Annotated in this window: 53 protein-coding genes and 1 pseudogene (2 of these 54 only partly in view); 29 read left to right on the top strand and 25 right to left on the bottom strand. The window is 71.8% G+C overall.

The genetic code is table 11. The annotated features are described in order from the left end of the window. Window positions 1-84, top strand: partial view of a PH domain-containing protein gene (locus ME121_RS09240; RefSeq protein WP_012318055.1) — the final stretch only. It extends 294 nt beyond the left edge of the window; only the last 84 of its 378 coding nucleotides appear in the window; its start codon lies off the left edge, out of view; it ends in the stop codon at window positions 82-84. A 37-nt stretch (window positions 85-121) separates the two neighbouring features. Here ME121_RS09240 and ME121_RS09235 read toward each other — a convergent pair whose 3' ends face one another. Genes ME121_RS09235 through ME121_RS09220 form a run of 4 tightly spaced genes read right to left on the bottom strand, consistent with a single transcriptional unit; the run spans window position 122 to window position 3946 of the window. Next, window positions 122-1318, bottom strand: a complete 1197-nt coding sequence (locus ME121_RS09235) for a CaiB/BaiF CoA transferase family protein (RefSeq protein WP_059408714.1) — start codon at window positions 1316-1318, stop codon at window positions 122-124. 11 nt (window positions 1319-1329) lie between these two features. Beyond that, entirely contained in the window at window positions 1330-2175 is an 846-nt protein-coding gene (locus ME121_RS09230) for an IclR family transcriptional regulator (protein WP_012318057.1), read from the bottom strand. Window positions 2176-2183: 8 nt separating this feature from the next. Beyond that, a complete protein-coding gene (locus ME121_RS09225) occupies window positions 2184-2921 on the bottom strand; it encodes an enoyl-CoA hydratase-related protein (protein ID WP_053620895.1) in 738 nt (245 codons plus the stop codon). Further along, window positions 2918-3946: an NAD(P)H-dependent flavin oxidoreductase gene (locus ME121_RS09220; protein ID WP_179239973.1), complete on the bottom strand. Its 1029-nt coding sequence runs from the start codon at window positions 3944-3946 to the stop codon at window positions 2918-2920. The genes ME121_RS09225 and ME121_RS09220 overlap by 4 nt, the downstream gene beginning before the upstream one ends. 337 nt (window positions 3947-4283) lie before the next feature. Between ME121_RS09220 and ME121_RS09215 the strand changes: the two genes are divergently transcribed. The 4 genes from ME121_RS09215 (at window position 4284) to ME121_RS09200 (ending at window position 10099) form a co-directional block, all read left to right on the top strand. After that, window positions 4284-6353 carry a 3-hydroxyacyl-CoA dehydrogenase NAD-binding domain-containing protein gene (locus tag ME121_RS09215; protein ID WP_059408713.1) on the top strand — a complete coding sequence of 690 codons (2070 nt, stop codon included), beginning with the start codon at window positions 4284-4286 and terminating at the stop codon, window positions 6351-6353. 14 nt (window positions 6354-6367) lie between these two features. Further along, entirely contained in the window at window positions 6368-7552 is a 1185-nt protein-coding gene (locus tag ME121_RS09210) for an acetyl-CoA C-acyltransferase (RefSeq protein ID WP_059408712.1), read from the top strand. A gap of 2 nt (window positions 7553-7554) precedes the next feature. Then, window positions 7555-8751 (top strand): acyl-CoA dehydrogenase family protein, encoded by a 1197-nt coding sequence (locus ME121_RS09205; protein ID WP_059408711.1) that lies wholly within the window; start codon window positions 7555-7557, stop codon window positions 8749-8751. Between the two features lie 193 nt (window positions 8752-8944). Next, window positions 8945-10099 (top strand): acyl-CoA dehydrogenase family protein, encoded by a 1155-nt coding sequence (locus ME121_RS09200; protein ID WP_059408710.1) that lies wholly within the window; start codon window positions 8945-8947, stop codon window positions 10097-10099. 69 nt (window positions 10100-10168) lie between these two features. On the opposite strand, the gene ME121_RS09195 is transcribed toward ME121_RS09200, so the two are convergent. The 4 genes from ME121_RS09195 to ME121_RS09180 form a co-directional block, all read right to left on the bottom strand. After that, window positions 10169-11041: a tetratricopeptide repeat protein gene (locus ME121_RS09195; protein WP_012318064.1), complete on the bottom strand. Its 873-nt coding sequence runs from the start codon at window positions 11039-11041 to the stop codon at window positions 10169-10171. Window positions 11042-11375: 334 nt separating this feature from the next. Beyond that, the gene (locus tag ME121_RS09190; RefSeq protein ID WP_012318065.1) at window positions 11376-12488 is read right to left on the bottom strand and encodes a 5-(carboxyamino)imidazole ribonucleotide synthase; all 1113 of its coding nucleotides are present in this window, start codon (window positions 12486-12488) and stop codon (window positions 11376-11378) included. Continuing rightward, a complete protein-coding gene (gene purE / locus ME121_RS09185) occupies window positions 12485-12985 on the bottom strand; it encodes a 5-(carboxyamino)imidazole ribonucleotide mutase (RefSeq protein ID WP_059408709.1) in 501 nt (166 codons plus the stop codon). The genes ME121_RS09190 and purE overlap by 4 nt, the downstream gene beginning before the upstream one ends. Before the next feature lie 78 nt (window positions 12986-13063). Continuing rightward, the gene (locus ME121_RS09180; protein WP_012318067.1) at window positions 13064-13324 is read right to left on the bottom strand and encodes a YdcH family protein; all 261 of its coding nucleotides are present in this window, start codon (window positions 13322-13324) and stop codon (window positions 13064-13066) included. Window positions 13325-13455: 131 nt separating this feature from the next. Here ME121_RS09180 and ME121_RS09175 point away from each other — a divergent pair, with 131 nt between their 5' ends. Next, complete coding sequence (locus ME121_RS09175; protein WP_012318068.1) at window positions 13456-13638, top strand: YdcH family protein; 183 nt, start codon at window positions 13456-13458, stop codon at window positions 13636-13638. A gap of 199 nt (window positions 13639-13837) precedes the next feature. Next, window positions 13838-15766 (top strand): propionyl-CoA synthetase, encoded by a 1929-nt coding sequence (locus ME121_RS09170; RefSeq protein ID WP_053620891.1) that lies wholly within the window; start codon window positions 13838-13840, stop codon window positions 15764-15766. A 44-nt stretch (window positions 15767-15810) separates the two neighbouring features. Here the strand turns inward: ME121_RS09170 and ME121_RS09165 are convergent, their stop codons facing one another. After that, entirely contained in the window at window positions 15811-16284 is a 474-nt protein-coding gene (locus tag ME121_RS09165; RefSeq protein ID WP_012318070.1) for a phospholipase A2 family protein, read from the bottom strand. Between the two features lie 187 nt (window positions 16285-16471). Here ME121_RS09165 and ME121_RS09160 point away from each other — a divergent pair, with 187 nt between their 5' ends. Continuing rightward, a complete protein-coding gene (locus tag ME121_RS09160) occupies window positions 16472-17590 on the top strand; it encodes an NADH:flavin oxidoreductase/NADH oxidase (protein WP_029359928.1) in 1119 nt (372 codons plus the stop codon). Window positions 17591-17785: 195 nt separating this feature from the next. Here the strand turns inward: ME121_RS09160 and ME121_RS09155 are convergent, their stop codons facing one another. Next, window positions 17786-18538, bottom strand: a complete 753-nt coding sequence (locus ME121_RS09155) for a phosphodiester glycosidase family protein (RefSeq protein ID WP_408902630.1) — start codon at window positions 18536-18538, stop codon at window positions 17786-17788. A 237-nt stretch (window positions 18539-18775) separates the two neighbouring features. Between ME121_RS09155 and ME121_RS09150 the strand changes: the two genes are divergently transcribed. The 3 genes from ME121_RS09150 to ME121_RS09140 all read left to right on the top strand — a co-directional run bounded on the left by ME121_RS09150 (window position 18776) and on the right by ME121_RS09140 (window position 21614). Then, window positions 18776-19297: a hypothetical protein gene (locus ME121_RS09150; RefSeq protein WP_012318073.1), complete on the top strand. Its 522-nt coding sequence runs from the start codon at window positions 18776-18778 to the stop codon at window positions 19295-19297. A 140-nt stretch (window positions 19298-19437) separates the two neighbouring features. Next, window positions 19438-20742 carry an MFS transporter gene (locus tag ME121_RS09145; protein ID WP_012318074.1) on the top strand — a complete coding sequence of 435 codons (1305 nt, stop codon included), beginning with the start codon at window positions 19438-19440 and terminating at the stop codon, window positions 20740-20742. Window positions 20743-20744: 2 nt separating this feature from the next. Then, window positions 20745-21614, top strand: coding sequence for an amidohydrolase family protein (locus ME121_RS09140; RefSeq protein ID WP_059408708.1), 870 nt, complete (start codon window positions 20745-20747; stop codon window positions 21612-21614). A gap of 101 nt (window positions 21615-21715) precedes the next feature. Here the strand turns inward: ME121_RS09140 and ME121_RS09135 are convergent, their stop codons facing one another. The 4 genes from ME121_RS09135 to ME121_RS09120 all read right to left on the bottom strand — a co-directional run bounded on the left by ME121_RS09135 (window position 21716) and on the right by ME121_RS09120 (window position 24546). Continuing rightward, complete coding sequence (locus tag ME121_RS09135; protein ID WP_012318076.1) at window positions 21716-21913, bottom strand: hypothetical protein; 198 nt, start codon at window positions 21911-21913, stop codon at window positions 21716-21718. Window positions 21914-21981: 68 nt separating this feature from the next. After that, window positions 21982-23301, bottom strand: coding sequence for an MFS transporter (locus ME121_RS09130; RefSeq protein ID WP_029359924.1), 1320 nt, complete (start codon window positions 23299-23301; stop codon window positions 21982-21984). 35 nt (window positions 23302-23336) lie between these two features. Beyond that, window positions 23337-23972 (bottom strand): alpha/beta fold hydrolase, encoded by a 636-nt coding sequence (locus ME121_RS09125; protein WP_059408707.1) that lies wholly within the window; start codon window positions 23970-23972, stop codon window positions 23337-23339. Between the two features lie 13 nt (window positions 23973-23985). Beyond that, window positions 23986-24546: a cupin domain-containing protein gene (locus ME121_RS09120; protein WP_059408706.1), complete on the bottom strand. Its 561-nt coding sequence runs from the start codon at window positions 24544-24546 to the stop codon at window positions 23986-23988. Between the two features lie 167 nt (window positions 24547-24713). Between ME121_RS09120 and aptA the strand changes: the two genes are divergently transcribed. Together aptA and ME121_RS09110 are read left to right on the top strand one after the other, a co-directional pair. Further along, complete coding sequence (aptA, locus tag ME121_RS09115; protein ID WP_059408705.1) at window positions 24714-26048, top strand: omega-aminotransferase AptA; 1335 nt, start codon at window positions 24714-24716, stop codon at window positions 26046-26048. Between the two features lie 194 nt (window positions 26049-26242). Further along, complete coding sequence (locus ME121_RS09110; RefSeq protein ID WP_059408704.1) at window positions 26243-27304, top strand: SDR family oxidoreductase; 1062 nt, start codon at window positions 26243-26245, stop codon at window positions 27302-27304. Window positions 27305-27417: 113 nt separating this feature from the next. On the opposite strand, the gene ME121_RS09105 is transcribed toward ME121_RS09110, so the two are convergent. Further along, a complete protein-coding gene (locus ME121_RS09105; protein ID WP_012318082.1) occupies window positions 27418-28710 on the bottom strand; it encodes an ArgE/DapE family deacylase in 1293 nt (430 codons plus the stop codon). 99 nt (window positions 28711-28809) lie between these two features. Continuing rightward, window positions 28810-29712, bottom strand: a complete 903-nt coding sequence (locus ME121_RS09100; protein ID WP_024830797.1) for a LysR family transcriptional regulator — start codon at window positions 29710-29712, stop codon at window positions 28810-28812. A 124-nt stretch (window positions 29713-29836) separates the two neighbouring features. Here ME121_RS09100 and ME121_RS09095 point away from each other — a divergent pair, with 124 nt between their 5' ends. From ME121_RS09095 to ME121_RS09075, 5 genes are all read left to right on the top strand, one after another. Continuing rightward, window positions 29837-30823 carry an NAD(P)H-dependent flavin oxidoreductase gene (locus ME121_RS09095; RefSeq protein ID WP_059408703.1) on the top strand — a complete coding sequence of 329 codons (987 nt, stop codon included), beginning with the start codon at window positions 29837-29839 and terminating at the stop codon, window positions 30821-30823. Between the two features lie 134 nt (window positions 30824-30957). Further along, on the top strand, window positions 30958-31596 hold the full coding sequence (locus ME121_RS09090; RefSeq protein WP_024830796.1) for a L,D-transpeptidase: 639 nt from the start codon (window positions 30958-30960) through the stop codon (window positions 31594-31596). 8 nt (window positions 31597-31604) lie between these two features. Further along, entirely contained in the window at window positions 31605-32252 is a 648-nt protein-coding gene (locus ME121_RS09085; protein ID WP_059408702.1) for a glutathione S-transferase N-terminal domain-containing protein, read from the top strand. A 125-nt stretch (window positions 32253-32377) separates the two neighbouring features. Beyond that, a complete protein-coding gene (locus tag ME121_RS09080; RefSeq protein ID WP_012318087.1) occupies window positions 32378-32863 on the top strand; it encodes an SRPBCC family protein in 486 nt (161 codons plus the stop codon). A gap of 200 nt (window positions 32864-33063) precedes the next feature. Continuing rightward, window positions 33064-33408, top strand: a complete 345-nt coding sequence (locus tag ME121_RS09075) for a hypothetical protein (protein ID WP_024830794.1) — start codon at window positions 33064-33066, stop codon at window positions 33406-33408. Here the strand turns inward: ME121_RS09075 and ME121_RS09070 are convergent. Continuing rightward, entirely contained in the window at window positions 33399-34349 is a 951-nt protein-coding gene (locus ME121_RS09070) for a LysR family transcriptional regulator (protein WP_012318089.1), read from the bottom strand. The genes ME121_RS09075 and ME121_RS09070 overlap by 10 nt on opposite strands. A gap of 92 nt (window positions 34350-34441) precedes the next feature. On the opposite strand from ME121_RS09070, the gene ME121_RS09065 reads away from it, so the two are divergent. Beyond that, window positions 34442-35227 (top strand): NAD(P)H-dependent oxidoreductase, encoded by a 786-nt coding sequence (locus ME121_RS09065; protein ID WP_059408701.1) that lies wholly within the window; start codon window positions 34442-34444, stop codon window positions 35225-35227. An 18-nt stretch (window positions 35228-35245) separates the two neighbouring features. Here the strand turns inward: ME121_RS09065 and fdhE are convergent, their stop codons facing one another. From fdhE to ME121_RS09035, 5 genes are all read right to left on the bottom strand, one after another. Beyond that, complete coding sequence (fdhE, locus tag ME121_RS09060) at window positions 35246-36241, bottom strand: formate dehydrogenase accessory protein FdhE (RefSeq protein WP_059408700.1); 996 nt, start codon at window positions 36239-36241, stop codon at window positions 35246-35248. 3 nt (window positions 36242-36244) lie between these two features. Further along, on the bottom strand, window positions 36245-36967 hold the full coding sequence (locus ME121_RS09055) for a formate dehydrogenase subunit gamma (protein WP_012318092.1): 723 nt from the start codon (window positions 36965-36967) through the stop codon (window positions 36245-36247). A gap of 300 nt (window positions 36968-37267) precedes the next feature. After that, window positions 37268-38203 (bottom strand): formate dehydrogenase subunit beta, encoded by a 936-nt coding sequence (fdxH, locus tag ME121_RS09050; protein ID WP_024830790.1) that lies wholly within the window; start codon window positions 38201-38203, stop codon window positions 37268-37270. Window positions 38204-38218: 15 nt separating this feature from the next. Continuing rightward, on the bottom strand, window positions 38219-41299 hold the full coding sequence (fdnG, locus tag ME121_RS09045) for a formate dehydrogenase-N subunit alpha (protein WP_083743678.1): 3081 nt from the start codon (window positions 41297-41299) through the stop codon (window positions 38219-38221). A 154-nt stretch (window positions 41300-41453) separates the two neighbouring features. Beyond that, window positions 41454-41795: a hypothetical protein gene (locus ME121_RS09035; protein ID WP_029359915.1), complete on the bottom strand. Its 342-nt coding sequence runs from the start codon at window positions 41793-41795 to the stop codon at window positions 41454-41456. A 193-nt stretch (window positions 41796-41988) separates the two neighbouring features. Here ME121_RS09035 and ME121_RS09030 point away from each other — a divergent pair, with 193 nt between their 5' ends. The 7 genes from ME121_RS09030 to ME121_RS33485 all read left to right on the top strand — a co-directional run bounded on the left by ME121_RS09030 (window position 41989) and on the right by ME121_RS33485 (window position 47755). Beyond that, a complete protein-coding gene (locus ME121_RS09030; protein ID WP_059408699.1) occupies window positions 41989-42174 on the top strand; it encodes a hypothetical protein in 186 nt (61 codons plus the stop codon). A gap of 395 nt (window positions 42175-42569) precedes the next feature. Then, the gene (locus ME121_RS09025) at window positions 42570-43607 is read left to right on the top strand and encodes a sulfate ABC transporter substrate-binding protein (protein ID WP_059408698.1); all 1038 of its coding nucleotides are present in this window, start codon (window positions 42570-42572) and stop codon (window positions 43605-43607) included. A gap of 11 nt (window positions 43608-43618) precedes the next feature. Beyond that, window positions 43619-44473 carry a sulfate ABC transporter permease subunit CysT gene (cysT, locus tag ME121_RS09020; RefSeq protein ID WP_012318099.1) on the top strand — a complete coding sequence of 285 codons (855 nt, stop codon included), beginning with the start codon at window positions 43619-43621 and terminating at the stop codon, window positions 44471-44473. Continuing rightward, complete coding sequence (cysW, locus tag ME121_RS09015; protein ID WP_059408697.1) at window positions 44466-45347, top strand: sulfate ABC transporter permease subunit CysW; 882 nt, start codon at window positions 44466-44468, stop codon at window positions 45345-45347. The genes cysT and cysW overlap by 8 nt, the downstream gene beginning before the upstream one ends. Before the next feature lie 58 nt (window positions 45348-45405). Further along, window positions 45406-46389 (top strand): sulfate/molybdate ABC transporter ATP-binding protein, encoded by a 984-nt coding sequence (locus ME121_RS09010; protein WP_059408696.1) that lies wholly within the window; start codon window positions 45406-45408, stop codon window positions 46387-46389. A gap of 39 nt (window positions 46390-46428) precedes the next feature. Then, window positions 46429-47478, top strand: a complete 1050-nt coding sequence (locus ME121_RS09005) for a cysteine synthase A (protein WP_059408695.1) — start codon at window positions 46429-46431, stop codon at window positions 47476-47478. A 121-nt stretch (window positions 47479-47599) separates the two neighbouring features. After that, window positions 47600-47755 (top strand): hypothetical protein, encoded by a 156-nt coding sequence (locus ME121_RS33485; RefSeq protein ID WP_007563230.1) that lies wholly within the window; start codon window positions 47600-47602, stop codon window positions 47753-47755. Window positions 47756-47857: 102 nt separating this feature from the next. Here ME121_RS33485 and ME121_RS09000 read toward each other — a convergent pair whose 3' ends face one another. After that, window positions 47858-49330 (bottom strand): S1 family serine peptidase, encoded by a 1473-nt coding sequence (locus ME121_RS09000; RefSeq protein ID WP_089231831.1) that lies wholly within the window; start codon window positions 49328-49330, stop codon window positions 47858-47860. Window positions 49331-49523: 193 nt separating this feature from the next. Here ME121_RS09000 and ME121_RS08995 point away from each other — a divergent pair, with 193 nt between their 5' ends. Next, window positions 49524-49700, top strand: coding sequence for a hypothetical protein (locus ME121_RS08995; protein WP_012318104.1), 177 nt, complete (start codon window positions 49524-49526; stop codon window positions 49698-49700). 52 nt (window positions 49701-49752) lie between these two features. On the opposite strand, the pseudogene ME121_RS08990 reads toward ME121_RS08995, so the two are convergent. Beyond that, window positions 49753-50051: pseudogene (locus tag ME121_RS08990) on the bottom strand (alkylphosphonate utilization protein). A 170-nt stretch (window positions 50052-50221) separates the two neighbouring features. Next, on the bottom strand, window positions 50222-51508 hold the full coding sequence (gene ccrA / locus ME121_RS08985; RefSeq protein WP_012318106.1) for a crotonyl-CoA carboxylase/reductase: 1287 nt from the start codon (window positions 51506-51508) through the stop codon (window positions 50222-50224). Between the two features lie 612 nt (window positions 51509-52120). On the opposite strand from ccrA, the gene ME121_RS08980 reads away from it, so the two are divergent. Both ME121_RS08980 and ME121_RS08975 read left to right on the top strand, forming a co-directional pair. Next, a complete protein-coding gene (locus ME121_RS08980) occupies window positions 52121-54163 on the top strand; it encodes a protein meaA (protein ID WP_059408694.1) in 2043 nt (680 codons plus the stop codon). 110 nt (window positions 54164-54273) lie between these two features. Then, on the top strand, window positions 54274-55503 hold the 5' portion of the coding sequence (locus tag ME121_RS08975) for a methyl-accepting chemotaxis protein (protein ID WP_059408693.1). 456 nt of this gene lie beyond the right edge of the window; 1230 of the gene's 1686 nt are visible here — the first part of the coding sequence; its start codon is at window positions 54274-54276; the stop codon falls past the right edge of the window.

The raw sequence follows: 55503 nt of genomic DNA, 5'->3' as shown, positions 1-55503 counted from the left end.
GCGGAGCCGATCCAGCGGACCTTGAAGAAGGGCGCGGATGTCCGGGGTATCCAGCGGGCGCTCGCCGAGGGCGTGCTGCGCTAGCCCGGGACACGGCACGCGCCGGCAGGCGACGGCCCGCCTACCGGACCACGCCCCTGGTCCGCAGCGCGTCGCGCGCGTCCTCCAGATACTCCAGCTGCTCCGCCAGGATCTCGGCGCTCGAATCCCCGAGGCCCGGCGGCATCCGCCGCACCGGCAGCCGGCGCCCGTCGAGCCGGTAGGGCGGGGCGATGACGTGGGCGTTCTCCGACGCCGCGACCACCAGCCCGGCCTCCCGGGCGCGGTCGCAGGTGAGCGCCTCGCGCAGGCCCATCACCTCGCCGCAGGGGATGCCCGCGGCCCTGAGCCGCGCGATCAGCGGCGCGCGCTCCCACTTGGCGAGCTCGGCCTCCAGCACCGGGATGAAGGCGGCGCGGTTGCGCGACCGGTCGAGATTGCTGGCGAAGCGCGGGTCGGCGACCCAGTCCGGGCGCTCCAGCACCTGCTCGCAGAAGCGGCGGTACTGCCCGTTGTTGCCGACCGTGATCACCACCGGCCCGTCGCCGGCCTCGAACACCCCGTAGGGTACGATCGACGGGTGGGCGTTGCCGTAGCGGGGCGGATCGATCCCGCGGGCGAGCGCCTCGAGGCCGTAATAGGAGGTCAGCGCCACGCCGCAGTCGAACAGGGCGAGGTCGACGGTCCGCCCGCGCCCGGTCCGCTCCCGCTGGTACAGGGCCGCCAGCACGGCCTGGGCGGCGAACTGGCCGGTGAACAGGTCGACCGCCGCGACCCCGAACTTGAGCGGCGGTCCCCCGGCCTCGCCGTTGAGGGCCATCACGCCGGATTCGCCCTGGACCACGAGATCGTAGCCGGGCCGGCCGGCCTCCGAGCCGTCGGAGCTGTAGCCGGCGATCGAGCAGTAGATCAGGCCGGGATTCTCCGCCGCGAGCGCCGCGTAGCCGAGGCCGAGCTTCTCGGCCCCGCCGGTCTTGAAGTTCTGGACCAGCACGTCGCTGTCGCGGGCCAGAGCCTTCACGATCGCCAGGCCGTCCGGCGTGGCGAGGTCGACGCCGATCGAGCGCTTGTTGCGGTTCACGCTGTCGAAATACGAGGTGTTACCGGGGCTCGTCGGCACGCCCCAGTCGCGGGTGTCGTCGCCGCGCTCCGGGTGCTCGACCTTGATCACGTCGGCGCCGAGATCGCCCAGCACCTGCGCGCACCAGGGTCCGGCCAGGACCCGGGACAGGTCGAGGACGCGGATTCCGGCGAGCGGCAGGTCGGCAACGGCATCCATCGCGAAAGTCCTCAGGCTCCCATGACGCCGTCGAGACTGCGCACGGCGTCGATCAGTTTCGGGCGCGCCACCTCCAGGAGGAAGCGCGCGTCGGTGATGACGGTGGGGGCACCGCAATTGACCGCCATGGGCGGCAGGCCGCCGCCGGGATGGAACCCCACCGCGATGGCGCAGACCGTCTCCTGCCACTCGCCGAACGAGGTGCAGCAGCCGAGGTCCCGGTGCTCCTCCACCGCCCGGTCGAGGCCGGCGCGCAGCGCCGGCCAGGCCACGGGATCGAGCGCCTTCAGGTCCTCGTAGATGCCCGCGCGCTCCCGGTCCGGGCAGACCGCCACGTAGGCGCGGCCCATGGCGCTGCGGGCGAGCGAGATGCGCGAGCCGGTGTCAAGGTTGAGCGAGATCGCCGCTGGGCCGCGCTGGCACTCGACGTAGCGCATGCTGAGCCGGTCGCGCACCCCGAGCCCCACCGAGGCGTTGGCCGCCTCCGCGACCGCGCGCAGCACCGGCCGGGCGATGGCGCGGACGTCGAGACCGCCCAGGGCGGCCGAGCTCAGCGCGATGGTGGCGGTGCCGAGGCGGTACCGGCCGAGCTCGGGCATGTGCTGCAGGTAGCCGAGCTTGGTCAGCGTGTAGGTCAGCCGCGACACGGTGGAGCGCGGCAGCCCGCAGGCCTCCGCGATGTCGTGGTTGGCGAGGCTCGTGCGCCCCGGGCCGAAGCAGGCGAGCACCGACAGTCCCCGGGCGAGCGCCGTAACGAAGTGCCGGTCCTCCTTCGCGCCGGACCCGCCTGCGTCGGACCCGCCAGCGTCGGGCTCGGCGCCGTCGGATCCGGTGCGCAGGCCCGCATCCGCCTCCATCGGCCCGCTCATCGGCGCAGGAACGCCGCGAAGGCCGCCTGCGCCGCCGGACCGCGGCGGAGGGCGTGAAAGACCTCCGCCTCCGCGTCGAGGGCGCGGGCGACGCTGTCGTCGTGGCCGCGGCGCAGGGCCTGCTTGGTGGCGGCGATCGAGACCCGGGGCAGGGCGGCGAGCGCGCGCGCCTTGGTCAGAGCGGTCTCCAGGGCCGTCCCGGCCGGGACGGCGGCGTTGATCAGGCCGGCCGCGGCGGCGTCCGCGGCCGTGAAGGGCTCGCCGAGCATCAGCAGCTCGGCGGCGCGCTTCGATCCCGCCACCAGGGCCAGCAGGTAACTCGACCCGCCCTCCGGACTGAGGCCCAGGGCCGTGAACGGCAGGCGGAACCGCGCCCCGTCCCCCGCGTAGGCGAGGTCGCAGTGGAGCAGCAGCGTCGTGCCGATGCCGACCGCGTGGCCCTCCACGGCGGCCACGACCGGGAGCGGGCAGGCGCGCAGGGCCTTGAGGAAGGTCAGGCCGGGGCTGGCGCCCGCGGTCTCGACGTCCTGGAAATCCTTGAGATCGTTGCCGGCGGTGAAGCAGCCGCCCGCGCCGGTGAAGACGAGGGCGCGCACCTCCGCGTCCCTTCCCGCCGTGTCCAGGGCGTCGGTCAGGCCCGCGTAGGTCGCCCGGTCGAGGGCGTTGCGTCGCTCCGGCCGGTCGATCGTGACGAGCCGGATCCCGGGCTCCGGATCGGCGACGCGGACGCTCACGGGGCGACCCCGCCGGCGCGGTCCGCCGCGTAGTCCGCCGCGCTGCCGGCCGTCCGCGCCCGCGCCGCCGCGTATTCCCGGGCGAGGCGGGCGACGAGGTCGGCGGTCGCCGGCGCGTCCGCGATGGTGCCGACGCCCTGGCCGGCGCCCCAGACGTCCCGCCACGCCTTCACGCTGCCGCTGCCGAAATTCATCGCGGTCTTGTCGCGCGCCGGCAGCGCCTCGGGATCGAGCCCGGCGGCGCGGATGCTCGGCGTGAGGTAGTTGCCCGGCACGCCCGTGAAGTAGGGGGTGTAGAGGATGTCGGCGGCCGCGCTGCCGGCGATCATGTCCTTGTAGGCCACCGCCGCGTTCGCCTCCCGGGTGGCGATGAAGCGGGTGCCCATGTAGGCGAGGTCGGCGCCCATGGCCTGGGCCGCCAGGATCGCCGAGCCCGAGGTGATCGCCCCCGACAGGATCAGCGGACCGTCGTAGAACCGCCGGATCTCGCCGACGAGGGCGAAGGGGCTCAGCGTGCCGGCGTGGCCCCCGGCCCCGGCGCAGACCAGGATCAGCCCGTCGACGCCGGCCTCCAGGGCCTTCTCGGCGTGGCGCACGGTGGTGATGTCGTGGAACACCACCCCGCCATAGGCGTGCACCGGGCGGATCACGGCGTCCGGCGCCCGCAGCGACGTGATGATGATCGGCACCCGGTGCCGGACGCAGGCCTCGACATCCTGGGCCAGCCGGTCGTTGGAGGCGTGGACGATCTGGTTCACCGCGAACGGCGCGATCCGCCGCGACGGGTCCGCGGCGCGGGCCTGCGCGAGCGTCTGCGTGATCCGCGAGAGCCACTCGTCGAGGAGCTCGGCCGGTCGGGCGTTCAGCGCGGGGAAGGAACCGACCACGCCGGACAGGCACTGGGCGATGACCAGCTCCGGGCCGGACACGATGAACATCGGGGCGCAGATCACCGGCAGGGCGAGCCGGCCGCGCAGGATCTCGGGCAGGCGCCCGCCCGGGTCTCGCTCGGGACCGTCGCTCACCGCCCGCTCCCGGCCGCCAGAACCGGCGCCGGACAGGCGCCCCCGGGCCGCTCGTCCCGATCCTTGCCGCGCACCGCGATCCTCCCCCTGCCTCCCGGCAGCCCGGCTTTCGCGCGCCGGGCGGCGTCCGCAACCGAGTCTCGTCCAGGGCCGTTGTGATGCCACGGCCCCGGGCCCTGGGTCAAACGGCCGAGCCGCGGAGTTTCTGCACTGCGGAACGGTCGGCGACCCGGAGAGAACCGGTGCCGCCCGTCCTTGACGCTGGCGATCACTCGGACCAACATCCCGCCGAATTGCGAACGTTCATTCTGCATTGCAGAACATCAGGGAGCATCGGGTGGTTCGTCAGGAGGTCCATGGCGGGGTGGCGGTGCTCACGCTCGCCAACCCGCCGGTCAACGCGCTGGGCGCCGCGCTGCGGGCGGCCCTCGACGAGGCCCTGACGCAGGTCATCGCGGACGTGTCGGTCCGCGCCGTCGTGCTGGCCGCCGAGGGCAAGGTGTTCGTCGGCGGCGCCGACATCGGCGAGTTCGGCAAGCCGCAGCGCCCGCCGAGCCTTCCCGACATCCTGGACCGGCTCGATGCTAGCCCGAAGCCCGTGGTGGCGGCGATCGGCGGCGCGGCCCTCGGCGGCGGCCTGGAGCTGGCGATGGCCTGCCACGGCCGCGTCGCGGCCCCGTCGGCCAGGATCGGCCTGCCGGAGATCAAGCTCGGGATCATCCCGGGCGCCGGGGGCACGCAGCGCCTGCCGCGCCTGATCGGGCCCGACGCCGCCTTCCCGATGATGCTCACCGGCGAGCCGGTTTCCGCCGAGAAGGCGGCGGCGCTCGGCATCGTCGATGCCGTGGTGCTGGGCGACCTCGTGGCGGAGGCCCGGACCCGCGCCCTGGAACTCGCCGATGCGGGGACGCTGCCGCGGGCGCGCGACCGCTCCGGCAAGCTCACGCCCGAGGCCCGGGAGCGGTTCGAGGCGCAGGCCGCCGAGGCGGTGAAGCGCGATCCCGACGCCACCAACGTCCACGCCCTGGCGCGGGCGGTGCGCGCCGGCCTGGAGCAGGACTTCGACGCCGCATTGGCGGTGGAGCGGGCCGAGTTCCGCGCCCTGGTGGAGGATCCGCGCTCGAAGGCCCTGCGCTACGCCTTCTTCGCCGAGCGCGAGGCCGCCCGGGTGCCCGGCCTGCCGAAGGACACGCCGCGCCGCCCCATCCGCACGGCCGCCGTGATCGGTGCCGGCACGATGGGGGGCGGCATCGCCATGTGCTTCGCCAATGCCGGCATCCCGGTGACGGTGATCGAGACGGAGGAGGGCGCCCTGACGCGCGGCCTCGACCGGGTGAAGGCGCTCTACGCCGGCTCGGCGAAGCGGGGCTCGATCACCGAGGCCCAGCGCGAGGAGCGGGTCGGCCGGATCACCGGCGCGATCGGTCTGGAGCACGCCAGGGAGGCCGACATCGTCGTCGAGGCGGCCTTCGAAGATATGGGCGTCAAGCGCGGGATCTTTTCCGAGCTCGATCAGATCGCCAAGCCCGGCGCGATCCTGGCCACCAACACCTCCTATCTCGACGTGAACGCCATCGCGGCGGTCACGAACCGGCCGCAGGACGTGCTCGGCCTGCACTTCTTCAGCCCGGCCAACGTCATGCGCCTCGTCGAGGTGGTCCGGGCCGAGAAGACCGCGCCGGAGGTGCTCGCCACCGCCCTCGACCTGGGCAAGCGCCTCAACAAGCTTCCGGTCGCGGTGGGGGTCTGCTTCGGCTTCGTGGGCAACCGCATGCTGGAGCGTCGCAGCCGGGCCGGCGAGCGCCTGCTGCTCGAGGGCGCGCTGCCCCACGAGGTCGATGCGGCGGTCACCGGCTTCGGCTTCCGGATGGGGCCCTTCGCCATGGGCGATCTCGCGGGGCTCGATATCGGCTGGCGCTCGCGCAAGGATTTCGGCGGGCGGGCCCCCGTCGCCGACTCGCTCGCCGAGCAGGGCCGGTTCGGCCAGAAGACCGGCCGCGGCTTCTACCTGTACCCGGACGGTGCCCGCACCGGCACGCGCGATCCCGAGGTCGAGGCGCTGATCGCGCGGGTCGCCGCCGAGCACGGCGTTGCCCGCCGCAGCTTCACGGCCGACGCGATCGTCGCGCGGCTGATGTACCCGATGGTCAACGAGGGCGCGCGGATCCTGGAGGAGGGCATCGCGGCCCGGCCCGGCGACATCGATACGATCTGGATCAACGGCTACAACTGGCCGGCCTGGCGCGGCGGCCCGATGCACTGGGCCGACACGGTGGGTCTCAAGACGATCGCCGAGGCGCTGACCCGCTTCGCGGCCGAGACCGGCGACGACAGCCAGGAGCCGGCGCCGCTCCTGAAGCGCCTCGCCGCCGAGGGCGGCAGCTTCGCCGGCCTGAAGAACGCCTGAGCGGGAGGGAGATCATGACCGACGCGGTGATCGTCGCGACCGCCCGCACGCCCATCGGCAAGGCCCATCGCGGCGCCCTGAACCTCACCCGCGGCGCCGACCTCGCCGCCCACGCGATCCGTGGCGCCCTGGACCGGGCGCGCCTGGAACCCGAGGCGGTCGAGGAGGTGGTGCTCGGCTGCGGCTATCCGGAGAACGCCACGGGCGGCAACGTCGCCCGCCACGCGGCCCTGGTCGCGGGGATCCCGGTCGAGTCGGCCGGCGTCACCGTCTCGCGCTTCTGCGCCTCGGGGCTGGAGGCGATCGCCAGCGCGGCCCGGCGGATCGTCCTCGACGGCGTGCCGGTGGCGGTGGCCGGCGGCGTCGAGTCGATCAGCCTCGTCCAGCCGAAGGTCCAGCGGGAGTTGACCCGCAACGCGTGGCTGGAGGCCCACCTGCCGGCGATCTACATGCCGATGATCGAGACCGCCGACATCGTGGCGGAACGCTACGGCATCTCCCGGGAGGCGCAGGACCAATTCGCACTGGAGAGCCAGCGCCGCACAGCCGAGGCCCAGGCGCGCGGCCTCTTCGACGACGAGATCGTCCCGATGAGCGCCGTGATGGCGGTGACCGACAAGGCCACCGGCGAGACCCGGGAGGTCGAGACCCGGCTCGCCAAGGACGAGGGCAACCGGCCGGACACCACCCTCGAAGGGCTCGCGAAGCTCAAACCCGTGCGCGGGGAGGTGGCCTTCATCACGGCGGGCAATGCCAGCCAGCTCTCGGACGGAGCCTCGGCCAGCGTGCTGATGTCGGCCGACGAGGCGGCGCGGCGGGGCCTGACGCCGCTCGGCACCTTCCGGGGCTTCGCCTCGGCGGGCTGCGGCCCGGACGAGATGGGCATCGGCCCGGTCTTCGCGGTGCCGCGGCTCCTGGAGCGGCAGGGCCTGCGCGTCTCCGACATCGACCTGTGGGAGCTGAACGAGGCCTTCGCGTCCCAGTCGGTCTTCTGCCGCGACAGGCTCGGGATCGACCCTTCGAGGGTCAACGTCAACGGCGGCGCCATCGCGGTCGGCCACCCGTTCGGCATGTCGGGGGCCCGGCTCGTGGGCCACGCGCTGCTGGAGGGCCGCCGCCGCGGCGCGCGCTACGCCGTGGTGACCATGTGCGTCGCCGGCGGCCAGGGCTGCGCCGGCCTGTTCGAGATCGGAGGCTGACGATGGATCTCCGCTTCACGTCCGAAGAGATCGCGTTCCGCGACGAGGTCCGCACCTTCTGCCGGACGGAGATCCCCGCCGAGATCCGCAGGAAGGTCTCGGAGGGGCGCAGCCTCACCAAGGACGATTACGTCACGAGCCAGCGGATCCTCAACGCCAAGGGCTGGGCGGTGCCGCACTGGCCGCAGGAATGGGGCGGCCGGGATTGGACCCCGATCCAGCGCTACATCTACACCGAGGAGCTGTTCCAGGCGGCCGTGCCGCTGCCGCAGCAGTTCAACTGCTACATGTTCGGCCCGGTGCTGGCGACCTTCGGCCGGCAGGATCAGAAGGAACGCTTCCTGCCGCGCGCCGCCAATCTCGACGATTGGTGGTGCCAGGGCTTCTCGGAGCCCGGCGCCGGCTCGGACCTCGCCTCGCTCAAGACCAAGGCGGTGCGCGACGGCGACCACTACGTCGTGGACGGCCAGAAGACCTGGACGACGCTCGGCCAGCACGCCGACTGGATCTTCTGCCTGGTGCGAACCGACTTCGAGGCCAAGAAGCAGCGCGGCATCTCCTTCCTCCTCATCGACATGAAGACGGCCGGGATCACCGTGCGGCCGATCCTGACGTTGGAGGGCCGGCACGAGGTCAACGAGGTCTTCTTCGACGCCGTGCGCGTGCCCGTCGAGAACCTCGTGGGCGAGGAGAACAGGGGCTGGGACTACGCGAAATTCCTGCTCGCCAACGAGCGCACCGGCATCGCCCGGATCGGGCTCACCAAGGAGCGGATCGCCCGGATCAAGCGGCTGGCCCGCGAGATGCCGGCCGGGTCCGGGACGATGTGGGACGATCCCGCCTTCCGCGGTCGCGTCGCGGAGGTCGAGGTCGAGCTGAAGGCCCTGGAGATCACCCAGATGCGGGTGGCGGCCAAGCAGGGCCGGGCGGATTCGGTGGAGCCGGACCCCGCCTCGTCGCTCCTCAAGATCCGCGGCTCGCAGCTCCAGCAGGCGGCGACCGAGCTGCTCGTGGAGCTCGCCGGGCCCTTCGCCCTCGCGGCGCCCGCGCGCGGGGCAGGGGCCAACAACCTGCCCGGCGGCTTCGACTGGGTCGACGCCGCCGCGCCGAGCTACTTCAACAACCGCAAGGTCTCGATCTACGGCGGCTCGAACGAGATCCAGCACAACGTCATCGCCAAGGGCATTCTGGGTTTGTGAGCCATCGCCTCGTTCCAACCTCTCCCTCGTCCTGCGGGGCTGCGCGGCAGCCTCGCAGGAGGGTTCCAGGGATCGCGGCGACTTCCGGAAGCCTCCTGCGAGGCTGCCGCGCAGCTCCGGCACATCAGGATGAGGGGATCTGGTGGGACGGACCAGTGCCGGGCGCCCCCGACGATATCCGCGAGGGAACACCATGGATTTCGACCTGAACGAGGACCAGTCGCTCCTGCGCGACAGCGTCGAGCGGCTCGCCGCCGACCTCTACCCCTCGCTGGAGAGCCGGCAGGCGCGGCTCAAGGCGCCCCTCGGCTTCCCCGAGGAGGGCTGGACGGCCTTCGCCGAGCTCGGCGTCGCCGGCCTGCCCTTCTCCGAGGAGGAGGGCGGCCTCGGCGGCGGCCCGGTCGAGACCATGCTGGTCATGGAGGCGGTCGGCCGCAACCTCGTGGTCGAACCCCTGCTCGCGAGCCTCGTGCTGGGCTCGACGGCCCTCCGGCTCGGCGGCAGCGCCGCGCAGAAGGCGCGCCTCGTCCCAGGACTCGTCGCCGGCGACCTGCGCCTGACCCTCGCCCACACCGAGCGCCAGTCCCGCTACGACATCGCCGACGTGGCCACCGCGGCCCGGCGCAGCGGCGACGGGTTCGTGCTGAGCGGGGCCAAGAGCGTCGTGCCCAACGCCGACGCGGCCGGCCTGATGGTGGTCTCCGCCCGCGTCTCGGGCGAGCGGCGCGATCCCCGCGGACTCGGCCTGTTCCTGGTCCCGACGGACGCCGCCGGCGTCGCCGTCGAGGCCTATCCGACCCAGGACGGCGGCCGGGCCGCGGAGGTGTCCTTCTCGGAAGTGCAGGTCCCCGCCGACGCGGCGCTCGGCGATCCGGAGGACGGCCTGCCGCTCCTGGAGCGGGTGGTGGAGCACGGCATCGCGGCGCTCGCCGCCGAGGCGGTCGGCTCCATGGACGCGCTCCACAAGCTCACGGTCGAGTACCTCAAGACCCGCAAGCAGTTCGGCGTCAGCGTCGGCTCGTTCCAGGCCCTGCAGCACCGGGCCGTGGACATGCTGATCCAGCTGGAACAGGCGCGCTCGATGGCGCTCTACGCCGCCATGATGGTGGACACGCCGGACGCGCGGGCGCGGGCCGCGGCCCTGTCGGCCGTAAAGGTGCAGATCAACAAGGCCTGCCGCTACGTCGGCCAGGAGGCGGTCCAGCTCCACGGCGGCATCGGCATGACGCTCGAGTATGTCGGCGCCCACCACTTCAAGCGGCTCGCCATGATCGAGTACCAGCTCGGCGACACCGCCCACCACCTGCGCCGGATCACGCAGGACGAGAACGGGCTGCTGGCGGCCTGAGGACCGCGACGCGGCCTCGACGAAGGAGACTTCCGGCGCCCCGGGACGAGGGCGCCGGGATGACCGGGATCAGTTGAACAGCGAGCCGACCCCGCCCTGCACGCGGCCGAGGCCGGCCCGCGCGACGGTGTTGTTGGGGTCGATCGTCGAGGCGCGCTGGTAGTTCTCCATCGCCTCCTTGCGCTGGCCCTGCTTCTCGTAGGCGAGGCCCCGATAGGCCCAGGACGTGGCGTCCTTGGCGTTCACGTTCAGCGCGGCATTGTAGTCTTCGATCGCCTTCGCGTACTGGTTGGTCGCGATCAGGCTCTGGCCGCGGGCCGCGTAGGGCGCGGCCACGAACGGGTCGCGGTCGATGGCGGCGTCGAAATCGGCGATCGCCTGGGTGTCCTGGCCCTGCTTCTGCTTCACGAGGCCGCGGGCGTGGTAGGCCTGCGCGGATTCGGGGCTCAGGCGGATCGCGACGTTGAGGTCGTTCAGAGCCTGGTCGAGGTTGCCCTGGGCGCGCTCGACGTTGGCGCGGCCGATATAGGCCGGCCCGTAATTCGGATCGATCCCGATCGCCTTGGAGAAGTCCTGCAGTGCCGGGCCGTCGCGGCCGATCTGGCGGTTCGCGAGGGCGCGGTTGTTGTAGGCGGAGGCGGAGTTCGGATCGAGCTGGATCGCCTTGGTGAAGTCGGCGATGGCGTCGTTGAACTGGCCGGCGCGGGCGTAGGCGGCGCCGCGGGTGTTGTAGGCCGCCGCGTCGTTCGGGTTGCGCTGCACCACCTCGGTCAGGGACGCGATGTTGACGTTCGTGGCGCCGGTCGTGTCCTTCTCCAAGACCGCGTATTGCCGCGGGCCGGCCGCGCTGCCGACGGTCTCGCAGCCCGCGAGGCCGGCGGCCGAGACCAAGGCCGCGCCGATCAGTGCCGTCTTCCGTCCCAGCCGGATGCGTACGTTCATCGCCCCACTCTCCCCGAGGCGTCGCCCGCTCCGCGCGTGCCCGCCCCGCCCCTCACAGTCCAAGAACCCGCGCCCTGCGCCGGGCACACCCGAAGTCGGGGCACCGTCGCGCATCACGGTGAAGGCCGGCTTAAGAAGCGCCGCGTCGTGCCCCGGCCCCCGCCCGGTCCCGGCGGGACCGAGGCAGTGCGGGCGGACGCGATCGACAGCATTCGGAACCGACCACGGTTCCGTGGAAGCGGCGGGATGTGGCGAAGGTATGGCTCGACCGTCGCGCGGGGCCGCGGACGGCCCTCCGGCGGTCATGCGGCGGCGCTTGTGTGCCTTCGAAGCCTCAGGAACCGGTCGGGCCGGCCCCGAGGCGGGTGACGTGACCCATCTTGCGGCCGGGGCGCGCTTCGCCCTTGCCGTAGAGGTGCAGGTGGGCGCCGGGCTCGGCCAGCAGGGCGTGCCAGTCGTCGGCCTGGGCGCCGATCAGGTTGCGCATCTCGACGGGGAGGCCGCCGACCCGGCCCGGATCGCCCAGCGGCCAGCCGCAGACGGCCCGGACGTGCTGGGCGAACTGCGAGGTCAGCGCCCCCTCGCTGGTCCAGTGGCCGGAATTGTGGACCCGGGGCGCGATCTCGTTGACCACGAGCCGCTCAGCCCCGTCCTCGCGGACGAGGAACATCTCGACGGCCAGCACGCCGACGTAGTCGAGGGCGTCGGCGATCCGCCGGGCGATCTCGACGGCGGCGCGGCCCGTCTCGGCGGACACGCCGGGCGCCGGCACCCGGGTCAGCGCCAGGATGTGGTCGCGGTGTTCGTTCTCGCAGAGGTCGTAGGCCGCGAAGCTGCCGTCGCGCCCGCGCGCGCCGACCACCGAGACCTCGCGCTCGAACGGCACGAAGCCCTCCAGGATCAGCGGCGCGCCGCCGAACTCGGCGAACAGGGCGTTGCGGTCGCCCTCGGCCCGCTCGCGGAGCATGCGCTGCCCCTTGCCGTCGTAGCCGAAGCGGCGGGTCTTGAGCACGGCCGGCAGGCCGATCACCTCGATCGCCCGGTCGAGGTCGTCGGGGGTGTCCACCGCCCGGAACGGCGCCGTCGGGATGCCCAGGCCGTTGATGAACTCCTTCTCGGAGAGGCGGTCCTGCGTGGTCGAGAGCGCCCGCGCGTTCGGGTGCAGGGCGGCGTGCCGGGCCAGCACGTCGGCGGTGGCGTGCGGGATGTTCTCGAACTCGTAGGTCACGACGTCGACGCTGCGGGCGAAATCCGCCAGCGCCGCGGCGTCGTCGTAGGCCGCGCAGGTGGTCCGGGCGGCCACGTCGAAGGCGGGGCTGTCCGCGTCGGGCGCGTAGACATGCGCCTTGAGGCCGTAATCGGCCGCCGCGAGCGCGATCATGCGCCCGAGCTGGCCCCCGCCGACGATGCCGAGGGTGAAGCCGGGGCCGAGGATCTTGTCCGTCACGCGTTCTCTTCCGTCACCGGCCGTTCGGCCACCGAGGCGCTCTGGGCCGCGCGCCACGCCTCCAGGCGCTCCGCCAAGCCCGGGTCGGTCAGCGCCAGGACCGCCGCGGCGAGCAGGGCCGCGTTGACGGCCCCGGCCCGGCCGATCGCCAGGGTCCCCACCGGGATGCCGGCCGGCATCTGGACGATGGAGAGCAGGCTGTCCTGGCCGGACAGGGCCTTCGATTCGACCGGCACGCCGAAGACCGGCAGGCGGGTCATCGCGGCCGCCATGCCGGGCAGGTGCGCGGCGCCGCCCGCGCCCGCGATCACGACCTTGAAACCGGCCGCGACCGCGCCCTTTGCGAAGGCCACGAGCCGGTCCGGCGTGCGGTGGGCCGACACGATGCGCGCGTCGTACGGCACGCCGAGCGCGTCGAGCGTCTCGGCGGCATGACGCATGGTCGCCCAGTCGGACTGGCTGCCCATGATGATCGCGACCGGAGGAGGCGACGCCATCGTTGATCCCGGCAAAAGAGGGCGCTTACAGGCGGTGCGGGCCGGCGGCAAGGCGGGGCCCGAGGGCGTCCACCGGCATCAGGCGATGATGTCCGGCGTGAGCGCGTCCTCGATGTGGAAGATGCGGTCGCGCAGCGTGAGCTTGCGCTTCTTCAGGCGCTGGATCTGGAGCTGGTCCCCGGCGACGCTGCGCTCCAGCGCCTCGATGGCGCTGTCCAGATCCCGGTGCTCCTCGCGCAGCCGCGCCAGCTCGCCCAGGAGATCCGACTGCGCACCCTCACCCGCCTCGTCCGCCATCGTCACCTGAGAACCCGAAGACCGTTCGTCGCCCGAGAGCATGCGTCACGCTCCGGCGCCGGACAAGGCGGCGCGGTAAGCAATCATCAGACTTAGCAGCAGAAAACGCTTCGACAGGTCCGACATCCTGTGCCAATCTCGGTGTGTCGAAACGATGACAGGAGATTCGACTCATGTCGCTGCAGACGCATCTGAACCAACTCGCCCGGAAGCACGAAGCCCTCGAGCGCGAGATTCAGGAAGCGATCCACAGACCTTCGGCGAACGACCTCCACATTGCCGAGCTGAAGCGACGGAAACTCCTCCTCAAGGACGAGATCAACAAGCTCCAGGCGGGCAACGACACGTTGCACTGACGCCTGACACGTCCGATCCGATAGCGAATCCGAGCTGACGACCGCCGCACCGGGCGCCCCGGTGCGGCGGTTTTCTCATGGCGGGTCTCGCGCCGCAGCCGGACGCGGCCTTCTCGCCCGGGACCACTCCCGCGCGCCCGAGAATGGGCTACTCTGCGGGCCGCCGCCGGAGAGCGGCCCGTGAGGAAACGCCGAACCGATGACGAGAGCCAGCCTGCCGGGCCGCTACCCGGAGATCTACGAATCGGCCCGCCGCGACCCCGAGGCGTTCTGGCTCGGCGCCGCGCGGGCCCTCGACTGGGCGCGGTCGCCGGAGCGGGCCTTCGCGCCGGATTCCGGCCCCTACGGCCGATGGTTCCCGGACGGCACCCTGAACGCCTGCCACAACGCGGTGGACCGTCACGCCGACGGCGCCCGGGCGGATCAGGTGGCGATCCGCTACGACTCGCCCGTCACCGGGACCAAGCGCAGCATCACCTACCGGGTCCTGCGCGACGAGGTGGCGGTGCTGGCCGCCGTGCTCGCCGATCTCGGCGTCGGCAAGGGCGACCGGGTGATCCTGTACATGCCGATGGTGCCCGAGGCCCTGTTCGGCATGCTGGCCTGCGCGCGGCTCGGCGCGGTCCACTCGGTGGTGTTCGGCGGCTTCGCCGCCAACGAGCTGGCGGTGCGGATCGAGGACGCGGCGCCGAAGGTGGTGCTCGCCGCCTCCTGCGGGATCGAGCCGAACCGCGTGGTCGCCTACAAGCCGCTCCTCGACGCGGCGATCGCGGCCTCGCGGCACAAGCCGGAGGCCTGCCTGATCCTCCAGCGCCCGCAGGGGCCCGCGACCCTCGTCGCGGGACGGGATCGCGACTGGGCCGAGACCGTCGCGGCGGCCCGGGCGGCGGGGCGGCGTGCGGACTGCGTGCCGGTCGCCGCCACCGACCCGCTCTACATCCTCTACACCTCCGGCACGACCGGGAAGCCGAAGGGCGTCGTCCGCGACACCGGCGGCTACCTCGTCGCCCTGGCTTGGTCGATGCCGAACCTCTACGGCGTCCAGCCCGGTGAGACCTACTTCTGCGCCTCCGACATCGGCTGGGTGGTGGGCCACTCCTACATCGTCTACGCGCCGCTCCTGCACGGCTGCACCACGGTGCTGTACGAGGGAAAACCCGTCGGCACGCCCGATGCCGGCGCCTTCTGGCGGGTGGTCGCCGAGTACGGGGTGGTCTGCCTGTTCACCGCGCCGACGGCGCTGCGGGCGATCAAGAAGGAGGACTCGAAGGGCGCCCGGATCGCCGCGTACGACCTCTCGGCCTTCCGCAGCCTGTTCCTGGCGGGCGAGCGCGCCGATCCCGACTCGGTCGCCTGGGCCGAGCGCGTGCTGGACCGGCCGGTCGTCGACCATTGGTGGCAGACCGAGACCGGCTGGCCGATCGCCGGCAACCCGATGGGCCTCGGCCTCCTGCCGGTGAAGCACGGCAGCACCTGCGTGCCGATGCCGGGCTACCGGGTCGAAGTCCTGGACGAGGGCGGCAGGCCGGTTCCGGCGGGGACCATGGGCACCATCGCGATCCGCCTGCCGCTCCCGCCCGGCTGCCTCCCGACCCTGTGGGGCTCGGACGACCGGATGCGGTCGAGCTACCTCGCCACCTTCCCGGGCTACTACGACACGTCGGATGCCGGGGTGATCGACGGGGACGGCTACATCACGGTCCTGGGACGGACCGACGACATCATCAACGTCGCGGGCCACCGCCTGTCCACCGGCGGCATGGAGGCGGTGCTGGCGAGCCACCCGGACGTGGCGGAGTGCGCGGTCATCGGCATCCGCGACGCGCTGAAGGGCGAGGTCCCTTGCGGGTTCGTGGTGCTCAAGGCCGGCGTCGCCCGGCCGACCGAGACGATCGAGCGGGAACTCGTCGCGAAGGTGCGGGACGAGATCGGCCCGGTAGCGGCGTTCAAGCTGGCGCTCACCGTGCCGCGGCTGCCCAAGACCCGGTCGGGCAAGATCCTGCGGGCGACCATGAAGCGCATCGCGGACCACGAGCCCTGGACGATGCCGGCGACGATCGACGACGCGGCCGCCCTCGACGAGATCGGAGACAGTCTGAAGGACCGGGGGATCGGCGCAGCCCGGTAGGCCGCCGGGCCGCGCCGACGGAGCGTCGAGGGCTGCGGCTCGCCTCAGTCCGCGTCGGCGCCGTCGTCGTCGGGGTCGACATCGACCGTCGGCGCCGGCCGCGTCACGGCGGGCACGTAGGCACCCGAGGCGGGACCGGTGGTGACCGAGGCCGGCACGCGCCGCGCGTTCGGCTCGGACGGGATCAGAGTCGCGGTGGCGGCCACGAGGCCGGCGAGGGACCGGACGTCGTCCGGCTGACTTGGATCGCGCGAGATCAGCGTCGCCTCCTGCTTGAGGCGCAGGTTGCAGGCCTGCGAGGGCAATCCCCCCTCCGGCGTGCAGGCGTCGTGACGCGCGCAGGCCGCGTCGAGGGCGTCGATCGGCGGGAGGGGCGCGTTGTTGCCCGGCCCGCAGTAATTGCCGTGGATCAGCATCTTGGGTCCGCCGAAGGCGGCCGGCTGGGCCTGCGCCGCGCCCGCGAGGGCGGCGCAGCCGGCGGCCAGGACGAGCGGGACGGCGAGTTTGGTGAGCATCATCTGGACCTCGGGCGATCTCGCCCCCTCAGGCGGTTCGCGTCGATTGCCGCGATGCGGCGACAGGCCAGGAAACGGGCGGTCACATCCGCAAGTTCCCGCATCGCCTGCCCGCAGAGGTGCTCTGCCGCACCGCACTGGCCGCCGCGCCCGTCCTGGGCCAGAGTGGCCCTTCCACCAGGAGTTGCCGATGACCGCTCGCCTGTTCGAACCGCTGACGCTCGACGCGCTCACGCTCGAGAACCGTATCCTCGTCGCGCCGATGTGCCAGTACTCGGCGCGGGACGGCGAGGCGACCGACTGGCACATGATGCACCTCGGTCAGCTCGCCATGTCGGGGGCGGGCCTGCTGACCCTGGAGGCCACCGCGGTCTCTCCGGAGGCGCGGATCACCGCCTGGGATCTCGGCCTCTACAACGACGGCTGCGAGCGGGCGCTCGGCCGCGTGCTCGACGCCGTGCGCGAGTACGCGCCGATCCCGGTCTGCATCCAGATCGCCCATGCCGGGCGCAAGGCGTCCAGCGAGGCGCCCTGGGCCGGCGGCCAGCAGATTCCGCCGGAGCACGCCTACGGCTGGCGCACCGAGGCGCCCTCGGCGGTCGCCCACGGCGAGGGCGAGGTCCCGCCCCACGCCCTCGACGCCGCCGACCTGAAGCGCGTCCGCGACGCGTTCGTGGCCACCGCCAAGCGGGCCGTGCGCCTCGGCATCGAGGCGGTGGAGCTGCACGGCGCCCACGGCTATCTGCTGCACCAGTTCCTGTCGCCGATCGCCAACAAGCGGACGGACGCGTACGGCGGCAGCCTCGCGAACCGCATGCGCTTCCCCCTCGAGGTCTACGACGCGGTGCGCGATGTCGTGCCCGCCGGCAGCCCGGTCTGGCTGCGGGTCTCGGCCACCGACTGGGTCGAGGACGGCTGGGACCTGGACGAGACCATCGAGCTGGCCCAGGCGCTCAAGCGGGCCGGGTCGCCGGCGCTCCACGTCTCCACGGGCGGCGTCTCGCCGAAGCAGGCGATCAAGCTCGGGCCGGGCTACCAAGTGCCCTACGCCGAGCGGATCAAGGCCGAGACCGGCCTCACCACGATCGCGGTGGGGCTGATCACCGAGGCGCACCAAGCGGAGACGATCCTGCAGGAGGGCAAGGCGGACGCGATCTCGCTTGCCCGCGCCATGCTGTACGATCCGCGCTGGCCCTGGCACGCGGCGGCCGAGCTCGGCGCCCGGGTGCGCGCGCCCAGGCAGTACTGGCGCTCGCAGCCGCGGGAGTACAAGGACCTGTTCAAGGACACGGCCTTCGGCCAGCGCTGAGGGCGGCCGCCGCGCCTGGAACGGCCGGCGGCGGACGAGCCGCGGCGGGTGCTCCGTCGCCGGCCGACCGCACCGTCGTTCCGAGGGCCGCGGGCGAGCCCGCGATGGCGGTGCGGGCGTCGTCTGAGCCAGCCTGATCGCGGGATCGGGATCGAGGGCCAACCCGCCGCAGTCACGCAAGCCCGGAACCGCCCCTCAGCGCGGCAGAGCCCCGACCAGAGGCCCGAGCGGCCGGCTGATGTCCGAGCGGCCGAGATTCGGCGCGTAGAGGCTGGATACCGAGCCGTCGAGGAACAGGGCGTTGCGGCAGCCGAGATCGTCGCGGAACAGCCGCGCGAAGGCCCCGAAGGTCACCGGGCGCTCGGAGATCGCGAAGATCGCCACATGCCCGTCGCCGGGCACGCCGACGCCGTTGCGGATCTTCTGGCTCGGCCCGTCGGCGGCGATCTTCGGGTGGATCTGGCCGTCGATCACCAGCATCGGCCCGGACTGCGTGGCGAAATCCGGCCGGATCTTCGCCCGCAGATAGCGGGCCGTGTCGACCACCCCGGCGCGCTCACCCTTCACCCAGAAGATGCCGTTGGGCTTCAGGTGGAAGTTGCCCGGCCCGTCGGTCGTGGAGACGCGCTTCAGCTCGTGCCCGTCCTCGACGTAGAGGCCGACCGGCGCCTGGTCCTTGTCGTACATCCCGGCGTTCATCGCGAAGGCGAGGCGGCCGCCCTGCTTCTCGGCGAGGGTGCCGAGGGCGCCGTAGGGCTTGCCGTCGTCCTGGAGCCAGAACAGCCGCAGCCGCTGCTTCCGGAGGTCGATGGTGCAGACCGTGAAGGTCTCACCCTGGGCCTCGACCGCCCGGCAGGGCTCGGCGGCGGCCGGAGAGGCCGCCCGGGCCGGGGCCACGAGGGCGAGCAGCACGATCAACAAGGCGTGAGCCGGGCGCAGCATCATCATTCGTTCCATGCCGATCGGAAGACGCGATTTGGGGACGGCGAAGCTCGATCGGCGCGCCCTTCGCTCCGGAAAGCGGCGAATTTCGTGCCCGAGGGCGCCGGGATGAAGCTGGATGGGTCCGAATGGGTCCGAATGGGTCCGGATGCGTCTCGCGGCCGCGCCGCGGGCGGGGCTGGACCGTTTTCCCGATTCGGGCGTTCTTAGCCGCAGAGGGCGTGTTTCCACGGAGATGACGTGATGAAGGGTGCAGTGCTCGGCTCGGCCCTGCTGGCGGCGGGTGCTCTGGCCTTGGCGCCGGCCAGCGCGGACGCGCGCGGTTTCGGCGGCGGCGGCTTCCACGGCGGCGGTTTCGGCGGCGGCTTCCACGGTGGCGGTTTCGGCGGCGGCTTCCGGGGCGGCGGGTTCGGGGGATTCCGCAACGGCGGCTTCGGCGGCGGCTTCCGCGGTGTCGGTTTCCGTCCGGGCGGCTTCGGCTACGGCCGCGGCTTCTACGGGCGGGGTTACGGCTGGCGCGGCGGCTACGGCTATCGCGGCGGCTACGGCTACGGACTCGGCGGCCTGGGCCTCGGCGTCGGGCTCGGCCTCGCGGCCGGCAGCCTCTACGGCGGCTACGGATACGGCTACCCAGGCTACGGCTACGGTGGCTACTACGCCCCGGCGGCCTACGATTACGGCTACGGCGGCGGCTGCTACACGGTCCCGCGGGTGCGCTGGACGCCCTACGGCTACCGCCGGGTGCTGGTCGAGCGCTGCTACTGAGCGTCGATCGACCGCCAAAAAGAACGGGACAGGCCGCCTCCGGGCGGCCTTTTCCTTTCCTGTTCCTTGCGTGACCCGCCGCATCGTTGGACAGCTCTGCCTGGGACGCTGATACTGGTATCGGGCGGCGGGAGGCGGTGATGAGTTCAGCAACCGGGCAGGGGCCCACGGGCGTGGACGCGGTCGAGATCCGCGACGCCAGCCTCTCCGCCTTCTACCGATCGATGACGCCGCCGGAGCGGCACACCTTCTGGGCCTGCGCCGCCGGCTGGTGCCTCGACGGCATGGACTTCATGATCTACCCGCTGGTGATCGGGACGATCATGGCTCTGTGGCACGTTGATGCCGGCACGGCCGGGCTCGCCGCCACGGTGACGCTGCTGGCCTCGGCGCTCGGCGGCTGGCTCGCGGGCTTCGTCGCCGACCGGATCGGCCGGGTGCTGACCCTGCAGATCACGATCCTCTGGTTCTCGCTGTTCTCCCTGCTCTGCGCCTTCGTGCAGAACTTCGAGCAGCTCCTCATCGCGCGGGCGCTGCTCGGCCTCGGCTTCGGCGGCGAGTGGGCGGCCGGCGCGGTGCTGATCGGCGAGACGATCCGGGCCGAGTATCGCGGCCGGGCGGTGGGCTCCGTCCAGTCCGGCTGGGCGATCGGCTGGGGCCTCGCGGTCCTGTCGCAGGCGGTGCTGTTCTCGGTCCTGCCGCCCGAGACCGCGTGGCGCTGGATGTTCGCGGTGGGCGCCCTGCCGGCGCTGCTGGTCTTCTACCTGCGCCGCTACGTGAAGGAGCCGGAGGTCGCCGCCGAATCCCGCGCGCGGGCCGCCGCCACGGGCGACCGGCCGCAGATCTGGGAGATCTTCTCCGGCCCGATCCTCAAGACGACGCTGCTCGCCTCGCTGGCGGCGGCGGGCTGCCAGGGCGGCTACTACGCGATTACCACCTGGGTGCCGCGCTTCCTCACCACCGAGCGCCACCTGTCGATCGTGTCGTCAACCGGCTACCTCGCGGCCCTGATCATCGGCTCGTTCACCGGCTACCTCGTGGGCGCGTGGCTCGCCGACCGGCTCGGGCGGCGGCCGCTGTTCCTGATCTTCTCGCTGGGCGCCATCGCGGTGATCGTCGCCTACACGCAGATCCCGCTCTCGAACGGGGTGCTGTGGGTGCTGGGCTTCCCGCTGGGCTTCTTCGCCTCCGGCTACTTCTCCGGCATGGGCGCCTTCCTGACCGAACTGTACCCGACCCGCCTGCGCGGCTCGGGGCAGGGGTTCTGCTACAATTTCGGCCGCGGCATCGGCGCGCTGTTCCCCGCGCTGGTCGGCTACCTCGCGGAGCGCGCCGGCCTCGCCTCCGCCATCGCGATCTTCGCGGCCGTGGCCTACGGGATCTTCTTCCTGGCGGCCTTCGCGCTGCCCGAGACGCGCGGCAAGGTCCTCCACGCGGATTCCTGATCATGCCCGAGATCCGAGACTGCCCCGCCCCGGACCCGCATCCGGAAGGCCCGACCCGCTACGCCGTGCCGGACGGCGCGGTCGACACGCACGCCCACGTCATCGGCCTGCCGCCGGCCTACCCGCTGGTGGCGGACCGGAGCTACACGCCCCCGGCGGCGCCGGCCGATCAGTACCTCGCGATGCTCGACGGGACCGGCATGGCCAACGGCGTGCTGATCCAGGTCAGCGTGCACGGCACCGACAACCGGCTAATGGTCGAGACGCTGCGCGCCCACCGGCAACGCCTGCGCGGCGTCGCGGTGATCCCGCTCGGCCTGCCCGACGCGGAGCTCGCCGCGCTCAAGGAGGCCGGCGTCGTCGGCCTGCGCCTCAATGTCCTGTTCGGCGGCGGGGTCGGGCTCGACGCGGTCGAATCCTACGGGGCGCTCGCCCGCGAGATGGGCTGGCACCTCCAGTTCCTGCTCGATGCCCGCGATCTGCCGCCGATCGCCGGCCGCCTGTCGCGGCTGCCGGTGCCGCTGGTCTTCGACCATATGGGCCACATGCCGACCTCGGCGGGGGTGGACCATCCGGGCTTCCGGGCGCTGCTCGGCCTCGTCGGCGACGGGAACTGGGTCAAGCTCTCGGGCGCGTTCCGGGATTCCGTGACCGGGCCGCCCTACGCGGACACGATCCCCTTCGCCCGGGCGCTCAACGACGCCGCGCCGGAACGTTGCCTCTGGGGCTCGGACTGGCCGCACGTGGCCGCCTGGGACGGGCCGCCGCGGACGACGGCGCTCCTCGACCTGATGGCGGACTGGGTGCCGGACGCGGACAGGCGCCGGATGGTGTTCGTCGACAACCCGCGGCGGCTTTACGGCTTCGCGTAGGGGCCGGCGTTCGAGAAGCTCCGTAGAGCCCGCTGTCCTCGCGAGCGCAGCGAAGCGATCCAGGGTCGCGCGAGGCCCGGAAAGCGGGGGCGGCGTTTCCGTCAGACCCGCCGGTCGACGCTCAGCCCCTGTCCGGAGGGGGCCGGCGGGCCGGCGCTCGCCGCCTGGGCGGCGCTGTCCGCCACGAGGCCGGCGACCGCCTTGTCGGCCGAGAGCTGCTGCTTGGCGACGGCGATGCCGATCTGCTGGTTCTGGGACGAACCCAGCATCTGGACGGCGGCTGCGGCGATCGAATCCATGACGCCGACCCTAGACCTCCGATCTGAATCCGGCGTTACCCGGATCCGGCGCCTTCGACCGGTCGCGCTCACCCGTCCAGGAAGCCCCGCTGCCGCGCCCGGTAGCCGCTGATCGCCGTGACGCACAGGAACGACACGCCGGCGAGGCACGTCCCGAACACCGCGATCGGCCACCAGTGGCCCTGAAAGCGCTCGGCCAGCACCGTGCCGACGATCGGGGTGAGACCGCCGGCGAGGGCGCCGCAGAACTGGTAGGCGATGGAGATCGCCGTGTAGCGCACCCGCGTCGGGAAGGCGCCCGCGAGGTAGCCGGCGATCACCGCGTAGAAGGTCGCGCTGCCGATGACGTTGAGGGCGAGGCCCAGCACGATCAGCGGCACCGACTTGGTCTCGACCAGCCAGAACAGCGGGTAGGGGGCCAGCATCGCCCAGACCAGCGTCCCCTGGAGGAACAGCCGCTCGTTGCGGATCACCTCCGCGATCCGGGCGCCCACCGGGGTCATCACCAGCTGGACCACGGCGGCGATCAGCAGGGCGTCGAGGATCGTCGCCCGCGCGATGCCGAGATACTGCGTGGTGAACGCGATCATGAAGGTGTTGAACAGGTAGACCGAGGCGATCGCGAAGGTGTTGGCGCCTGCCGCCAGCAGGACCGGCTTGAGGTAGGCCGTCAGCACCTCGCGCACGGGAGCCGGCGGCGGTCCGCCCGCGGCGCGGGCCTTCTCGAAGGCCGGCGATTCCGCGACCCCGAGGCGGATCGCCAGCCCCACGAACAGCAGCAGGATGCTCACCAGGAACGGCACCCGCCAGCCCCAGGTCAGGAAGCTCTCCTTGTCGAGCAGGCCCGCGAGGCGGAAGGCCAGCAGCGACAGGATCTGCCCGGCCGGGCTGCCGAGCTGCGCGAAGGAGGCGAAGAAGGTGTTGCGCCCGGCCGGCGCGTGCTCGGCGGCCATCAGCACGGCCCCGCCCCACTCGCCGCCGACCGCGAGCCCCTGGATCAGCCGCAGGACCACCAGCATCACCGGCGCCCACAGGCCGACCGAGGCGTAGGTCGGCAGAAGCCCGATGCACGAGGTGGCGATGCCCATCATCACGAGCGTCGCGACCAGGGCGCGCTTGCGCCCGAACCGGTCGCCGAGATGCCCGAAGATCAGGCCGCCGAGCGGCCGGGCCAGGAAGCCCACCGCGAAGGTGCCGAAGGCCGAGAGCGTGGCGATGTAGGGCGATTCCGCCGTGAAGAAGAGCGGCCCGAACACCAGGGCCGCCGCCGTGCCGTAGATGAAGAAGTCGTACCACTCGATCGTGGTGCCCACGAAGGCCGCCAGCGCCGCGCGCGCCGACTGGTTCTGTCCGGGCCCGGCGGCCGGGGCGGCTGTGGTGACGGCCATCGATCCTCGCGCGTAACGGTATTTTGAATTCACGGTTACGCGGCGAAGGTCCCCGTCGCAAGGAACCGCACCGTCTGCGCGATCACGGTCGGATGGTTCATCATCAGGGCGTGGCTGACGGGCAGGACCAGATGCCCGTGCAGGCCCGGGATCCCGGTGCGGGCGACGCTCACCCGCCCGTCGTTCGGCCGGGGCAGCATCAGCCAGCCGACCGGATCGATGCTGCGCGTGCCGGCGATGACGCCGATCGGGTAGTCCGGATCGGGCCAGACCGGCACCGTCGCGGTCCCGAGCGACAGCGCGGCTGGCCCGAGCAGGCGGCGATAGAGCCCGACATGCCGCAGCCGGTCCGCGATCTCGCTGCCGCGGTTGGGCGGTCCGAGCATGACGAGGCGGCCGAGCCGGTCCGGCCGCGCATCCGCGATCAGGCTCCGCGCGAGGAGACCGCCCATCGAGTGCCCGACGAAATGCACGGCGCCCGCCGTCGCGCCGGCGATCTCCGCGACCTTTGGGCGGAGCAACGCCGTCAGGGTGGGCAGGTCGTGCCGGGTCGAGGGATAGTCGAGCGCGAACACCCGGTAGCCCTCCGCCGTCAGGGCCGAGCGCATCCGGGCGAGCGAGGCGGCTCTTCGCCCCAGACCGTGCAGGAGGACGACGCTGTCGCTCGGCATGGGATCGGCGCGGTCAGAAGGTCGGCGGCGTGCAGGCGCTCACCACCTCGCAGGGATTGGGCCCGACGCAGCGGAACCGGTGCGGGCGGCGGCTGTCGAAGCTGTAGGCGTCGCCGGGGCCGAGGATCCGGCGCTCGGCGTCCACCGTCACCTCCAGGCGCCCGGAGAGCACGATCCCGCCCTCCTCGCCCTCGTGCGAGAGCGGCACCCGGCCGGTATCGGCGCCGGGCTCGTAGCGCTCCTTGAGGATCTGGAGCTTGCGCCCGAACAGGCTGTCGCCGACCTGCCGGTACGAGATCGCCCCCTTGGCGGCCCGGCGGCCGATCTCGGTGAGCTCCTCGGCGGCGAAGAACGCCTTGCGCTCCGGCTCCGGCTCCAGGGCGAAGAACTCGGCCATGCCGATCGGCACGCCGTCGAGGATCCGCTTCAGGGCGCCCACCGACGGGTTCACCCGGTTGGCCTCGATCAGCGAGATCGCGGAATTGGTCACCCCGGCGCGCTTGGCGAGCGTCCGCTGCGACAGGCCGTGGCGGGCCCGAACGAAGCGCAGGCGCGCGCCGACATCGATGCTCATCCGGCTCAGGCCCGTTTCAGGTGTTGCGGATCCCGCAACGGTGCCACCCGCGGCCCCGATCCTGCAAGGGGTTGGCGGCGACCAGAAAAGGACTTGTTGCCCGATCGGCGAAGGTGTCCCCTGGTCCCGCCGCCCGATCCGCGCCGCCTGCCCCGGAGAACCGCCCCATGACCGACCATCCGCTCCGCAACACGCCCGCGATGGACGCCTTCTGGATGCCGTTCACGGCCAACCGCCAGTTCAAGGCGGCGCCGCGCCTGCTCGTGTCGGCCGAGGGCATGCACTACACCGCCGACGACGGCCGCAAGGTCCTCGACGGCTCCGCGGGCCTCTGGTGCGTCAATGCCGGCCACGGGCGGCGGGGCATCGCGGCGGCCGTGGAGCGCCAGCTCGCGACCCTCGACTTCGCCCCGACCTTCCAGATGGGCCACCCCATCGCGTTCGAGTTTGCCGAGCGGCTGGCCGAGATCGCCCCGGGCGGCCCCGGCAAGCGCCTCGACCGGGTGTTCTTCACCAATTCCGGCTCGGAATCGGTCGACACCGCCCTCAAGATCGCGCTCGCCTACCAGCGGGCGATCGGGCAGGGGACCCGCACCCGGCTGATCGGCCGCGAGCGCGGCTACCACGGCGTCGGCTTCGGCGGCCTGTCGGTCGGCGGCATCGTGTCGAACCGGCGGGTCTTCCCGCAGCTCAACGGCACCGACCACCTGCGCCACACCCACGATCCGGCCCGCAACGCCTTCGTGAAGGGCCAGCCCGAGCACGGCGCGGAGCTCGCCGAGGATCTGGAGCGGCTGGTGGCGCTCCACGGGGCCGAGACCATCGCGGCCTGCATCGTGGAGCCGGTGGCGGGCTCCACGGGCGTGCTGATCCCGCCGAAGGGCTACCTCGAGCGCCTGCGCGAGATCTGCACGAAGCACGGCATCCTGCTGATCTTCGACGAGGTCATCTCGGGTTTCGGCCGCCTCGGCGCGCCCTTCGCGACCGACTTCTTCGGCGTCGTCCCCGACCTCGTGACCAGCGCCAAGGGCCTGACCAACGGCACGGTGCCGATGGGCGCGGTCTTCGCAAGCCGCGCGGTCCACGACGCGCTGATGCAGGGCCCGGACGGGATCGAGCTGTTCCACGGCTACACCTATTCCGGGCACCCGATCGCCTGCGCGGCCGGCCTCGCGACGCTCGACATCTACCGGGAGGAGGGGCTCCTCACCCGCGTCGCCGACATCGCCGACGACTGGGCGGCGGCGATGCACGACCTGCGCGGGCGCAAGAACGTCGTCGACATCCGCACCATCGGGCTCGTCGCCGGCATCGAGCTGGCGCCGCGGCCGGACGCGATGGGCAAGCGCGCCTACGAGGTGTTCGTGGACTGCTTCGAGCGCGGCCTGCTCACCCGCGTGACCGGCGACATCATCGCGCTGTCGCCGCCGCTGATCATCGAGCGCGGCCAGATCGGCGAGATCGTCGAGATCCTCGGCGCGGCGATCGACCGGGTCGCCTGAGAGCCCCTCCGTCCTCGCGAGCGGAGCGAAGCAATCCAGGGTCGCGTCGCTGCGCTCGCGATGACGGGAGAGGTCTCGCGAGGACACAACCCTTGCGCGGCGCACAGGCGTCCCCGCTGCCCGGCGGGGTTGTCGCAGCACCGCCTGTGCCCATCTGCCCCGGACCCGGATTTGGGCCGGGCGCGAGGGTTTCCATGTCGAACACCGCCCTGATCGTCGGCGCCAGCGGGATCGTCGGCAGCGCCACCGCGGCGCTGCTCCACCAGGAGGGCTGGCGGGTCGCGGGCCTCGCGCGCCGTCCGGTGGCCCAGGCGGGCGTCGAGCCGGTGGCCGGCGACCTGCAGGACCCGGCCTCGCTGGAGAAGGCGCTGGCCGACCTCGCTCCGACCCACGTGTTCCTCGCGACTTGGCAGCGGCGCCCCACCGAGGCGGAGATGATCCGCGTCAACCGCGCGATGGTCGAGAACCTGCTGGACGCGCTCCGCCCGAAGGGGAGCGTCCGCCACGTCGCCCTGGTGACCGGGCTCAAGCACTATCTCGGCCCGTTCGAGGCCTACGGCAAAGGCAAGCTCCCGCAGACGCCATTCCGCGAGGACCAGGGCCGCCTCGACATCGAGAATTTCTACTACGCCCAGGAGGATGCCGTCTTCGCGGCCGCCGCCAGCGACGGCTTCACCTGGAGCGTCCACCGCCCGCACACGATCATCGGCAAGGCGGTGGGCAACGCCATGAACATGGGCACGACGCTCGCCTGCTACGCCACCCTGTGCCGGGAGCTGGGGCGCCCGTTCCTCTTCCCGGGCTCGGCCGCGCAGTGGAACGGGCTCACCGACATGACCGACGCGCGGCTTCTCGCCCGCCAGCTGCTCTGGGCGTCCACGGAGCCGAGGGCCGCCAACGAGGCGTTCAACGTCGTCGACGGCGACGTCTTCCGCTGGAGCTGGATGTGGGGCCGGATCGCCGCCTGGTTCGGGATCGAGGCGGTGCCGTTCGACGGCACGCACCGGCCGCTCGAGCCGCGGATGGCGCAGGACGGCCCGGCCTGGGCGGAGATCGCGCAGCGCTACGGGCTGGCCGAGCCGAACCTCGAGAAGCTGGCTTCCCCCTGGCACACGGACGCCGATCTCGGCCGGCCGATCGAGGTCGTCACCGACATGAGCAAGAGCCGCCGCCTTGGCTTCACGGCCTATCAGCCGACGGACGACGCATTCTACGACCTGTTCGCCCAGCTCCGGGCGGACCGGCTGATCCCCTGACGGAGAACACCACGGTCATCGCGAGCGCAGCGAAGCGACCCAGGGATGCACGACGCCCGTGAGCGCAGCGCTGCCGTGGATTGCTTCGCTGCGCTCGCAGAGACGGCGGCGGATCAGGAGACCTTGCGCTCCGTCCCGCACCACTCGGCCACGAACAGCGCCATGGTGGTCGTGATCCGCTTCACCGAGGCGAGGCTCACGCGCTCGTCGAAGCCGTGGATGTTCTGGGAGGTCGGGCCGTAGCAGAGGGCCGGCACCCGGTCGTAGAGGGCGTGGACGCGGGTATCGAGGTAGCCCGCGGTCATGAAGCTCTGGAGCGGGGAGCCGATCGCCCGCTCGTGGGCGCGGCCGAGCACCGCCTCGGCCTCCGAGCCCGCCTCCAGCACGTAGCCCTCGGCGAAGAAGCCGTTGAACACCACCCGCGGCGGGCTGTTGGCCAGGAACGGGTCGGTGCGGGAGAAGGACGCCACCGCGGCCTCGATCTCGGCGGCGGCCTGCGCGGCGGTGACGCCCGGGTAGAGCGCGACCCGGCAGTGGATCCGGCACCAGGCCGGGACCGAGGAGGCCCAGTCGCCGCCCTCGATCTTGCCGATGTTGAGGTTGATCGGGTGGTCCTCGGTCTCGAAATGCGGGTGCGCGGCCTTCTCGGCGTTCCAGCGGGCCTCGACCTCGCGCAGCGCGCCGATCACCCGGTAGGTGGCGTCGATGGCGTTGGCGCCCGCGCCCATCTCGCGGACGTGGACCGGCACGCCCCGGACCTCGACGGTGAACCACAGCACGCCGGTATTGGCGCGCACGAGCTTCTCGTCCTCGGGCTCGGGGATCAGCACGGCGTCGGCCCGGTAGCCGCGCAGGTGGGTCATCAGGGCGCCGTTGCCGGTGGATTCCTCCTCGACCACGGACTGCACCGTCACCGAGGCCGCCGGCTGCAGGCCGAGCCGGGCCAGGGCGTCGAGGGCGAACAGGTTGGCGGCGTGGCCGGCCTTCATGTCGCCGGCGCCGCGGCCGTACATCCAGTCGCCCTGGATCACGGGGTCGAAGGGTCGATGGGTCCAGAGGTCGAGGGGACCCGGCGGCACCACGTCGACATGGGCCTGCAGGATCAGCGAGCGCCCGGTCTCGGTGCCCGGCCGGTGGTGGCAGACGACGATCGGCGCGTCCGAGTGGTGCGCGTCGTCGATCTTCGAGCCGCCCGGATGGGCCGCGATGGCGCCGCGGTCCATGGCGAAGCGCTCGGTGGCGTAGCCGCGGGCGCGGAACTGCTCGAACACGTAATCCTGGCAGGCATGCTCCTCCCCGCGCAGGGAGGCGAACCGGACGAGCGCCTGCGTGTGGGCGACCTGATCGGCGAAGCCCTCCGCCACGGAGGCTTCGATCTCGGCGGCGAGGGTGGGGTCGAGGGCCATGGGAACTCCGAACCGTCTGCGGCCGGGAGGAAGCGCCCGGGCTCGGGCCGCTGTCAACCGGCGGTTGTCAAGGGCACGGTCCGTGCCGGAACCGAGGCCCTAGGGCGAATCCGACGGCGAATCCGGGAAGGCCGCCCGGACCTGCTCGGCGAACCGCGCGAAGGCCGCGCTCGGCCGGACGTCGGCGCGGTGGACCAGCAGGGTCGGGGCGTGCCCGTCCCCGTCGGGCACGGGGTGGAGCGAGACGCGGCCGGCGCGGTGCGCCGGGTCCGCCACGCCCCGCGGAACCAGGGTCACGCCCAGGCCGGCCGCCACGCAGCCGAGGATGCCGTCGAGGGTGCCGAACTCCATGCGCCGCACGTGCACGAGGCCCTGGCGGGCCAGAAAATCCTCCAGGCGCCTCCGGTACGAGCAGCCGGCCCGGAACACGAGCACCTTCGCGTCGCGCGCACGGGCCAGCCGGTCGAGCAGCGCCGCGAGGTCGCCGACGGCCGGGTGCGCCACCAGCACCAGCTCCTCCGTGAAGACCGGGATCCCCACGAGGTCGGCCTGCGCGACCGGGCCGGCCACGAAGGCCCCCTCCAGGCTCCGGTCGAGGACCCGGGCGATCAGCCGCTCGGTCGGGCCGGTCTCCAGCTCGATGTCCACGTCCGGGTGGCGCGCGGCGAAGTCGGCGAGCGGGCCGGGCAGGCGCAGGGCCGCGGTCGTCTCCATGGCGCCGATCCGCAGCGGTCCGCGGGGTTCGCCCTCGGCCAGCAGGGCGTGCCGCGCCTCCGCGAGCAGCTGCCCGACCTGGAGGGCGTAGGGCAGGAGCCGCTCCCCGGCCCGGGTCAGCGTCACCCCGCGGCTGCCGCGGTGGAACAGCGGCACGCGCAGGGCCTGCTCCAGGGCGCGGATCCGGCCGGTGACGTTGGACTGGACGGTGTTGAGCCGTGCCGCCGCCCGCCCGATGCCGCCGGTCTCGGCCACCGCCGCGAAGAACATCAGGTCGGTGCTGTTCATTCCATCTGCTTTTCCGATGCCTTCCTTCTGAAGGAATCATTTTTTCCGCATCGTACGGATCGTTAAGGCCGGACGGGCGGCGCGCGCAACCGCGCGACCGAGACGCTCCGCGGGGAGGAGACCCATGGCCTTGAGGACCAGACTCACCGACGCCTTCGGGCTCCGGCACCCGATCGTGCTGGCCCCCATGGACCCGGCCTCGGGGGGCGCCCTCGCGGCGGCGGTGAGCGCCGCCGGCGGCCTCGGCCTGATCGGCGGCGGCTACGGCGACCACGCGACCCTCGACCGGGAATTCGCCCGCGCGGGCAATCAGCGGGTCGGCTGCGGCTTCATCACGTGGTCCATGGCCCGGGACCCGTCGCTCCTCGACGCGGCGCTCGCCCGGTCGCCCGCGGCCCTGATGCTCTCCTTCGCGGATCCCGCGCCGTTCGCGGACCGGATCCGCGCCGCCGGCGTGCGGCTGATCTGCCAGGTGCACACCCTGGCGCAGGCCCGGCGCGCCCTGGAGGTCGGCGCGGCCGTGGTGGTGGCGCAGGGGACGGAGGCCGGCGGCCACGGCCTCACCGCCCGCGGCACCGCGGCGTTCGTGCCGGCGGTCGCCGACCTGATCGCCCGCGAGCGCCCCGAGACGCTGCTCCTCGCGGCGGGCGGCATCGCGGACGGGCGCGGTCTCGCCGCCGCCCTGGCGCTGAGCGCCGACGGTGTCCTGATGGGGACGCGGTTCTGGGCGACGCGGGAGGCGCTGATCCACCCGGCCGCGAAGCAGCGGGTTCTCGCCGCCACCGGCGACGACACGATCCGCACGCGGGTCTACGACATCGCCCGCCAGCGGGCCTGGCCGGCGCCCTATACCGGCCGGCTCCTGCGCAACGCGTTCATCGAGACGTGGCACGGCCGCGAGGACGCGTTGCGCGCGGCCTCGGCCGAGCGGCGCCGGGACGTGGAGGATGCCGACGCGGCGGGCGATTACGACGTCGCCAACGTCACGGTCGGCGAGGCCGTCGGGCTGATCGACGACCTGCCGGGCGCCGGCGACCTGGTCGGGCGCATCGCCGAGGAGGCCGAGGCCGCGATCCGCCGGGTCTCAGCCATCGCCGCACCTGCGCCGTGAGGGCGTCGCGGGGACGCTCAGCAAAGCGTGACTACGCAGGGGCACGGCGGGCCGGAACCTCGGTGTTGCCGGGGCTTTAGCGTGACGGCAAACCGTCGCGGTTTGTCGAGGCGCGTCCCGTGTCGGAGTCGCTCATGCGTATCGGTCTGATCTCCGTCCTGTCCGGGCTTCTCCTGTGTGCGGGCATCCCCGCGACGGCCAGCGCGGACGTGCTCGTCAACGTCGACAAGACCACCCAGCGCATGGAGGTCTCGGTCGACGGGCAGCCCCGCTATTCCTGGCCGGTCTCGACCGGCGTCGCGAGCTACGACACGCCGTCCGGCGCCTACCGGCCGTTCCGGATGGAGCGCACGCACTTCTCGAAGGAGTGGGACGACGCGCCCATGCCCTTCGCGATGTTCTTCACGACCCAGGGCCACGCCATCCACGGCACCAACCACGTCCGCAGCCTGGGGCGCGCGGCCTCGCACGGCTGCGTGCGCCTGTCGGTGCGCAACGCCGCGACCCTGTTCAACCTCGTGAAGAGCCAGGGCATGGGCCGGACGCGGGTGGTCATCGAGGGGGCGGATGTCCCGATGGCGGACCGCGGCCAGCGCGGCTCCCGGGTCGCCCGGCACCGCAGCCCCTACGAGCCGGACGATCTGCTGGCGAACAGCGACCAGATGGGGCGCCGGTCGGTGCCGGCCTATTACCGGCCCGCGGCCCGCCCCGCCTACGCGCCCGCGACCGTCTACGGCTACCCGGCCGACACCGACGAGATGGACGGCTGGTAGGCCGGGGCATGGTCGAGCCCCGGTATCGGCTGATCAGCGCCACCCCGAGCCCCTACGCCCGGAAGGTCCGGATCGCGCTGGCCGAGAAGGGATTGCCGTTCGAACTCGTCACCGAAGTGCCCTGGGACTCGGCCACGACGGTGCCCCGCCACAACCCGCTGGAGAAGCTCCCGGTGCTGCTCCTGCCGGCCGGCGGCAGCGTCTACGAGTCGAGCTACATCCTGCAATGGCTGGAGCTGAAGCATCCGGATCCGCCGCTGCTGCCGCCCGATCCCGACGGGGTCCTGGCCGCGCGCCGCTACGAGGTGCTGTGCGACGGGATCTGCGACGCGGTGGTGCTCACGTTCTTCGAGCGCCAGCGCGACGAGGCCGGCCGGAGCGCCCCCTGGCTCGCCCGCCAGCGTCGCAAGATCGAGGGCGGGCTGGCCGAGATCGCGCGGCTCCTCGGCGACCGCGACTGGACGGTGGGCGACCGATTCACGCTGGGCGACATTGCGGCGGGCACCGTCGCCGGCTACCTCTCCGTCCGGTTCCCCGAGCTGGACTGGCGCGCCAGGCATCCGAACCTCGCCCGGCTCAGCGACCGCCTGGAAGCCCGTCCGTCGTTCACGGACTCCGTGCCCTACGCGCAGACGATCACGGATCGCGTCGTCTGACCGCGAAAGTCATGCGCCGTCGCTCCCGCCCATTGCCGAGCGTACCCTCCCGGCCTAGCTCCTGCGCGGCCATCAGAGCCTGCGCGGCCCCTGCCGCGACCTGAGACGGACGGAGACACCCCGAGATGCCCTTCGCTTTCTGCCGGTCCCTTCCCCTCGCCGCCCTGGCGCTCGCCGCGGCCACCGTGCCCGGCTACGCCCTGGAGGTGACGCGCTCGGCCGACATCGCCGCGCCGCCGGCCAAGGTGTGGCAGACCATCGGCGAGTTCTGCGGCATCGGCGACTGGCACCCCGCCATCGAGAAGTGCGTCCTGTCGGACAAGGACGGCATGAAGGTCCGCACCCTCAGCCTCAAGGGCGGCGGCACCATCAAGGAGGAGCAGGTCTCCCGCGACGACAAGGTGATGAGCTACACCTACACGATCCTGGAGAGCCCGCTGCCGGTCTCGGACTACAAGTCGACCCTCTCGGTCGCCCCCGCCGGCTCCGGCTCGAAGGTGACCTGGACCGGGACCTTCAACGCCAAGGGCGCGCCGGACACGGTCGCCACCGACGCGATCCAGGGCATCTACGATTCCGGCCTGAAGGCCCTCGCCGACAAGGCCAAGTAAGCCCCGTCACGATTCGGAGCGCGCCGCCGGTGCAGGATGCCGGCGGCGCGCACCAAGTCCCTCCGACGACAGCGGAATCGCGCGTTTCCCGCGTTCGGGGTCCCGCGTTCCGAGCCCCTTCGGCATGTGGCCGGGGCGATTGACCCACTGCCAAGCTCGGCCCAAAACCTCGGCGGCGCGGCCCCTCGCGCCCCAACAGGATGATCGCCGTGCCCGCGTCCCGTCTCCCGATGCGCCTCAGCCTCGTCGCCCTCGCCGTCGCGGCGCTGGGCGCCTGCCAGCAGCGCGCCACGCCCGCGGTCACGGAACCCGCGCCGGTCATCCCGGCCCCCCTGTCCCTGCCCACCGGCAGCGGCTGCGGCCCGGAGATCGCGCGCACCAAGGCGATCGTCGACAGCGACGTGGCCACCGGCAATCTCAACAAGCCGGTGGGCGACCGCTTCAACGCCGACCTCGCCCACGCCGCCGCCGAGTGCTCGGCCGGCAAGTCGGGCGAGGCCCTGCACCTGCTCGCCGCCGCCAAGAGCCGCTACGGCTATCGCTGAGCCGACGCCGCCCGCGCGGCGGGCTCCGGCACGATCCCCGGGACCGCGCGGAGCTCCGCGGCGAGGAAATCCGCCAGCAGCCGCACCCGCGCGATCGCGGCCCGCTCGGGCACGATCAGCAGGCTGAGCGGCACCGACGGCAGGGCGTAGTCCGGCAGGACCGCCTCGAGCCGGCCGTCGGCGAGGCAATCCGCGACCAGCCAGCGGTGCGCGGGCGCGATGCCCCGCCCGGCCAGGACCGCCGCCCGCGCGGCCAGCCCGTGATCGACCCGGAGGCGGCCGCCGAAGGGCACCGCGCGGCGCCCGGCCTCCGGTCCTTCGAGGACCAGGGTACCGCTCCCGGCCACGTTCGTCATGCGGATCCCCTCGTGGCCGACGAGATCCTCCGGCGTCAGGGGCCGGCCGCGCGCCGCCAGGTAGGCGGGGGCGGCGACGAGCCGACGCTCCGACCGCCCGACGGCCCGCAGTCTCAGCGCGCTGTCGGCCAGGGGGCCCAGGCGGATCGCCAGATCCATGCCCTCGCGGACGAGATCCACGCGCTCGTCGGTGAGGCTCAGATCCACCGAGATGTCGGGGTAGCGATCCTGGAACGCGAAGACGATGGCGCCGACGTGGAGGACGCCCAGCGCCGCCGTGCACGACAGGCGGACGGTGCCCGCCGGGGCGTGCCGCCGGTCCCGCGCCTCGGCGCCCGCCTGCTCGACGAGGTGCAGGATGCGCAGGCTGTTCTCGTAATAGGCCAAGCCCTCGGCCGTCAGGGCGAGGCGCCGCGTCGTCCGGCTGATCAGGGCGACGCCGAGGGCGTCCTCGAGTTCGCGCAGGTGCCGGGTGATCGTCGATTGCCCGACCCCGAACTCGCGCGCCACCGCCGACAGGCTGCCGCGCTCGGCCACCCGGACGAAGCTGCGCATGCGCTCCAGGGTGACGTCGGATCTATCCATTCCGCGGCATAATCCTATCCGGGCACCTCACGTACCGGAACGATCGGCCCTGGGCTAGCAGGGGGGTCCCGCGCCACGACGGAGCCCGCACCATGAACACCCTGATCGTCTTCGCCCATCCGGAGCCGCGCTCCCTCTGCGGCGCGCTCCGGGACGAGACCGTGGCCGCGCTGGCGGCGCAGGGCCACGCGGTCGCGGTGTCCGATCTCTACGCCATGAACTGGACCGCGGCGGTCGACCGCGCGGACTTTCCGGACCTCGCCCCCGAGGCGCGCCTCCGCGTGCCGGCCGCCTCGGGGCAGGCCGCCGCGGCCGGCCGCCTGACCGAGGACGTGGTCGCCGAGCAGGCCAAGCTCCTCTGGGCCGATCAGCTGATCCTGCTGTTCCCGCTCTGGTGGTTCGGCCTGCCGGCGATCCTCAAGGGCTGGATCGACCGGGTCTACGCGCACGGCTTCGCCTACGGCGTCGGCGAGCACAGCGACCGCCGCTGGGGCGACCGCTACGGCGAGGGCCGCCTCGCGGGCCGGCGCGCCATGCTGATCGTGACCGCGGGCGGCTGGGAGGAGCACTATTCCGCGCGCGGGATCAACGGGCCGATCGACGACCTGCTGTTCCCGATCCAGCACGGGATCCTGCACTATCCCGGCTACGCGGTGCTGCCGCCCTTCGTCGTGTACCGGGCCGACGGACTCGACGCGGCCGCCTTCGCGGCCGTCGCGGAGCGCCTGCGGGACCGGCTGTCCGCGCTCGCGACGACGCCTCCGATCCCGTTCCGGCGGCAGAATGGCGGCGACTACCTGATCCCCGGCATGCAGCTCCGGCCGGGGCTGGAGGCGCCGGGCGCGCGCGGCTTCGCCCTCCACCGCGACGGCACGTGACCGGCGCGGGCGGGGCGTTCAGATCACGAACAGCAGGTTCAGACCGGCGCGCCGGAAACCGTCCTCGGCGATCTTCAGATCGAGCCCGTAGGACGCGATGTCGTCCGCCACCGGGTCGAGGGCCGGCGCGCGGTGCTGGTGGAGGTGCTTGATGTAGCTGTGGCAGGTCGTGCAGGTCTCCACCTGAACGTCCTTCGAGACCTCGTCGAGCCCGTAATAGCTCACGCCCTCGCCGTCACCGCAGGCGGTGCAGCGGATCCGGACGTGGTTCCAATACGTGCCGCAGAGCGAGCAGCTGAGATAGCGAGCCTTGTCGGCGGGGGTCCAGGAGACGATGACGCTCGCCACCGGCGCGCCGCCGCAGCACGGGCAGACGCCGTCCGCCACGGGCTTCAGCGTCTTCGTGTCGAGGCGCGCGGCCTGCCCGGCGAGGCGCACCTGCAGCGCGGCCGAGACGAACACGCATTCCGCGATCCGGTCCACCGGCAGCGCGCCCTCGAAGACCTGAACGGCGAGATCGAGGCGATCCTCGCGGGAGGCGGCCCGGAGGGCGTCCCGCGCCGCGGCCGAAGCCTCGGGCGCGGTCGAGAGATCGATCTCGGCCAGCAGCGCCAGGAGGGACGCGTCGAGATCCGGATCGGCCTCGAGGCTGTGCCGCGACAGCGGCGGCATGCCGTGCTCGCTCCGCAGCGCCTGATCGGCGGCATCCGGCACCGCCGGGGCCGGGAACCGCGCCTGGATCACCGACTGGGCCCGGGCGATCTCTGCGACGAAGCGGAGATAGGCCTCCAGCGGGTGCCCGGGCGCGGCCTCCACAAGGCGCGCGGCCCGGTCGGCGAACAGCCCGGTGGAATCGGGCAGGCGGACGAACGGCACCGAGCCCGAGATCCCGATCTTGTCGGGATCGGGCTTCAGCTCGCTGAAATCCCGGCGGCGGGGCTTCGGCGCCTCGGCGGGTGTCGGGGTCTTGTCCGCGGCCGGAACCGCGGGTTTACGCTTGAAGAAGTTGGCCAAGACTCAGGATCCGCGCTTGTCCACCGAGCCGTGGCGCGCCTTGCCGCCCGCGATCTGCCGGAACCACTTGCGGTGATGCCGGTAGGCCCAGCCGCCCGTGACGGTCCCGCGGACCATCGCCCGGCCGGTGCCGCGCACCCAGATGCCGGCGTAGATGTGCACCACGATGATCGCGATGGCGATCACGGCGGCGAGCGAATGGGCGAGCAGCGCCCAGCGCTGGGTCTCGATCGAGGTGAGGCCGCCGAAATAGGTGTTCCAGATCACGAGGCCGGTGACGAACATCACGCCGATCAGCGCGGTCTGGCCCCAGAACACGCCCTTCTGGCCGGCATTGTACTTGCCGAGCTCCGGCAGCCGGTCGTCGCGGTTGGTGACCACGTCGCCGATGTGCTTGGTCCACTCGACATCGTCCTTGTTGGGGATGTTGAGCTTCCAGAAGCGCACGAACAGGAAGAAGAAGCTGACCGCCAGCGCCACGCCGAACCACGGGTGGATCGCCCGGGTCGCCTGCCCGCCGCCGAACAGGCCGGTCAGCGAGAACAGGTAGGGCGTGAACATCGCCAGACCCGACAGGGTCAGCAAGGTGAACAGGATCGCGGTGATCCAGTGGTTCACCCGCTGCACGCCGGTGTAGCGCGGGACGTACATCACCTCCGGCGCCGCGGACTTGGCGTGGTGGAGGGGGCGGGGATCGCCGTCCCGGATGTCGCTGTGGATCGTCATCGGCCTTCTCGCGCCTGATGCGGTGCCGGCCCCGCATCACGGCGGAGGTGGCTCTGAGCTTCGAGATAGGGTGGGGCGGCTGCACCGTCTCCACCCTGTCGCTTTCGGATCTACGCTCCTCCCTCCCACGCGGTACGGGAGGGCCGGCCCTGCGTCAGCAGGGGTCGGCAGAGAGCAACCCCGGTTCAGGGAAGGGCGCGACCAGCACGACGGGCAGAGGTCTGTTCTGCACCGTCGCTCCCCTGTCCCACCCGCTTCGCGGGTCTCTCTCCCCTGCAGAGGGGGAGGGAGACCGTTGGGTCAGTGCGGCCGGACCTCGCCGCCGCCATTCTCCCGGCGCTTGGCCTCGTCGTACTCGACCGCCTCTTCCTCCTCCTCGGGCACGACCTCGTTCGGGCCGGCCGTGACGTAGTGGAAGAAGCCCGCGACCGCCGCGAAGCCCATCGCGGCGAGACCGAACACCTTGGCGCCGCCCTTCCAGAAGGCGACCAGCGGCGAGATCTTCGGGTCGTTCGGCAGGCCCGCGTAGAGGTTCGGCTGGTCGGCGTGGTGCAGCACGTACATGACGTGCGTGCCGCCGACGCCGGCCGGGTCGTAGAGACCCGCCTTGTCGAACCCGCGCGACTTCAGGTCCTCGACGCGGTCGTGGGCCTGATCGATCATGGCCTGCTTGGTGCCGAACATGATCGAGCCGGTCGGGCAGGCCTTGGCGCAGGCCGGGGCCTGACCCACCGCCACCCGGTCCGAGCACAGGGTGCACTTGTACGCCTTGTGGTCGGTCTGGCTGATGCGCGGGATGTTGAAGGGGCAGCCCTTCACGCAGTAGCCGCAGCCGATGCAGTTCTCCTCGATGAAGTCGACGATGCCGTTGGAGTACTGCACGATCGCGCCGGGCGACGGGCAGGCCTTCAGGCAGCCCGGCTCGGTGCAGTGCATGCAGCCGTCCTTGCGGATCAGCCATTCGAGGTTGTTGGTCTCCGGGTTCTCGTACTCGGTGAACCGCATCAGCGTCCACGACTTCGGCGTGAGGTCGTGGGGGTTCTGGTAGGTGCCCGTGTTGACGCCGATGTCGTCGCGCAGGTCGTTCCACTCCTCGCAGGCCGACTGGCAGGCCTTGCAGCCGATGCACTTCGACACGTCGATGAGCTTGGCGACCTCCACCTGGCGGCGGATCTCCGGCGGCGTCTCCGTGGAGGCGGAGCGCTGGCGGATGTCGAGGGAGCTGTAGTCAGCCATGTCTGCCGCTCCCCCTTACGCGACCGCGTCCGACGGAGGCGTGGTCGGCTCGATGTTCACGAGCCAGGCCTTGAACTCCGGCGTCTCGGTGTTCGCGTCGCCGACGACGGGCGTCAGCGAGTTCGGGTGCCATCCTTTCTTGGTGTGGCCCATGAAGCCCCAGTGCTGCGGGATGCCGACGACGTGGACGGGCTTGCCGTCGCAGATCAGGGGCTTGATCCGCTTCGTCACCACCGCCTTGGCCTTGAGCGAGCCGCGCTTCGACCAGACGCGGACCCAGCCGCCCTTGGCGATGCCCTTCTCCTTGGCGAGCTCCTCCGAGATCTCCACGAAGGCCTCCGGCTGGAGGATCGCGTTGATCCGGGCGTGCTTGGTCCAGCCGTGGAAGTGCTCGGTCAGGCGGTAGCTCGTCGCCGCGTAGGGGAACTCCTTCGCGTCGCCGAGATCGGCCAGATCGTCCTTGAAGATGCGGGACGCGGGCGCGCCCTTGATCTTCGGGAAGGCGAGGTTGGCCACCGGCGACTCGAAGGGCTCGTAGTGCGCCGGGAACGGCCCGTCGCGCATGAGACCGCGAGTCCACAGGCGGGCGACGCCCTCCTGGTTCAGGATGAACGGGCCGACGCCCTTATCGGGGGCGACGGTGACGCCGTAGTCCGGCACGTCGAAGCCGATCCACTGCTTGCCGTTCCACTCGATGAGCTTCTTCTTCTCCGACCACGGGCGACCCTCGGGGTCGCACGAGGCGCGGTTGTAGAGCACGCGCCGGTTGGCCGGCCACGCGAAGGCCCAGTTCGGCGCGATGCCACGGTCGCCGGGATCGGTGTTGTCCCGGCGGGCCATCATGTTGCCCTTCTCGGTGTAGCAGCCCGAGTAGATCCAGCAGCCGCAGGCGGTGGTCCCGTCGTCCTTGAGCTGGGCGAAGCCGTCGACCTGCTTGCCCGCCGGGATGATCGTCCCGTTGAGGTCCGGCGTCGGCGCCAGCGTGTAGCCGTTGAGCTCGCGGGCGAGCTCGGTCGGCGTCGGCGCCTCAGCGATCGCGTAGTCCCACTTCAGATTGACGATCGGGTCCGGGAAGGCCCCGCCGTCCTTCTTGTAGGCTGCCTTCATGCGGAGGAAGATCTCCGACATGATCTCGATGTCCGAGCGGCACTCGCCCGGCGCGTCCTGCGCCTGCCAGTGCCACTGCAGCCACCGGCTGGAGTTCGACAGCGAGCCTTCCTCCTCCACGAACAGGGTGGTCGGGAGCTCGAACACCTCGGTCTGGATCTTGGTCGGGTCGACGTCGTTGTACTCGCCGTGGTTCTCCCAGAACCGGGCCGTCTCAGTCTTGAGCGGATCCATCACCACGATGAACTTCATCTTGGAGAAGGCTTCCGTCATCTTGGCGCGATTCGGGAACGACAGCAGGGGGTTGAAGCCCTGGATGACGTAGCCGGTCATCTTGCCCTGCTTGGCGAGCTCGAACCCGCGCAGCACGTCGTAGGTCGGCACGTCGAGCTTGGGCAGGTAGTCGTACGCCCAGTCGTTCTCCTTGGTGGCCTTGTCGCCCCACATCGCCTTCTGGAACGAGACGAAGAACTTGTTGTAGTTCTGCCAGTAGCTCGTCTGTCCGGGCCGCAGCGGCTTGAACTGCCGCTTGGCGATGTAGCTGGCGTAGTCGGGCTCCTTCTCCACCGGGATGTTCAGGTACCCTGGGATGAGGTTCGACATCAGCCCGATATCGGTCAGCCCCTGGATGTTGGAGTGACCGCGCAGGGCCTGCATGCCGCCGCCGAGCACGCCGATGTTCCCGAGCAGCGTCTGCACGATGCACATCGAGCGGATGTTCTGCGAGCCCTTGGAGTGATGGGTCCAGCCGAGCGCGTAGAGCGAGGCCATCGACTTCTCGGGGGAAGCCGTCGTCGCCATCAGCTCGCAGACCTTCAGGAAGGTCTCCTTGGGCGAGCCGCAGATCTTCTCGACCATCTCCGGGGTGTAGAGCGAGACGTGCTTCTTCAGGAGCTGCATCACGCAGCGCGGGTGCTGCATCGTCTCGTCGACCACGGCGTAGCCGTCGGGGCCGATCTCGTAGTCCCAGGTGGTCTTGTCGTAGTCGCGCTTGTCCGCATCGTAGCCCGTGAACAGACCCTCGCTGAAGTCGTAGCCCTCGCGGACCACGTACCCGGCGTTGGTGTAGGCGGAGACGTAGCGGTGCTGCAGCTTGTCGTTGTCGAGCAGGTACTTGGCCACGCCCGACAGGAACGCGATGTCGGTCCCCTGCCGGATCGGGCAGTAGAGATCGGCCACCGACGCCGTGCGGGTGAAGCGCGGATCGACGACGATCAGCTTGGCATTGTTATGGGCCTTCGCCTCCACGACCCACTTGAAGCCGCAAGGGTGAGCCTCGGCGGCATTGCCGCCCATCACGGTGATCACGTCCGCGTGCTTGATGTCCATCCAGAGGTTGGTCATCGCACCGCGTCCGAAGGAGGGCGCCAAACTGGCGACCGACGGACCGTGTCAAACCCTGGCCTGATTATCGAAGACCAGGGCCCCCATGCTTCGGACTGTCTTGTAGGTCAGCCAGGCCGTCTCGTTGGTGGTGGCCGAGGCCCCGAGGAACCCCATCGTGGTCCACCGGTTGACCGTGAGGTCGCCGTTCTTGGCCACGAAGTTCTTGTCCCGATCCTCCTTCATGAGCTTCGCGATCCGGTCGAGGGCGAAGTCCCAGGAGACGCGCTTGAACTCCGAGGAGCCCGGAGCGCGGTGGAGCGGGTACTTGGTGCGGGTGTCGGCGTGCACGAAGTCGAGCAGCGCCGAGCCCTTCGGGCAGAGCGTCCCGCGGTTGATCGGGTGATCGGGGTCGCCCTCGATGTGCATCACCGAGGAGCGCGCGTTCTTCGAACGGTCGCCGAGGCTGTAGAGGATCACGCCGCACGCGACCGAGCAGTACGGGCACGTGTTGCGGGTCTCGCGCATCTGCGCGAGCTTGAACGGCCGCACGGCGGCCGCCATCGCGGGCTCGAGTCCGCCGAACCCGAGCGCGCCCAGCGAGCCGCCCGCGAGGCCGGCGCCGGCCCCCTTAAGCAGGCCACGCCTTGAGACCTGGACCGTCATCTCCGCTCCGTAAAAGCGATCTGGTATAATTCCAGGGTGTCCCAAAAAAGCGTGCACGAGGCAAGTGCGGTTGCGTGACACAGCAAGTCGCCGTGTCTCAGCCGAAGCAACACGTTTTCCGCACCGGCATCATCCTGCATGAAGACGGTTATTTTTACTTGCTTGGATTTGCCGGGTTCGAACCCGACGGGCTGGCGGTGCGATGCTCCAGGGGCGCCTGCGGCTCGGTGGCGGAGGAGCCGCCGGGCTGGGCCGGCGGGACCGGACGGTCGGCGTTCTCCTTGATCGAGCGGCCGCCCGGATCGGGCGCGTCCTTGGCGGCCGACTGCTCCCGCGGGACCGGCGCCTGGCTCCAGCCGTCCTGCGCGCTGCGGGATTTGTCGCCCATCGCGTCGACGCCCTTGATCTCGCCCGGCTTCGTCTGCGCGAGGCAGGGCGAGGCGGCCGTCGCCACGCCGAGGAGCACCGACATCATGAGGGGGATCGAGCGGGACACGGGGGGCTCCTGGCAGCGGGGAATGCCCGGGCAACGTAGCCTTCGCCGCCGCAGTTCCGAGCTGCGACACCGTCCCGGCACCGGGCATCCGGATCACGGGCCCGCATCGCGTTGGGATCCGGTGCCGGCGGTGACGGCTCCTTAACCAAACCTTGCAACCGTGCGTCTCCACAGGTGCGAGGATCTCCCGGTCATGTCGAAGCCGCATCCCGAGCGCCCCTCCGAGACCGGGCGGAGCGTCGACGCGCCGCCGCTCAGCCCCGGCATCCGGCGCCATCTCGGCCAGAACCTGCGCACGCTCCTCACCGACACGCTCTCGGCCCCGGTCGACCAGCGGCTGGAAGCGCTGATCGACCGGCTCGGCAAGCCGAAGCGCTGACGCGGACCGGCGCCGTCCGGCCAGTCCGCCGGGATGACCGGGATCGCCGCCGCGCGGTCCACGGCCCGTGCGCAGTGCCGGCAGGACACCGCCGACGCGCCGAACGCTACCAGATGTGCGCCAGAACACTTGAGATTGTTCGTTCTGAGAAACCCGGTTCTGCGCACCGATTCTTCTCCAGGGGCGTCGACGGAGAGAAGATCCATGCGTTCTGCCGACCTACCGCCCTGACTTCCCTTGCCTTTCCAGCCCGATCGTCGATCTTGATCGCGCTACGCCACCGCGCGGATCCGCATCCGAGACTTGACTTCGTTCGATAAAACGAACGATTTCGGGTGTCTCGGGGACGCCTGTCCCCTGCGTCGCAACCGCGGATGGCTGGGGGATCGGACGTGATGACGAACGCTGCAGGTCGGGGTCGGTTGGCTCGGGCGATCGGGCTCTCCCTTCTGGCCGGAGCCGGCCTACTGGCCTGCGCGCTGCCGGCCGCCGCCGAGACCGCGCTCCTCAACGTCTCGTACGATCCGACCCGCGAGCTCTACCGCGAGATCAACGCCGCCTTCACGGAGGCGTGGAAGGCCAAGACCGGCGAGGCCATCACGGTGCGGGCCTCGCACGGCGGCTCGGGCGCGCAGGCGCGCACGGTGATCGACGGCGTCGACGCCGACGTGGTCACCCTCGGCATCCCGTCCGACATCGACGCGATCGCCAAGCTCACCCGCAAGATCCCGGAGGATTGGCGCAGCAAGCTGCCGAACCAGGGGACGCCCTACACCTCGACGGTGGTGTTCCTCGTCCGCAAGGGCAACCCGAAGGGCGTCAAGGACTGGGACGACCTGGTCAAGCCCGACGTGAAGGTGATCACGCCGAACCCGAAGACCTCGGCGGGCGGGCGCTGGAACTTCCTCGCTGCCTGGGGCTACGCCTACGGGAAGGACAAGGACGCCGCGAAGGCCGACGCCTTCGTCGGGCAGGTCTACAAGAACGTTCCGGTGCTCGATACCGGCGCCCGCGGCTCGACGGTGACCTTCGCGCAGCGCGGCCTCGGCGACGTCCTGCCGACCTGGGAGAACGAGGCCTACCTCGTGCTCCAGGAGTTCGGCGCCGACAAGTTCGACATCGTCTCGCCGCCGACCTCGATCTACGCCGAGCCGCCGGTGGCCCTGGTGGCGGTCAACGCCGAGCGGAAGGGCACCACCAAGGCGGCCCAGGCCTATCTCGACTTCCTCTACAGCGACCGCGCCCAGGCGATCTTCGCCAAGCACCATTACCGGCCGATCCGCCGGGAGGCGGCCGCCCCGGCGGACCTCGCCCAGCTGCCCGACATCAAGCTGTTCAAGATCGAGGATCTCCAGGGATCCTGGGACGAGATCCAGAAGCGGAACTTCGACGCCGGCGGTCTGTTCGATCGTCTGAGCCGGGCCGGCCGCTGAGGCTCCAGACCATGGTCCAGACGCCCCGTCCCCGTCGGACATTCCGACGGCCGAGCGTGATCCCGGGCTTCGGGATCAGCTTCGGCTACACGCTGACCTGCCTCGGCCTGATCGTCCTGCTGCCGCTGGCCGGGCTGGTGGTGAAGGCCTCGGGGCTCGGCCTGTCGGGCATCTGGGAGGTCGCCACCGATCCGCGGGTGGCCAGCGCCCTGCGGATCAGCTTCGGCGTCTCGGCCATCGCGGCGCTGGTCGCCTCGGCCTTCGGCTTCCTGGTGGCCTGGGTCCTGACCCGCTACCGCTTCCCGGGCCGCAAGCTGGTCGACGCCGCCGTCGACCTGCCCTTCGCCCTGCCCACCGCGGTCGCCGGCATCGCGCTCGCCTCGCTCTACGCGCCGGACGGGCTGCTCGGCGCGCCGCTGGCGCGCCTCGGCATCCAGGCGGCCTACACGCCGGTCGGCATCTTCATCGCCATGGTCTTCATCGGCCTGCCCTTCGCGGTGCGGACCGTGCAGCCGCTGATCGCCGAGATCGACAAGGAGATCGAGGAGGCCTCGGCCACCCTCGGCGCGACGCGCCTCGTCACCCTCACCCGGGTGGTGCTGCCGCCGCTGATCCCGGCGGTGCTCACCGGCTTCGCGCTCGCCTTCGCCCGGGGCGTCGGCGAGTACGGCTCCATCATCTTCATCGCCGGCAACCTGCCCTACGTGTCGGAGATCGCGCCGCTCCTGATCGTCATCAAGCTCTCCGAGTTCGACTACGGCGGGGCGGCGGCCATCGCGACGATCATGCTTGGGATCTCGTTCCTGACGCTGCTCGCCATCAACCTCATCCAGGCCTGGTCACGGCGGCGGTTCGGCTATGTCTGAGATCTTCTCCCCCGCCTTCGTGCCGGCCGCCAAGCCGGCCCCGGTCGCCTCGGAGGGGGCCGGCGTCCGCGCGATCCTGATCGGGATCGCCGTGGCGTTCCTGGCGCTGTTCCTGGTGCTGCCGCTGTTCGCGGTCTTCCTCCAAGCCTTCTCGAAGGGGATCGACGCCTTCCTGGACGCCTTCCGGGAGCCCGACGCCTGGAGCGCGATCCGCCTGACGCTGACCGTGGCGGCGATCGCGGTGCCGTTCAACGTCGTGTTCGGGCTGGCCGCCTCCTGGGCCATCGCCAAGTTCGAGTTTCCCGGCAAGTCGCTGCTGATCACCCTGATCGACCTGCCGTTCTCGGTCTCGCCGGTGGTCTCGGGGATGATCTACGTGCTGCTGTTCGGGTCCCAGGGCCTGTTCGGATCCTGGCTCATCGATCACGGCATCCAGATCCTGTTCGCCCTGCCGGGGATCGTGCTGGCCACGGTGTTCGTCACCTTCCCGTTCGTCGCCCGCGAGCTGATCCCGCTGATGCAGGAGCAGGGCACCGCCGAGGAGGAGGCGGCGCTGACGCTGGGCGCCTCGGGCCTGCACGCGTTCCGGACGGTGACGCTGCCCAATATCCGCTGGGGCCTGCTCTACAGCGTGCTCCTCTGCAATGCCCGGGCGATGGGCGAGTTCGGAGCGGTGTCGGTGGTGTCGGGCCACATCCGCGGCCTGACCAACACTATCCCACTCCACGTGGAGATCCTCTACAATGAGTACAACTTCGTCGCCGCATTCGCCGTCGCTTCGCTCCTCGCCGTCCTTGCCCTCATCACCCTCGTCCTCAAATCCGTCCTCGAGTGGCGCTTCGCAGGCGAGCTCGCGCACGGCCGGGCGCACTGATCGCCCCTCCACGGCGATCCGGGTCGAGGACGTCTCGAAGACGTTCGACACGGCGGCGGTGCTGCACGACCTGTCGCTGGACGTGCGGGCGGGCGAGCTGATCGGGCTGCTCGGCCCCTCGGGCTCGGGCAAGACGACGCTGCTGCGGATCATCGCCGGGCTCGACGCGCCGGACCGGGGCCGGATCCTGTTCGGGGACGACGACGCCACCGGCCTCGCCGTGCAGGAGCGGGCGGTGGGCTTCGTGTTCCAGCACTACGCCCTGTTCAAGCACATGAGCGTGGCCGACAACATCGCCTACGGGCTGAGCGCGCGGCGCCGCGCCGACCGGCCGGCCAAGGCCGAGATCAAGCGCCGGGTCGGCGACCTGCTCGACCTGATCCGGCTCTCCGGCTTCGGCGACCGCTACCCGTCGCAGCTCTCCGGCGGCCAGCGCCAGCGCGTCGCGCTCGCCCGGGCCCTCGCGGTCGAGCCGCGGGTGCTGCTGCTGGACGAGCCGTTCGGGGCGCTCGACGCCCAAGTCCGCAAGGACCTGCGCCGCTGGCTGCGCGAGATCCACGACCGCACCGGCCAGACCACGATCTTCGTGACCCACGACCAGGACGAGGCGCTGGAGCTGTCGGACCGCGTGGCCGTGCTCGACCGCGGGCGCCTGGAACAGGTCGGCACGCCCGACGAGGTGCAGGAGAACCCGGCCTCCGCCACCGTGATGAAGTTCCTCGGCGATTCCGTCGAGGTCGAGGCGATCGCCGAGGGCGGCCGGGTGCTGGTCCGGGGCCGGGAGACCCCGGTGGCGGCGCCCGCCAGCCTGTTCGGTCCGGTCAAGCTCTACGTCCGGCCCTGGCAGCTGCAGCTCGCCGAGCCCGAGGCCGCGCACCTGTCCGGCACGGTGCGCAGCTCGTACCGGACGCAGGGCCGCCAGCGGATCGAGGTGGCCGACCCCGAAGGTCGCGTCCTCGCCGTGGAGGATTTCGACGGCGTGCGCTACCCGGCCGGCCACCCGGTCGGCCTGCGGATCAACGGCGGGCACGTGTTCGGGTGAGGCTCGCCAGCGGCCGCGCGGCACCCTAGGCTCCCGACCATGACCGGACCGAGTCGCGAACCCGCCCCCGACGTCCTGGCCGCCATCGGCCAGACGCCGCTGATCCGCCTGCGCCGCGCCTCCGAGGAGACCGGCTGCACCATCTACGGCAAGGCGGAGTTCCTCAATCCCGGCCTGTCGGTGAAGGACCGCGCGGCGCTGTCCATCGTGCGGGACGCGGAGGCGCGGGGCCTGATCCGCCCGGGCGGCACGATCGTCGAGGGCACCGCCGGCAACACCGGCATCGGCCTCGCCCTGGTGGCCTCGGTGCGCGGCTACCGGACGCTGATCGTCATCCCGGTCACCCAGTCCGATGAGAAGAAGCAGACCCTGCGGCTCGCGGGTGCCCGGCTGGTGGAGGTGCCGGCGGTGCCCTTCGCCAACCCGAACAACTACGTCCACGTGGCCCGGCGGCTCGCGGACAGACTCGCCGCCGCCGAGCCGGCGGGCGCCTTCTTCGCCGACCAGTTCGACAACGTCGCCAACCGGCAGGCCCATGTCGACGGCACCGGCCCGGAGATCTGGGCGCAGACCGGCGGCCGTGTCGACGGCTTCGTCTGCGCGGCCGGGACCGGCGGCACGCTGGCTGGCACCGCCGAGGCCCTGCGCGCCCGCAACCCGCAGGTGCGGATCGCGCTGTCGGACCCCGAGGGCTCGGCCCTCTACGCCCACTACACGACCGGCACACTGAAGGCCGAGGGCTCCTCGATCACCGAAGGGATCGGGCAGGGGCGGATCACCCGCAACCTCGAGGGCTTCACCCCCGACCGCGCCTTCCGGATCCCGGACCGCGAGGCCCTCGACATCGTCTTCGGGCTGATGCGGGAGGAGGGGCTGTCGCTGGGCGGCTCGTCGGGCATCAACGTCGCCGGGGCGATCCGGCTGGCCCGGGACCTCGGGCCCGGTCACACCATCGTGACGATCCTCTGCGACGGGGCGGCCCGCTACGCCTCGAAGCTGTTCAACCCGGCTTTCCTCGCCGAGCGCGGCCTGCCGGTTCCGGGCTGGCTCGACGCGCCGCAGGAGGCCCTGCCCGACTGGCACGCTTGAGGCCCGAGCCTCATCCGGAATTTTCCTCGCAAAAGCGTGGCTTGGCGTTGAACGGAACGGAATGTCGCAGCGTTTGAACGGTCACGCTCGCACCAGCGCGACCGTCCGGAGAACGCGACCGATGTCCCTCGTCACCATCCTGCTCATCATCCTGATCATCCTGGCCTTCGGCGGCGGCGGCTTCCTCGGCGGCGGCGCGTATCGCGGTCCCGGCTTCGGTCTGGGCGGCATCCTGCTGATCGTGCTGATCGTGCTCCTGGTCACTGGGCGGCTCTGAGCCGCAGCCCGTCGCCTGGGCGGAGGAACCGTCCGCCCAGGTCCCCGGACGGCCGCAGGTGCCGGCCGCCGGGCGCCAAGGGATCCGCCCGCGGCGCGCACCCTAGCGGCAGGTGATCCCCACCACGGCGGGCGCGACCGCGCCGGGCCCGCCACCCGGCTGCGGCGGCGCCGGGGGGACGCCCTGGGCGGAGAGGAAGGCGTGGATCGCCCGCGCCGGCACGAGCGGCAGGCGCGCCGGCGGCACCACCCCGGCGACCCGGCGCGGCGCCGCGGGGTAGCGGGCGACGAGCCCGACGAGGGTCCCCGACCGTTCGAGCACCGGCGCGCCGCCGGAACCCGGCTGGAGCGCCGCGATCACGTCGCCGCCCCGCACCTCGCCGGGGGCGGCCTGGACCCCGTCGGGGCCCGGCGCCAGGGCGATCACGCTCTCCTCGGCACCGACGGGCTCGATCCGGATCGCGGCCCGGAGCGGGGCGGGGGCGCCGGGCACATCGAGGAGGGCGAGGCCGGCCGGATCGGTGGCGAGCACCCGCACCGGCGTCGCGCCGACGCGAGGCTGCGCGCAGCCCTCCAGCACGGCGGAGGCGGTCAGAACGCGTCCCGGCGCCACCGCGAGACCCGCGCCCGATGCCGGAGCGGAGGAGAGGCTCGCCGGCCTCAGGGGCGCGGCGGCCTGCGGCGGGGGGGCCGGGTTTGCGGCGGCGCGGGTCGCCGGCGCCGGGCCCGCGGAAAGCTGGGCGGCCGGCGCCGCGGCGGGGTCCGGAAACGGCACGAAGGCGTTCGCCACGGCGATGACGAGCCGGTCGACCTCCGGCGCGAGGGCGCGGTCGTAGCCGAGCAGGAAACCGCGCACGCCCTCGGGGCCGGACGCGTAGCGGATGTAGGACAAGCCCGGCCCGGTCTCGGCGGTGACCACCACGGTGTCCGGCCGCCGCAGCTTGTAGGTCACCTTGCGGCCGGGGAGCGGCGCGGTCGCCTTCTCGAACAGCGCGTCCAGGCTCTCGGTCCCCGGCGGGAAGGCGCGGGATTCGAGGGTCACGCGCCCGTCCTGGCTCTGCCAGCGGGTTCCGGAGGGCAGGGCGGTCCGCCGACCCAGGAGGCGCTCGGGCACCCCCATCACGGCGCCGGTCCCGGGATCGACCGCGACGCGGAAGCGCGCCGCGTTCCGCGCCGCCGCGCCGGCGGCCAGCAGCCCCGCCCGGCCGCGCGAATCGAGGGGGTCGGCCCCGCCGGTCCGGGCCGCGTAGGCGTTGAGCGCCTCGAAGGTCCGACGTCCGAAGGCCCCCGACACCACGGCGTTGAAGTCGCCGGTCCAGACCAGGGCGTCCTGGACGGCCTTGCGGTCGGCCTCCGGGAGGGCCTCGAAGCCCGCTCTCATCGCCTCGAAGGCGGGATCGGCCGGCGCTCCGGGCGCCGGCACGGGTCTCGGCGCGACCCGGGCGGGGGCCGGCCGGTCCTGGCCGGCGACCGGCCCGGTCCCGAGGGCGATCAGGATCGCGAGGGCCGTCGCGCGTCGGGCGCGGCCGCGCGGGGCGTCCGGAATCCGACACCGCGACGCGTCACCCGAATCCATTCCCGCCCTCCGACCCTCAACGTCCCGATCCTGGCAGAGGCCGCGGCGACAGGCCAGGTCAATCCGGTCCCGGCGACCGTGCGTCCGGAACCGCGATGCGCTACAGGGCGGATACCCGGCCCTGGGCGGCGGCCGGATCCCGGATCGCTCGTCCGGCTACGCGATGCCGCCACGGTTCGACGCGGAGCCCGGCATGAGCGACACGAACAACACCTTCAAGAAGGCGCCCAAGCGCAAGGCCGCCAAGGGAAAGAGCATCAGCGTGTCGCCGGAGATGCGGCAGGCCTACGCCGACCTGATCCAGGAGCGTGCGGAGAAGCAGGAGGCCTACGGCCGCCACCTGCCGCAGGACGAGACGCGGCGGCGCTGACGCGAGGATCGGGGCCGCGCCGGCAGCGCGAGGCCCCGACCGGACCGTCCGCTCAGCGCTTGCGCACGAATTCGGTGCGCAGCACCAAACCCTTGATGGTGTCGTGGCGGCAGTCGATCTCCTCCGGATCGTCCGTGAGCCGGATCGACCGGATGACCGTGCCCTGCTTCAGGGTCTGGTTGGCACCCTTGACCTTGAGGTCCTTGATCAGCGTGACCGAATCGCCGTCGGCCAGGACGTTGCCGGCCGCGTCGCGGACAGTCCTCGTCTCGGGGGCGCGGCGGCGGCCCCGGGCGGGAGCCACTCGCCCGTCGCCTCGTCGTAGACGTAAGCCTCGTCGTCGCCGGTCAAATCCGTGCCCCCTGTTCGGATCGGGGCCGGGTCCTGTCAGGATCGCGTGGGCCCGTCATCCGCGCGTCCCGGCACACCGAACCGGTCAGCGAGTCGGCGCGGGACGCCGCGAGCTTAGCCGATCGGACCGGCCCCGCGCGAGCGCGGCGGGGCCGGTCCGATCGAGAGCCTCACCGCTTCAGCGGACCGGCCTCGATCACGTCCTCGACCGTGCGCAGGCCGGCGCGCGGGGAGTTGACGAGGCAGGCCATGTTGCCCGGCGGGTGCTGGTTCTTCCACATCTTGGTGTGGGCCTGGGGGATCTTGTCCCAGGGGAAGACCTCGCTCATGCACGGGTCGATCCGCTGGTCGAGCACGAACTGGTTCGCCGCCGAGGCCTGCTTGAGGTGGGCGAAGTGCGAGCCCTGGATGCGCTTCTGCCGCATCCAGACGTAGCGGGCGTCGAAGGTGATGTTGAAGCCGGTCGTACCGGCGCAGAACACCACCATGCCGCCGCGCTTCACCACCAGCGCCGAGACCGGGAAGGTCGCCTCGCCGGGATGCTCGAACACGATGTCGACGTCCTGCTTGCCGGTGATGTCCCAGATCGCCTTGCCGAACTTCCGCGCCTCCTTGGTCCAGGCGTGGAACTCGGGGCTGTTGACCTTCGGGAGCTGGCCCCAGCAGTCGAAGTCCTTGCGGTTGATGACGCCCTTGGCGCCGAGGCTCATCACGTAGTCGCGCTTCGACTCGTCCGAGATCACCGCGATGGCGTTGGCGCCCGAGGCCGCGCAGAGCTGCACGCCGAACACGCCGAGACCGCCCGAGGCGCCCCAGATCAGCACGTTCTGGCCCGGCTTCACCGTGTGCGGGGCGTGGCCGAACAGCATGCGGTAGGCGGTGGCGAGCGTCAGCGTGTAGCAGGCGGCCTCCTCCCAGGTGAGGTGCTTGGGCCGCGTCATGAGCTGACGCGACTGCACCCGGCAGAACTGCGCGAAGGAGCCGTCGCCGGTCTCGTAGCCCCAGATGCGCTGCGAGGGCGACAGCATCGGGTCGCCGCCGTTGCACTCCTCGTCGTCGCCGTCGTCCCGGTTGCAGTGGACGATGACCTCGTCGCCGACCTTCCAGCGCTTCACCTTGGAGCCGACCTTCCAGACGATGCCGGAGGCGTCGGAGCCCGCGATGTGGTACTCGCCCTTGTGGACGTCGAAGGGCGAGATCGGCTCGCCGAGGCCGGCCCAGACGCCGTTATAGTTGACGCCCGCCGCCATGACGTAGACCAGCACCTCGTCGTCGCCTATCTCCCAGACCGGCAGCACCTCGAGCTGGTGGGACTGCTCCGGGGGTCCGTGCCGCTCGCGCCGGATCGCCCAGGCATACATCTTGGCCGGCACATGACCCAGCGGCGGGATTTCACCCATCTCGTAGAGGTCCTTGACCTCCCCGCCCGTCGGACTGATCGCAGCGCTCGCCGCCATCTCGCTCTCCTCTCGTCCCGCGTGTTGCTCACGGCCGCGGTTCTCCATCGCGCTATAACGGCGATGCCGGAGGCGTCCAAGTGGGCCGAAAGTCGAAAGCCGACGGTTTCCGACATGAAAAAAGCGCGAGCACAGGGCGCGCAGCCACGTATTCAAAATCGGCTTTCCGGCAGACCAAGTATTATTCGGCGCTGGCCTTGGCCGCCCCGGTGCCGAGACCTTCCCCGACCCCGCCGCCGCGAGCCTGAGCTGCTCCCGGACGCCCGGCGAGCACATGCAGCTCTAAGTCCTTGGTAAGTCGTGCTCTCTCGCGCCTGAACAGCGGCAGGTCCCGCGAAGAACAGATCAGGTGGACTTTATACCAGGACTGACAAAGCCGTCCGCGACCGTCGCCCGGGTCCGTCCGGGCGGCGGTCGCGGACGGCGCGCGGGCGGCCGCGCGCCGCGGCGCCTTCAAATCCCGCTGTTCCGGCGGGCAAGTTTTTTCATGAGCTGGGAAAGCCCGGTCGGGCGTCTTGCACTTCCGTCCCGGATGACGCGTGCCCAACCCTTCGCTACGGTGACCGCAAGGCCGCGCCCCGCGCGGATACAAAGATCACACGGAGGCGAGGAATGGGCGCGAGCGTCGCCGAGACCAGGAGCGACAAGTCGAGCCGCGACAAGCCCTGGATCATCCGCACCTACGCGGGGCACTCGACCGCGGCGGAGTCCAACAAGCTCTATCGGGGCAACCTCGCCAAGGGCCAGACCGGCCTGTCGGTCGCCTTCGACCTGCCGACCCAGACCGGCTACGACCCCGACCACGAGCTGTCCCGCGGCGAGGTCGGCAAGGTCGGCGTCTCGATCGCGCATCTCGGCGACATGCGGACCCTGTTCCAGGACATCCCGCTCGCCCAGATGAACACCTCGATGACGATCAACGCCACGGCCCCGTGGCTGCTGGCGCTCTACCTCGCGGTGGCCGAGGAGCAGGGCGCGCCGATCGCCGCGCTCCAGGGCACGACCCAGAACGACATCATCAAGGAGTACCTGTCGCGCGGCACCTACGTGTTCCCGCCCGCGCCGTCCCTCCGGCTCACCAAGGACGTGATCCTGTTCACGACCCGGAACGTGCCGAAGTGGAACCCGATGAACGTCTGCTCCTACCACCTTCAGGAGGCGGGGGCGACGCCGGTCCAGGAGCTCTCCTACGCGCTCGCCATCGCCATCGCGGTGCTCGACACCGTGCGCGAGGACCCCGAATTCGACGCCGCGAGCTTCCCGGAGGTGTTCGGCCGGATCTCGTTCTTCGTGAACGCGGGCCTGCGGTTCGTCACCGAGATCTGCAAGATGCGGGCGTTCTCGGAGCTCTGGGACGAGATCGCCCGGGAGCGCTACGGCATCGACGACCCGAAGAAGCGCATCTTCCGCTACGGCGTGCAGGTGAACTCTCTGGGCCTCACCGAGCAGCAGCCGGAGAACAACGTCCACCGCATCCTGATCGAGATGCTGGCGGTGACGCTGTCCAAGCGCGCCCGCGCCCGCGCGGTGCAGCTCCCGGCCTGGAACGAGGCGCTCGGCCTGCCGCGGCCCTGGGACCAGCAATGGTCCATGCGCATGCAGCAGATCCTGGCCTTCGAGACCGACCTGCTGGAATACGACGACATCTTCGACGGCAGCCACGTGATCGAGGCCAGGGTCGAGGAGCTGAAGGCGCAGACCCGCGCCGAGCTGGAGCGGATCGGCGGCATCGGCGGCGCGGTCGCGGCGGTGGAGACCGGCGCGCTCAAGCGCGCGCTGGTGGAGTCGAACGCCCGCCGGATCTCGGCCATCGAGGCCGGCGAGCAGATCGTCGTCGGCGTCAACAAATGGCAGCAGGGCGAGCCGTCGCCGCTCACGGCCGGGGAGGGGGCGATCTTCTCCGTCTCCGAGACCGTCGAGATGGAGGCGCAGAGCCGGATCCGCGAGTGGCGCGGCCGCCGCGACGAGAACGCCGTCGGCCAAGCCCTCGACGCCCTGGAGCAGGCGGCGCGCTCCGGCACCAACATCATGCCGCCCTCGATCGAGGCCGCCAAGGCCGGCGTCACGACGGGCGAGTGGGGCGCGCGCCTGCGCGCGGTGTTCGGCGAGTACCGGGCCCCCACCGGCGTGACCGTCGAGACGGTCTCCAGCGGCGCGGCCGAGGAGGCCAAGCTCCTGATCGCCGATCTCGGCGAGCGGCTCGGCGAGACGCCGAAGCTCGTGGTCGGCAAGCCCGGCCTCGACGGCCATTCCAACGGCGCCGAGCAGATCGCGCTCCGCGCCCGGGACGTCGGCTTCGACGTCACCTACGACGGCATCCGCCAGACGCCGGCCGAGATCGTCGCGAAGGCCAAGGAGACCGGCGCCCACGTGGTCGGCCTGTCGATCCTGTCCGGATCCCACGTGCCGCTGGTGCGGGAGGTCCGCGCCAAGATGCGGGAGGCGGGGCTCGACCACATCCCGGTGGTGGTCGGCGGCATCATCTCGCCGGAGGACGAGCTGGTCCTCAAGAACATGGGCGTGCGCGCCGTCTACACGCCGAAGGACTACGCCATCGACCAGATCATGGTCGGGCTCGCCAAGGTGGTGGAGAAGGGCCTGGAGCGCCGGGACGGCCCGTCGAACCAGCCGCGCGCGGAGGCTCAGGTCTACTAGCGGACCGAGCCTGCCCGGACCGCGCGCGGTCCGGGCAGGACCAAACAACCTTAATATTTCTCAGACAAGCATAGGCCCCGGTCCCACCTGCGGGACCGGGGACGAATCCTATGCGCGCCGGTATCTCCATCGCGGCCAAGCTCGGCCTGTGCCTCGCAGCCCTGGTGCTGCTGATCGCCGCGACGAGCGGCCTCTCGCTGGCCGAGCTCGGCCGCATCGAATCCGCCGCCGCGCAGCTGCGCGACACCCGCATCCCGGCCACCGATGCCCTCGGCCGGATCGGGATCAACTTCATGCGGCAGCGGGTCAACGCCGTCCGCCTGATCACCGCCGACACGCCCGAGCTGCGGGCCGAGGTCGCCGACCAGATCGCCAAGCGCGACGCGCTGCTCGCCGCCCAGTACGCCCGATACGAGGCCCTGCCGCTGACCCAGCCCGAGCGCGAGGCCTACGCGGCCTTCCGCCAGCACGTGGCCACCTACGCCGAGCAGCAGCGGGAGGCGGTGGCCAAGGCCGAGGCGGGCGACGTCGCCGGCGGTCAGCGGATCTACAACACCACGATGTCGGACAGCATCCGCGCCATCATGGCCGACTGGGAGAAGCTCGTCGCCCTGAACGGCGACGGGTCGCAGGCGAGCGGCACGCTGATCGCGCAGACCTACGACGCCGCCAAGCGGAACGTGCTGGCGCTCGCCGGCCTCGCCCTGGCGGTGGCGCTCGGGGCCTTCGTGCTGGTGACCCGCGGCGTCAGCCGGCCGCTCCGGACCATCAGCGCGGTGACGCAGCGCCTCGCGGCGGGCGACGCCGAGGTGGCCATCCCCGGGCAGGAGCGCCGCGACGAGATCGGGGCTCTGGCGGGCTCCGTGGTGGTGTTCCGCGACAACCTCGTCCGCGCGCGCGCCCTGGAAGCCGAGACGGCGCTGGCCCGCGCGGACGCCGAGACGCAGCGCCGCGCCGCGACCCGGGCCATGGCCGACGCCTTCGAGCAGGCGGTGGGCGGCATCGTCGGCGGCGTGTCGGCGGCGGCGACCGAGCTGGAGGCGACCGCGCGGTCCCTCACCGGCAGCGCGGCGGACGCGGCCGGGCAGTCCGGCACCGTCGCGAGCGCGGCGAGCGACGCCGCCGCCAACGTCAACACCGTCGCGGCCGCCGCCGAGGAGCTGGGCTCCTCCGTGCAGGAAATCGGCCGGCAGGTCAGCGGCTCGGCGGAGCTCGCGCGGGTCGCCGTCGCGGAGGCGACCAACACGGTGGCGCTGGTCCAGGACCTGAGCAGCGCGGCCGCGAAGGTCGGCGACGTGGTGGCGCTGATCTCCGGGATCGCCGCCCAGACCAACCTGCTG

Source organism: Methylobacterium sp. ME121, assembly GCF_000974725.1.
Classification (GTDB): Bacteria; Pseudomonadota; Alphaproteobacteria; order Rhizobiales; family Beijerinckiaceae; genus Methylobacterium; species Methylobacterium radiotolerans.
This window is presented reverse-complemented; position numbering and strand designations above follow the sequence as displayed.

Excerpts from the sequence above, each read along its gene's own strand:
- ME121_RS09235 (WP_059408714.1), bottom strand. The coding sequence starts at position 1,318 with ATGGATGCCGTTGCCGACCTGCCGCTCGCCGGAATCCGCGTCCTCGAC.
- ME121_RS09230 (WP_012318057.1), bottom strand. The coding sequence starts at position 2,175 with ATGGAGGCGGATGCGGGCCTGCGCACCGGATCCGACGGCGCCGAGCCC.
- ME121_RS09210 (WP_059408712.1), top strand. The coding sequence starts at position 6,368 with ATGACCGACGCGGTGATCGTCGCGACCGCCCGCACGCCCATCGGCAAG.
- ME121_RS09205 (WP_059408711.1), top strand. The coding sequence starts at position 7,555 with ATGGATCTCCGCTTCACGTCCGAAGAGATCGCGTTCCGCGACGAGGTC.
- ME121_RS09200 (WP_059408710.1), top strand. The coding sequence starts at position 8,945 with ATGGATTTCGACCTGAACGAGGACCAGTCGCTCCTGCGCGACAGCGTC.
- ME121_RS09195 (WP_012318064.1), bottom strand. The coding sequence starts at position 11,041 with ATGAACGTACGCATCCGGCTGGGACGGAAGACGGCACTGATCGGCGCG.
- purE (WP_059408709.1), bottom strand. The coding sequence starts at position 12,985 with ATGGCGTCGCCTCCTCCGGTCGCGATCATCATGGGCAGCCAGTCCGAC.
- ME121_RS09180 (WP_012318067.1), bottom strand. The coding sequence starts at position 13,324 with ATGCTCTCGGGCGACGAACGGTCTTCGGGTTCTCAGGTGACGATGGCG.
- ME121_RS09175 (WP_012318068.1), top strand. The coding sequence starts at position 13,456 with ATGTCGCTGCAGACGCATCTGAACCAACTCGCCCGGAAGCACGAAGCC.
- ME121_RS09170 (WP_053620891.1), top strand. The coding sequence starts at position 13,838 with ATGACGAGAGCCAGCCTGCCGGGCCGCTACCCGGAGATCTACGAATCG.
- ME121_RS09165 (WP_012318070.1), bottom strand. The coding sequence starts at position 16,284 with ATGATGCTCACCAAACTCGCCGTCCCGCTCGTCCTGGCCGCCGGCTGC.
- ME121_RS09160 (WP_029359928.1), top strand. The coding sequence starts at position 16,472 with ATGACCGCTCGCCTGTTCGAACCGCTGACGCTCGACGCGCTCACGCTC.
- ME121_RS09155 (WP_408902630.1), bottom strand. The coding sequence starts at position 18,538 with ATGATGATGCTGCGCCCGGCTCACGCCTTGTTGATCGTGCTGCTCGCC.
- ME121_RS09150 (WP_012318073.1), top strand. The coding sequence starts at position 18,776 with ATGAAGGGTGCAGTGCTCGGCTCGGCCCTGCTGGCGGCGGGTGCTCTG.
- ME121_RS09145 (WP_012318074.1), top strand. The coding sequence starts at position 19,438 with ATGAGTTCAGCAACCGGGCAGGGGCCCACGGGCGTGGACGCGGTCGAG.
- ME121_RS09140 (WP_059408708.1), top strand. The coding sequence starts at position 20,745 with ATGCCCGAGATCCGAGACTGCCCCGCCCCGGACCCGCATCCGGAAGGC.
- ME121_RS09135 (WP_012318076.1), bottom strand. The coding sequence starts at position 21,913 with ATGGATTCGATCGCCGCAGCCGCCGTCCAGATGCTGGGTTCGTCCCAG.
- ME121_RS09130 (WP_029359924.1), bottom strand. The coding sequence starts at position 23,301 with ATGGCCGTCACCACAGCCGCCCCGGCCGCCGGGCCCGGACAGAACCAG.
- ME121_RS09125 (WP_059408707.1), bottom strand. The coding sequence starts at position 23,972 with ATGCCGAGCGACAGCGTCGTCCTCCTGCACGGTCTGGGGCGAAGAGCC.
- ME121_RS09120 (WP_059408706.1), bottom strand. The coding sequence starts at position 24,546 with ATGAGCATCGATGTCGGCGCGCGCCTGCGCTTCGTTCGGGCCCGCCAC.
- aptA (WP_059408705.1), top strand. The coding sequence starts at position 24,714 with ATGACCGACCATCCGCTCCGCAACACGCCCGCGATGGACGCCTTCTGG.
- ME121_RS09110 (WP_059408704.1), top strand. The coding sequence starts at position 26,243 with ATGTCGAACACCGCCCTGATCGTCGGCGCCAGCGGGATCGTCGGCAGC.
- ME121_RS09105 (WP_012318082.1), bottom strand. The coding sequence starts at position 28,710 with ATGGCCCTCGACCCCACCCTCGCCGCCGAGATCGAAGCCTCCGTGGCG.
- ME121_RS09100 (WP_024830797.1), bottom strand. The coding sequence starts at position 29,712 with ATGAACAGCACCGACCTGATGTTCTTCGCGGCGGTGGCCGAGACCGGC.
- ME121_RS09095 (WP_059408703.1), top strand. The coding sequence starts at position 29,837 with ATGGCCTTGAGGACCAGACTCACCGACGCCTTCGGGCTCCGGCACCCG.
- ME121_RS09090 (WP_024830796.1), top strand. The coding sequence starts at position 30,958 with ATGCGTATCGGTCTGATCTCCGTCCTGTCCGGGCTTCTCCTGTGTGCG.
- ME121_RS09085 (WP_059408702.1), top strand. The coding sequence starts at position 31,605 with ATGGTCGAGCCCCGGTATCGGCTGATCAGCGCCACCCCGAGCCCCTAC.
- ME121_RS09080 (WP_012318087.1), top strand. The coding sequence starts at position 32,378 with ATGCCCTTCGCTTTCTGCCGGTCCCTTCCCCTCGCCGCCCTGGCGCTC.
- ME121_RS09075 (WP_024830794.1), top strand. The coding sequence starts at position 33,064 with ATGATCGCCGTGCCCGCGTCCCGTCTCCCGATGCGCCTCAGCCTCGTC.
- ME121_RS09070 (WP_012318089.1), bottom strand. The coding sequence starts at position 34,349 with ATGGATAGATCCGACGTCACCCTGGAGCGCATGCGCAGCTTCGTCCGG.
- ME121_RS09065 (WP_059408701.1), top strand. The coding sequence starts at position 34,442 with ATGAACACCCTGATCGTCTTCGCCCATCCGGAGCCGCGCTCCCTCTGC.
- ME121_RS09055 (WP_012318092.1), bottom strand. The coding sequence starts at position 36,967 with ATGACGATCCACAGCGACATCCGGGACGGCGATCCCCGCCCCCTCCAC.
- fdxH (WP_024830790.1), bottom strand. The coding sequence starts at position 38,203 with ATGGCTGACTACAGCTCCCTCGACATCCGCCAGCGCTCCGCCTCCACG.
- ME121_RS09030 (WP_059408699.1), top strand. The coding sequence starts at position 41,989 with ATGTCGAAGCCGCATCCCGAGCGCCCCTCCGAGACCGGGCGGAGCGTC.
- ME121_RS09025 (WP_059408698.1), top strand. The coding sequence starts at position 42,570 with ATGACGAACGCTGCAGGTCGGGGTCGGTTGGCTCGGGCGATCGGGCTC.
- cysT (WP_012318099.1), top strand. The coding sequence starts at position 43,619 with ATGGTCCAGACGCCCCGTCCCCGTCGGACATTCCGACGGCCGAGCGTG.
- cysW (WP_059408697.1), top strand. The coding sequence starts at position 44,466 with ATGTCTGAGATCTTCTCCCCCGCCTTCGTGCCGGCCGCCAAGCCGGCC.
- ME121_RS09005 (WP_059408695.1), top strand. The coding sequence starts at position 46,429 with ATGACCGGACCGAGTCGCGAACCCGCCCCCGACGTCCTGGCCGCCATC.
- ME121_RS33485 (WP_007563230.1), top strand. The coding sequence starts at position 47,600 with ATGTCCCTCGTCACCATCCTGCTCATCATCCTGATCATCCTGGCCTTC.
- ME121_RS09000 (WP_089231831.1), bottom strand. The coding sequence starts at position 49,330 with ATGGATTCGGGTGACGCGTCGCGGTGTCGGATTCCGGACGCCCCGCGC.
- ME121_RS08995 (WP_012318104.1), top strand. The coding sequence starts at position 49,524 with ATGAGCGACACGAACAACACCTTCAAGAAGGCGCCCAAGCGCAAGGCC.
- ccrA (WP_012318106.1), bottom strand. The coding sequence starts at position 51,508 with ATGGCGGCGAGCGCTGCGATCAGTCCGACGGGCGGGGAGGTCAAGGAC.
- ME121_RS08980 (WP_059408694.1), top strand. The coding sequence starts at position 52,121 with ATGGGCGCGAGCGTCGCCGAGACCAGGAGCGACAAGTCGAGCCGCGAC.